This is a genomic window from Nonomuraea sp. NPDC052634 (assembly GCF_040678535.1).
Lineage (GTDB): Bacteria > Actinomycetota > Actinomycetes > Streptosporangiales > Streptosporangiaceae > Nonomuraea > Nonomuraea fastidiosa.
In genome coordinates this window covers 363166-418866 of sequence record NZ_JBFATY010000002.1, presented here as the reverse complement: position 1 = coordinate 418866, position 55701 = coordinate 363166, and the positions used below count along the sequence as shown (strand labels likewise).

Annotated in this window: 52 protein-coding genes, 1 tRNA gene and 2 pseudogenes (2 of these 55 cut by a window edge); 25 read left to right on the top strand and 30 right to left on the bottom strand. The window is 72.0% G+C overall.

All coding sequences use genetic code 11. The annotated features are described in order from the left end of the window. From AB0K67_RS14545 to AB0K67_RS14520, 6 genes are all read right to left on the bottom strand, one after another. Nucleotides 1–788, bottom strand: the 5' portion of a protein-coding gene (locus AB0K67_RS14545) for a catalase (RefSeq protein WP_364058701.1). It extends 871 nt beyond the left edge of the window; only the first 788 of its 1659 coding nucleotides appear in the window; the start codon lies at nt 786–788; its stop codon lies beyond the left edge, outside the window. Nucleotides 789–863: 75 nt separating this feature from the next. Then, nucleotides 864–1238, bottom strand: coding sequence for a BlaI/MecI/CopY family transcriptional regulator (locus tag AB0K67_RS14540; protein WP_364058698.1), 375 nt, complete (start codon nt 1236–1238; stop codon nt 864–866). Nucleotides 1239–1291: 53 nt separating this feature from the next. After that, entirely contained in the window at nt 1292–2236 is a 945-nt protein-coding gene (locus AB0K67_RS14535; RefSeq protein ID WP_364058695.1) for a sugar kinase, read from the bottom strand. Nucleotides 2237–2497: 261 nt separating this feature from the next. Further along, nucleotides 2498–3715: a hypothetical protein gene (locus AB0K67_RS14530; RefSeq protein ID WP_364058692.1), complete on the bottom strand. Its 1218-nt coding sequence runs from the start codon at nt 3713–3715 to the stop codon at nt 2498–2500. A 30-nt stretch (nt 3716–3745) separates the two neighbouring features. Then, nucleotides 3746–4297 (bottom strand): sigma-70 family RNA polymerase sigma factor, encoded by a 552-nt coding sequence (locus AB0K67_RS14525; RefSeq protein ID WP_364058689.1) that lies wholly within the window; start codon nt 4295–4297, stop codon nt 3746–3748. A 51-nt stretch (nt 4298–4348) separates the two neighbouring features. Then, nucleotides 4349–7495, bottom strand: a complete 3147-nt coding sequence (locus AB0K67_RS14520) for a BTAD domain-containing putative transcriptional regulator (protein ID WP_364058686.1) — start codon at nt 7493–7495, stop codon at nt 4349–4351. Between the two features lie 191 nt (nt 7496–7686). Between AB0K67_RS14520 and AB0K67_RS14515 the strand changes: the two genes are divergently transcribed. From AB0K67_RS14515 to AB0K67_RS14490, 6 genes and pseudogenes are all read left to right on the top strand, one after another. Beyond that, the gene (locus AB0K67_RS14515) at nt 7687–8751 is read left to right on the top strand and encodes a ThiF family adenylyltransferase (protein ID WP_364058683.1); all 1065 of its coding nucleotides are present in this window, start codon (nt 7687–7689) and stop codon (nt 8749–8751) included. A 285-nt stretch (nt 8752–9036) separates the two neighbouring features. Then, nucleotides 9037–10248 (top strand): hypothetical protein, encoded by a 1212-nt coding sequence (locus AB0K67_RS14510; RefSeq protein ID WP_364058680.1) that lies wholly within the window; start codon nt 9037–9039, stop codon nt 10246–10248. A gap of 197 nt (nt 10249–10445) precedes the next feature. After that, nucleotides 10446–11012 (top strand): annotated as a pseudogene (locus AB0K67_RS14505) (NAD(P)-dependent oxidoreductase); the annotation flags it as partial. Between the two features lie 67 nt (nt 11013–11079). Continuing rightward, nucleotides 11080–11136 (top strand): annotated as a pseudogene (locus AB0K67_RS14500) (hypothetical protein); the annotation flags it as partial. 109 nt (nt 11137–11245) lie between these two features. Beyond that, a complete protein-coding gene (locus tag AB0K67_RS14495; protein ID WP_364058677.1) occupies nt 11246–11455 on the top strand; it encodes an NAD(P)-dependent oxidoreductase in 210 nt (69 codons plus the stop codon). A gap of 240 nt (nt 11456–11695) precedes the next feature. Further along, complete coding sequence (locus AB0K67_RS14490; RefSeq protein ID WP_364058674.1) at nt 11696–13630, top strand: protein kinase; 1935 nt, start codon at nt 11696–11698, stop codon at nt 13628–13630. Between the two features lie 56 nt (nt 13631–13686). On the opposite strand, the gene AB0K67_RS14485 is transcribed toward AB0K67_RS14490, so the two are convergent. The 3 genes from AB0K67_RS14485 to AB0K67_RS14475 all read right to left on the bottom strand — a co-directional run bounded on the left by AB0K67_RS14485 (nt 13687) and on the right by AB0K67_RS14475 (nt 19155). Next, nucleotides 13687–17973 (bottom strand): protein kinase, encoded by a 4287-nt coding sequence (locus AB0K67_RS14485; protein WP_364058671.1) that lies wholly within the window; start codon nt 17971–17973, stop codon nt 13687–13689. A 105-nt stretch (nt 17974–18078) separates the two neighbouring features. Further along, nucleotides 18079–18633 (bottom strand): GNAT family protein, encoded by a 555-nt coding sequence (locus AB0K67_RS14480; protein WP_364058668.1) that lies wholly within the window; start codon nt 18631–18633, stop codon nt 18079–18081. Between the two features lie 12 nt (nt 18634–18645). Next, entirely contained in the window at nt 18646–19155 is a 510-nt protein-coding gene (locus tag AB0K67_RS14475) for a shikimate kinase (protein ID WP_364058665.1), read from the bottom strand. A 38-nt stretch (nt 19156–19193) separates the two neighbouring features. Between AB0K67_RS14475 and AB0K67_RS14470 the strand changes: the two genes are divergently transcribed. Beyond that, nucleotides 19194–19475, top strand: coding sequence for a hypothetical protein (locus tag AB0K67_RS14470; RefSeq protein ID WP_364058662.1), 282 nt, complete (start codon nt 19194–19196; stop codon nt 19473–19475). A 28-nt stretch (nt 19476–19503) separates the two neighbouring features. Then, entirely contained in the window at nt 19504–19887 is a 384-nt protein-coding gene (locus tag AB0K67_RS14465; protein WP_364058659.1) for a ChaB family protein, read from the top strand. Between the two features lie 369 nt (nt 19888–20256). Here AB0K67_RS14465 and AB0K67_RS14460 read toward each other — a convergent pair whose 3' ends face one another. The 3 genes from AB0K67_RS14460 to AB0K67_RS14450 form a co-directional block, all read right to left on the bottom strand. Then, nucleotides 20257–22083, bottom strand: a complete 1827-nt coding sequence (locus AB0K67_RS14460; protein WP_364058656.1) for a transketolase — start codon at nt 22081–22083, stop codon at nt 20257–20259. A 190-nt stretch (nt 22084–22273) separates the two neighbouring features. Continuing rightward, nucleotides 22274–23290, bottom strand: coding sequence for an SDR family oxidoreductase (locus AB0K67_RS14455; RefSeq protein WP_364058653.1), 1017 nt, complete (start codon nt 23288–23290; stop codon nt 22274–22276). 7 nt (nt 23291–23297) lie between these two features. Next, entirely contained in the window at nt 23298–23561 is a 264-nt protein-coding gene (locus AB0K67_RS14450) for a hypothetical protein (RefSeq protein ID WP_364058650.1), read from the bottom strand. 55 nt (nt 23562–23616) lie between these two features. Between AB0K67_RS14450 and AB0K67_RS14445 the strand changes: the two genes are divergently transcribed. From AB0K67_RS14445 to AB0K67_RS14435, 3 genes are read left to right on the top strand one after another with little or no spacing between them, the layout of a single operon-like run. Continuing rightward, nucleotides 23617–24768: a DNA topoisomerase IB gene (locus AB0K67_RS14445; RefSeq protein ID WP_364058647.1), complete on the top strand. Its 1152-nt coding sequence runs from the start codon at nt 23617–23619 to the stop codon at nt 24766–24768. Between the two features lie 55 nt (nt 24769–24823). After that, nucleotides 24824–25072, top strand: coding sequence for a BON domain-containing protein (locus AB0K67_RS14440; protein WP_364058644.1), 249 nt, complete (start codon nt 24824–24826; stop codon nt 25070–25072). Beyond that, nucleotides 25065–25799, top strand: a complete 735-nt coding sequence (locus AB0K67_RS14435; RefSeq protein ID WP_364058641.1) for a metallophosphoesterase — start codon at nt 25065–25067, stop codon at nt 25797–25799. The genes AB0K67_RS14440 and AB0K67_RS14435 overlap by 8 nt, the downstream gene beginning before the upstream one ends. Nucleotides 25800–25910: 111 nt before the next feature. Here AB0K67_RS14435 and AB0K67_RS14430 read toward each other — a convergent pair whose 3' ends face one another. Both AB0K67_RS14430 and AB0K67_RS14425 read right to left on the bottom strand, forming a co-directional pair. Next, nucleotides 25911–26060 carry a GPGG-motif small membrane protein gene (locus AB0K67_RS14430; protein ID WP_364058638.1) on the bottom strand — a complete coding sequence of 50 codons (150 nt, stop codon included), beginning with the start codon at nt 26058–26060 and terminating at the stop codon, nt 25911–25913. 155 nt (nt 26061–26215) lie between these two features. Beyond that, nucleotides 26216–26398: a hypothetical protein gene (locus AB0K67_RS14425; protein ID WP_364058635.1), complete on the bottom strand. Its 183-nt coding sequence runs from the start codon at nt 26396–26398 to the stop codon at nt 26216–26218. A 70-nt stretch (nt 26399–26468) separates the two neighbouring features. Between AB0K67_RS14425 and AB0K67_RS14420 the strand changes: the two genes are divergently transcribed. Beyond that, nucleotides 26469–27065 carry a nucleotidyltransferase gene (locus AB0K67_RS14420; protein ID WP_364058632.1) on the top strand — a complete coding sequence of 199 codons (597 nt, stop codon included), beginning with the start codon at nt 26469–26471 and terminating at the stop codon, nt 27063–27065. 1 nt (nt 27066) lies between these two features. Here the strand turns inward: AB0K67_RS14420 and secA2 are convergent, their stop codons facing one another. The 3 genes from secA2 to AB0K67_RS14405 form a co-directional block, all read right to left on the bottom strand. Then, complete coding sequence (secA2, locus tag AB0K67_RS14415) at nt 27067–29151, bottom strand: accessory Sec system translocase SecA2 (protein WP_364059561.1); 2085 nt, start codon at nt 29149–29151, stop codon at nt 27067–27069. 238 nt (nt 29152–29389) lie between these two features. Next, nucleotides 29390–30265 carry an EamA family transporter gene (locus AB0K67_RS14410; RefSeq protein WP_364058629.1) on the bottom strand — a complete coding sequence of 292 codons (876 nt, stop codon included), beginning with the start codon at nt 30263–30265 and terminating at the stop codon, nt 29390–29392. 291 nt (nt 30266–30556) lie between these two features. Next, nucleotides 30557–31639 carry an acyltransferase gene (locus AB0K67_RS14405; protein ID WP_364058626.1) on the bottom strand — a complete coding sequence of 361 codons (1083 nt, stop codon included), beginning with the start codon at nt 31637–31639 and terminating at the stop codon, nt 30557–30559. Between the two features lie 246 nt (nt 31640–31885). Here AB0K67_RS14405 and AB0K67_RS14400 point away from each other — a divergent pair, with 246 nt between their 5' ends. Then, nucleotides 31886–32260 (top strand): VOC family protein, encoded by a 375-nt coding sequence (locus tag AB0K67_RS14400; RefSeq protein WP_364058623.1) that lies wholly within the window; start codon nt 31886–31888, stop codon nt 32258–32260. 176 nt (nt 32261–32436) lie between these two features. Next, on the top strand, nt 32437–33402 hold the full coding sequence (locus AB0K67_RS14395; protein ID WP_364058620.1) for a hypothetical protein: 966 nt from the start codon (nt 32437–32439) through the stop codon (nt 33400–33402). Here the strand turns inward: AB0K67_RS14395 and AB0K67_RS14390 are convergent. Continuing rightward, nucleotides 33329–34525, bottom strand: a complete 1197-nt coding sequence (locus tag AB0K67_RS14390; protein WP_364058617.1) for an FAD-dependent monooxygenase — start codon at nt 34523–34525, stop codon at nt 33329–33331. The genes AB0K67_RS14395 and AB0K67_RS14390 overlap by 74 nt on opposite strands. Nucleotides 34526–34610: 85 nt before the next feature. Between AB0K67_RS14390 and AB0K67_RS14385 the strand changes: the two genes are divergently transcribed. Further along, nucleotides 34611–35192, top strand: coding sequence for a TetR family transcriptional regulator C-terminal domain-containing protein (locus tag AB0K67_RS14385; protein ID WP_364058614.1), 582 nt, complete (start codon nt 34611–34613; stop codon nt 35190–35192). Nucleotides 35193–35196: 4 nt separating this feature from the next. Here the strand turns inward: AB0K67_RS14385 and AB0K67_RS14380 are convergent, their stop codons facing one another. Continuing rightward, on the bottom strand, nt 35197–35787 hold the full coding sequence (locus AB0K67_RS14380) for a GNAT family protein (protein ID WP_364058611.1): 591 nt from the start codon (nt 35785–35787) through the stop codon (nt 35197–35199). Between the two features lie 107 nt (nt 35788–35894). Here AB0K67_RS14380 and AB0K67_RS14375 point away from each other — a divergent pair, with 107 nt between their 5' ends. From AB0K67_RS14375 to AB0K67_RS14365, 3 genes are read left to right on the top strand one after another with little or no spacing between them, the layout of a single operon-like run. After that, the gene (locus AB0K67_RS14375) at nt 35895–37097 is read left to right on the top strand and encodes an acyl-CoA dehydrogenase family protein (RefSeq protein ID WP_364058608.1); all 1203 of its coding nucleotides are present in this window, start codon (nt 35895–35897) and stop codon (nt 37095–37097) included. Beyond that, nucleotides 37094–38257 carry an acyl-CoA dehydrogenase family protein gene (locus AB0K67_RS14370; RefSeq protein ID WP_364058605.1) on the top strand — a complete coding sequence of 388 codons (1164 nt, stop codon included), beginning with the start codon at nt 37094–37096 and terminating at the stop codon, nt 38255–38257. The genes AB0K67_RS14375 and AB0K67_RS14370 overlap by 4 nt, the downstream gene beginning before the upstream one ends. Further along, nucleotides 38254–39309: an acyl-CoA dehydrogenase family protein gene (locus AB0K67_RS14365; protein WP_364058602.1), complete on the top strand. Its 1056-nt coding sequence runs from the start codon at nt 38254–38256 to the stop codon at nt 39307–39309. Before AB0K67_RS14370 ends, AB0K67_RS14365 begins: the two co-directional genes overlap by 4 nt. Here the strand turns inward: AB0K67_RS14365 and AB0K67_RS14360 are convergent. Next, a complete protein-coding gene (locus tag AB0K67_RS14360; protein ID WP_364058599.1) occupies nt 39280–39870 on the bottom strand; it encodes a TetR/AcrR family transcriptional regulator in 591 nt (196 codons plus the stop codon). The two genes, AB0K67_RS14365 and AB0K67_RS14360, sit on opposite strands and share 30 nt — an antisense overlap. A 172-nt stretch (nt 39871–40042) precedes the next feature. Here AB0K67_RS14360 and AB0K67_RS14355 point away from each other — a divergent pair, with 172 nt between their 5' ends. Beyond that, on the top strand, nt 40043–40810 hold the full coding sequence (locus AB0K67_RS14355) for a nuclease-related domain-containing protein (RefSeq protein WP_364058596.1): 768 nt from the start codon (nt 40043–40045) through the stop codon (nt 40808–40810). A gap of 9 nt (nt 40811–40819) precedes the next feature. Here the strand turns inward: AB0K67_RS14355 and AB0K67_RS14350 are convergent, their stop codons facing one another. Continuing rightward, nucleotides 40820–42196 (bottom strand): VWA domain-containing protein, encoded by a 1377-nt coding sequence (locus AB0K67_RS14350; RefSeq protein ID WP_364058593.1) that lies wholly within the window; start codon nt 42194–42196, stop codon nt 40820–40822. Continuing rightward, nucleotides 42189–43028, bottom strand: coding sequence for a MoxR family ATPase (locus AB0K67_RS14345; protein WP_364058590.1), 840 nt, complete (start codon nt 43026–43028; stop codon nt 42189–42191). Before AB0K67_RS14345 ends, AB0K67_RS14350 begins: the two co-directional genes overlap by 8 nt. Nucleotides 43029–43142: 114 nt before the next feature. Between AB0K67_RS14345 and AB0K67_RS14340 the strand changes: the two genes are divergently transcribed. Then, nucleotides 43143–43216: transfer RNA gene (locus AB0K67_RS14340), tRNA-Lys, on the top strand. Between the two features lie 61 nt (nt 43217–43277). Here AB0K67_RS14340 and AB0K67_RS14335 read toward each other — a convergent pair. Together AB0K67_RS14335 and AB0K67_RS14330 are read right to left on the bottom strand one after the other, a co-directional pair. Further along, on the bottom strand, nt 43278–45647 hold the full coding sequence (locus AB0K67_RS14335) for a right-handed parallel beta-helix repeat-containing protein (RefSeq protein WP_364058587.1): 2370 nt from the start codon (nt 45645–45647) through the stop codon (nt 43278–43280). Between the two features lie 286 nt (nt 45648–45933). Beyond that, on the bottom strand, nt 45934–46728 hold the full coding sequence (locus AB0K67_RS14330) for a hypothetical protein (protein ID WP_364058585.1): 795 nt from the start codon (nt 46726–46728) through the stop codon (nt 45934–45936). A gap of 125 nt (nt 46729–46853) precedes the next feature. On the opposite strand from AB0K67_RS14330, the gene AB0K67_RS14325 reads away from it, so the two are divergent. Continuing rightward, nucleotides 46854–47264, top strand: coding sequence for a RidA family protein (locus AB0K67_RS14325; RefSeq protein ID WP_364058582.1), 411 nt, complete (start codon nt 46854–46856; stop codon nt 47262–47264). A gap of 98 nt (nt 47265–47362) precedes the next feature. On the opposite strand, the gene AB0K67_RS14320 is transcribed toward AB0K67_RS14325, so the two are convergent. Together AB0K67_RS14320 and AB0K67_RS14315 are read right to left on the bottom strand one after the other, a co-directional pair. Next, nucleotides 47363–48592, bottom strand: a complete 1230-nt coding sequence (locus tag AB0K67_RS14320; RefSeq protein ID WP_364058579.1) for a HAMP domain-containing sensor histidine kinase — start codon at nt 48590–48592, stop codon at nt 47363–47365. Beyond that, nucleotides 48589–49245 carry a response regulator transcription factor gene (locus tag AB0K67_RS14315; RefSeq protein WP_364058576.1) on the bottom strand — a complete coding sequence of 219 codons (657 nt, stop codon included), beginning with the start codon at nt 49243–49245 and terminating at the stop codon, nt 48589–48591. The genes AB0K67_RS14320 and AB0K67_RS14315 overlap by 4 nt, the downstream gene beginning before the upstream one ends. A 176-nt stretch (nt 49246–49421) precedes the next feature. On the opposite strand from AB0K67_RS14315, the gene AB0K67_RS14310 reads away from it, so the two are divergent. The 4 genes from AB0K67_RS14310 to AB0K67_RS14295 are packed head-to-tail and all read left to right on the top strand — an operon-like array spanning nt 49422 to nt 53042. Continuing rightward, on the top strand, nt 49422–49955 hold the full coding sequence (locus tag AB0K67_RS14310; protein WP_364058573.1) for a hypothetical protein: 534 nt from the start codon (nt 49422–49424) through the stop codon (nt 49953–49955). Continuing rightward, nucleotides 49955–51037: a peptidoglycan-binding protein gene (locus AB0K67_RS14305; protein ID WP_364058570.1), complete on the top strand. Its 1083-nt coding sequence runs from the start codon at nt 49955–49957 to the stop codon at nt 51035–51037. Before AB0K67_RS14310 ends, AB0K67_RS14305 begins: the two co-directional genes overlap by 1 nt. Before the next feature lie 8 nt (nt 51038–51045). After that, complete coding sequence (locus AB0K67_RS14300; protein WP_364058567.1) at nt 51046–51807, top strand: ABC transporter ATP-binding protein; 762 nt, start codon at nt 51046–51048, stop codon at nt 51805–51807. Continuing rightward, on the top strand, nt 51807–53042 hold the full coding sequence (locus tag AB0K67_RS14295; RefSeq protein ID WP_364059558.1) for an ABC transporter permease: 1236 nt from the start codon (nt 51807–51809) through the stop codon (nt 53040–53042). The genes AB0K67_RS14300 and AB0K67_RS14295 overlap by 1 nt, the downstream gene beginning before the upstream one ends. A 54-nt stretch (nt 53043–53096) precedes the next feature. Here the strand turns inward: AB0K67_RS14295 and AB0K67_RS14290 are convergent, their stop codons facing one another. From AB0K67_RS14290 to AB0K67_RS14275, 4 genes are all read right to left on the bottom strand, one after another. Then, nucleotides 53097–53534: a hypothetical protein gene (locus AB0K67_RS14290; RefSeq protein WP_364058564.1), complete on the bottom strand. Its 438-nt coding sequence runs from the start codon at nt 53532–53534 to the stop codon at nt 53097–53099. A 51-nt stretch (nt 53535–53585) separates the two neighbouring features. Then, on the bottom strand, nt 53586–54098 hold the full coding sequence (locus AB0K67_RS14285) for a VOC family protein (RefSeq protein WP_364058561.1): 513 nt from the start codon (nt 54096–54098) through the stop codon (nt 53586–53588). Nucleotides 54099–54191: 93 nt separating this feature from the next. After that, entirely contained in the window at nt 54192–55145 is a 954-nt protein-coding gene (locus tag AB0K67_RS14280) for a rod shape-determining protein (protein ID WP_364058558.1), read from the bottom strand. A 112-nt stretch (nt 55146–55257) separates the two neighbouring features. Continuing rightward, nucleotides 55258–55701, bottom strand: partial view of an ABC transporter permease gene (locus AB0K67_RS14275; protein ID WP_364058555.1) — the 3' portion only. It continues 414 nt past the right edge of the window; only the last 444 of its 858 coding nucleotides appear in the window; its start codon lies off the right edge, out of view; it ends in the stop codon at nt 55258–55260.

The following is a 55701-nucleotide window of genomic DNA, read 5'->3' as shown; positions in this document are numbered from 1 at the left end:
TCGTGCAGGTCCTTGGTGGCGTGGCCGAGGTCGTGCGCCTGGACGGCGGCGGCGTCGGCCTGGGTCATGCTGCGCACGCCCTGCTTGGGGATCCAGTGGTACTTCACCAGCCGGGTCTCGCCCTCCGCGTTGACCCACTTGTACGTGTTCACGCCGAAGCCCTGCATGTGCCGGTAGTCGGCGGGGATGCCGCGCGGGCTGAAGAGGTTGACGAGCATGTGCATGCTCTCCGGCGTCTGCGACATGAAGTCGAAGATCCGGTTGGGGTCCTGGCGGAACGTGACGGGGTCCGGTTTGAGCGAGTGGATCACGTCGGGGAACTTGATGGCGTCCCTGATGAAGAAGACGGCGAGGTTGTTGCCGACGAGGTCCCAGTTGCCGTCCTCGGTGTAGAACTTGACGGCGAAGCCGCGCGGGTCGCGGGCCGTCTCGGCCGAGTCGCGCCCGCCGATCACGGTGGAGAAGCGTACGGCCACGTCGGTGCGCTTGCCCTCTTCCTGGAAGAGCTTGGCCCTGGTGTAGCGGGCGATCGGCTCGTCGCCGAGCTTGCCGTACGACTCGAAGTAGCCGTAGCTGAGCGTGCCCCTGGCGTGCACGACGCGCTCGGGGATGCGTTCGCGGTCGAAGTGGCTGATCTTCTCCAGGAACTGGTAGTTCTCCAGCGTCGCCGGGCCGCGCGGGCCGATCGTCCGCTGGTTCTGGTTGTCGTAGACCGGATGCCCCTGCCGGTTGGTGAGGATGGGGCGCTGATCGTCCGGCCGCGAGCCCTGACCCGAAACGTCGGTCATCGTACCGATTCCTTCCCCCTTGCGTAGTCCTCCCCGCCTGCCCGCGAGGCTGGGACGGAAACAGGGGGAGCCCGGCTACGGGCGGCGGCTGCCGGGCGGCACCACCTGGAGCGCCGTCTCCAGCGCGGTGGCCTCCTCCGGCGTGAGACGCTCGAGGAAGTGGACCAGCGTGGCGGCCTGGTTGCCGCTGGCGGCCAGCGCGTGGCGCATCAGCTCGGCGGTGTAGGCCTCTTTGGTGGAGACGGGCTCGTACATGTAGGCCCGCCCGACCGGCTCGCGCCTGAGCAGGCCCTTGGTGTGCAGCTTGTCCATGACGGTCATGACCGTCGTGTACGCGATCTCCCGCTCCTTGCGGAGGTCTTCGAGCACGTCGCGGACGGATGCGGGCCTGCGGTAGGACCACATCCTGTCCATGATCGTGGCTTCGAGCTCTCCCAGGGGGCGTTTCATGCCCCACATGTTGAAGCGTGGTCACGTACGGACCTCGCCGCTCCAAGACTCGGTCAGCGGCTCACGCCGTCGGACGGCCGCCGCAGCAGGTCGAGGTCGGACCGCCGGGGCAGGCTCTCCCAGTCGCCCTGCGAGGTGACCGCGAACGCCCCCGCCGCGCACGCCGTGGCCAGCCGGTCGGCGGGCTCGGCGCCGGCCAGCCAGTCGGCCAGCCACCCGGCCGCGAACGCGTCGCCCGCGCCCACCGAGTCGACCTCGGTCACCTGGTACGGCTCCGCCCGCAGCACCGCGCCGTCGGACAGCTCCATCGCGCCCTCGGCGCCGAACTTGATCAGCACGTGCCGCGGCCCCCGCTTGGCCAGCTCTGCGGCCAGCTCCTCGGCGTCATCGACGTCGGCGATCAGCCGGCCTTCCGCCTCGGTGGCGAACAGCACGTCCACCTCGCCGATGACCTCGCGCAGCCAGGCACCGGCCTCCTCGGGGCTCCACAGCGCCTTGCGGTAGTTGACGTCCAGCGAGATCGGCACGCCCGCGTCCTTGGCCACGGTCATCGCGTGGCGCACGGCCTCGCGCGCCGACGCCGACAGCGCGGGCGTGATCGCGGAGACGTGCAGGATCCTGGCCGACCTGATGAGCGCGGGGTCGAGGTCGTCGGCGCACAGCCGCGAGCCCGCGCTGCCCTTGCGGTAGTAGCGCACGTCGATGAGGTCGGCCGTGCGCCTGCCCTTGATCATCAGGCCGGTGGGCGCGCCGGGGTCGGCGATGGCCCGCACGTCGACGCCTTCGCCGGCGAGCGTGAACCTGATCAGGTCGCCGAACTCGTCGGCTCCCACCCGGCCCACCCAGGTGGCCGCGTGGCCGAGCCGGGACACGCCGATCGCGACGTTGGACTCCGCGCCGCCCAGGCCGAGGTCGAAGTCGCGGGCGAAGCGCAGTGGCCCCGTGCGCCGCGCCGCGAACAACGCCATGGTCTCACCGAAGGTCACCAGCTCAGTCATCGGATCGTGCTACCCAGCCCTTCCTCGAACCAGCGCCGAATCCCGGCGACCCGGCCGGTCCCGTGGCGGCGCGTCCCCCACACCCTAGCGGGGCGCTTTCGCGCCGCCGCCGGGGCATGGAAGGGACCGCTGAAGGCCGCCGCCGGGGCATGGAAGGGACCGCTGAAGGCCGCCGGAGCCGGACGCGACCCCGGACCGGCCGGAGCGCGCCCGGGGCGGCGCGCTCCGGCTCAGGTGCACGGCTCCGGCAGGTGCGGAGTCTCAGCTCTGCGGGCGGCGGCCCAGCTTGTCGGTCCAGCCGAGCTCTTCGAACGTCACCCGCGTGGTGTCCTCGCCCTTCTCCGCCACCGCGTACTCCAGCAGCTCGGCGGTGTCCTCATCGACGACCAGCCGGAACTCGTACCCGTCGTCGCTGTCCACCGCCACGCTGACGCCCTCGCGCCCCGCGGCGTCCTTCACCTCGCCGCCGGAGCGGATGCCCGGCTGGTCGGCGAGGATCCGGAAGACGGCGGCCCGCGTGCCGGGGCTGGTCGGCGCGGTCATCAGATCGACGGCGGTCTGCCACAGGTAGAGGTCGAACTCCTTGTCGTCGTCCGGCAGCCGGTCGAACTGGGCGCGCAGCCGGGCGGCCAGCGCCTTCTTCGACGTGGGCAGGTCGCCGACGTTCTGCAGGGTGATGTCCATGTTGGAGATCGACAGCGGCCTGGGCAGGGTGTCGTCCACGCTCTGAGACCGGTCATCGAGCAGCTTCGGCGAGCCGAGCCTGCGCCACTCGGCCTCGTCCTGCGGCGTGGGGAAGACCACCTCGCGGTCGGAGCGCTTGGTGCGGTTGGTGCCGCCCGCCTGCTTCGGCCGCCACTGCTCCTCGGTCTCGACGACGTACGCCTTGAACGGCGGGCCGTCGGGGTAGACGCTCTCGCGCAGCTCCGCCAGCTTCTTGTTGTACTTCTCATTGATGGCGACCAGCTCGTCGTCCTTCGCGCCGGTCCTGTCGATCTCGGCCTGCTCCTGGCGCTGCAGCTTGGCCACGCCGTCCCAGAACTTCTTCGGCCAGTAGCCGGTGGGTGAGGCCGTGCGCTGCCGCACGTACCAATAGGAGCCGGAGCCGGGCTTCTCGCGCAGGGCGGTGTCGGCGGCGGCGAGCAGGAAGGTACGCGCGTCGATCTTCGCGGTCGGCGACGCCCCCGCCTCGCCGGTCGCGACCTGCGAAGTGCCCGGAGGCGGGACCTGCGCGGGCGGCGTGCCGGTGAGCACACCGGTCGAGACGACGACGGCGCCCGCCGTGACGGCGGCGATCGCACCCGCCGCCAGCAGGAACACGGGACGCCGGGCGGGCAGGCGGCGGGGCTCCGGCCGGGTCTCCTCCCGGGCCTCGGCGAACGCCCTGGCGAGATCGCCGTCGCGGCGCCGCCGGTAGCCCGCCTCGGCGAGCTCGTCCAGCTTCTCCGGCTTGAGCCGGGCGAACGTACGGTCGGTCATGTCCTCCCCCTGAGGGTTGTCGTGCGCACGTCAGCTCTCCTCGGCGAATCTGTTGCGGGGTGATCGGGCCGGTGACCTGGCGGCCCGCGCCTCCTGGCGGAGCGCGCGGCCGAGCCGCTTGCGCGCCCGGTGCAGCCGCACGTTGAAGGTCCGCGCCGAGCAGCCCATGACGGTCGCGGCCTGCTCGGGTGTCAGGCCGTACCAGGTGGCCAGGATCAACGCCTCCACGTCCTTGTCGGGAAGGGCGCGCAGGGCGGAGATGGCCTGCTCCCGGTCCACCACGTGCTCGGCGACGTCCCAGGCCAGGTGCTCGTGCTCGGTGGTCAGCGCGGAGATGCGCTCGACCAGGTCCTGACGCCGGTGCCACAGCTGACGTTGCTTGGCGAGTTTGTTACGGGCGACGCCCAGCAGCCACGGCAGCACCTGCTCGGGTAACTCGTCGAGCCGCCGCCAGGCCACCAGGAACGTCTCGCTGCACACATCCTCGGCCGCGCCCTCCTCGACGCGGAGCAGCACGTAGCCGAGCACGTTCCGGTAGTACCGGTCGTACAGCGCGGTGAATCGCTCTTGGGGATCGTCCACACCCAGTAGTCCCTGCGGCCGTCTCTCGATTACCACGGGACCCGGAATTTCTCAGTGACCGGTGAGGAGCGCCGCCGTCTCCTGCTGTTCCGGCACGCCGATACCGGTGAACAGGGCGTGGGCCCGCGCCCAGAGGCGGGCCGCCCGGCCGTCGTCACCCGCCCTGCTGCGGGCGTGCCCGAGCGTCGTCAGGGCGCGGGCGTGCTGCAGCGGCTGCCCCGACCTGCGGGCGTGCCGCAGCGCCCGCTCGCACTCACGTACGCACGACTCGGTGTCGCCGGACGCCAGGTGGGCGGCGGCGCGAAGGCGGTGCGCGCGGGGCAGGTCGAGCGGGTTGGCGGTGCGCACCAGCTCCAGCGCGTGGCCCGCGTCCAGCAGGGCGTCGGCGTGCCTGCCCTGGCGCAGCCTGACCTCCGCGCGTTCCAGCAGCACCTGGTCGAGGCCCATGCCGGTGTCCTCGGCGAGCTTGGCCGCCGTGCCGAGATGCGCCAGCGCGGCCTCCACCCGGCCGAGCCCGGTCTCGGCGGCGGCGGTGCCGGCGAGCGAGGCGATCTGGCAGCGCCGGTTCTCGACCTCCTGCGCGAGGCCGAGCGCGCGGGTGAAGGCGTCGATCGCGCGTACGTGGTCGCCGGCGTCGCGGTGCACCCAGCCGTACGTCTCGTACGTGACCGCCTCGGCGTAGAGCAGGCCCGCCCCCTGGGCCACGGCCAGCGCCTCGTCCAGGTGACCGAGCGCGTCGGCGAAGCTGGCCTGCCGCTGCCGGACGAGCGCCAGGTTGACCAGCGTCAGCGTACGCAGGTGCGCGTCCTCGGGCCGGCCCGTGAGCCCGAGGCAGGCCAGCAGCGACTCCTCCGCCTGGTCGAGGCGGGCGAGCATGAGGTGGGCGGAGGCCAGGTTGTTGAGCACCCTGGCCTCGCCGCGTACCAGGCCGAGCGAGCGGTTGATCTCCGCGGCCCGCCGGTAGAGCGGGATGGCCCGGCGCGGCTCGCCGAGCTGCTTGCGCGCCACGCCGAGTGTCTGCAGCACCGCCGCCTCCTGCTGCGGCCAGTCCGCGCGGCGGCACAGCTCCTGCGCCCGCCCGAGGTAGCCGAGCGCGCCCTTGAGGTCGGCGACGAGCAGGCGGGCCCGGCCGATCGAGTGGCACATCGCCGCCTGACCGCGCAGGTCGCCCGCGCGTTCCGCGGCGGCGAGCGCGGTCTCGGCCAGGCGCAGCCACTCCACGCGGCTGCGCCGGTACTGCAGCAGCACGTCGGTCAGCGCCTCGACCAGCAGCCAGGCGTGCGGCGCGCCGGAGGCGATCACCCCGGCCAGGTTGTCCCATTCGACGTCCAGCCAGGCGAGCGCCTCCTCCCGTCCGGCGAAGGCCACGGGTTCGCCGCCGGGCGTCTCGGGCACCTCGAAACCGGCCGCCGTGAGCGCGCCCGCCGCCGTGCGCAGGTAGTGGTCGTACAGGCGTCGGAGAGCGGCCTCCCGGTCGGCGGCGGAGTCCTCGGCGAGACCGCGCTGGGCCGCGTACTCCCACACCAGGTCGTGCGCGGCGAAACGGTCGGGGCCGATCTCCTCGATCAGGTGGATCCGCGCCGCCGAGCCGAGCAGGACCGCCGCCTGCTCCGCGGTGGTGCCGGCCAGTGCGGCGACGGCCGCGGCGGAGATGCCGGCGCCCTGCGCCAGCCCGAGCAGGCGGAACGCGCGCCGCGCCGGCTCGGGCAGCGCCCGGTACGACAGGTCGAGCGCCGCCCGCACCGCCACGCTCTCGTCACCGTCCACCCGCAGCCGCACCAGCCGCCCGCGCTCGGCCAGCTCGCGCACGTAGTCGCCGATCCTGCGGTGCTCGTGGTCGCCGATCCAGGACACCGCGATGGACAGCGCGAGCGGCAGGCTGCCGCAGAGCGCCACCAGCTCGCGCGACGCCTCCGACTCGCGCGACAGCCGCTCTTCGCCGACGCCCGCCGAGATCAGCCGCAGCGCCTCGTCCTGCTCCAGCACGCCGAGCGTGATGCGCTCGACGCCGTCCAGCGCGACCAGGCCGCCCAGCCGGTGCCGGCTGGTGATGAGCACGCGGCAGCCGGGGTCGCCGGGCAGCAGCGGGCGTACCTGGTCGGGCTCGCCGACGTCGTCGAGCACCAGCAGCACGCGGCGGCCCGCGAGCAGCGACCGGTAGAGCGCGACCTGCGCGTCCAGCTCGACCGGGATGTCCCTGGCCGGATGCCCGAGCCCCTGCAGCAGCAGCGGCAGCGCCTCGGCCGGTGTCATGGGCGCCCGCTGGTCGAAGCCCCGCAGGTCGAGGAAGAGCTGCCCGTCGGGGAACCAGCCGGCCCGCCGGTGCGCCCACTGCAGCGCCAGCGCCGTCTTGCCGACCCCGGCGGGACCGGCCACGAGCGTCACCCGGCCGTCGTCCATGCGGCGCAGCTCCTCCTCGCGGCCCACGAAGTGGCCGGTGACCGGGGGAAGCTGGCGGGGGATCGGCGCCGCGGGCTCCTCCTGAGGCTCCGCCGTACGCGCCGGCTCGCCGGGCCCCGTCGGCTCCGCGGTCTCCGCCAGGATGCGCTGGTGCAGGGCCTGCAGCTCCCTGCCAGGCTCGACGCCGAGCTCGCGTACGAGCCGGTCACGGAACCCCCGGTAGACCCGCAACGCCTCCGGCAGGCGCCCGCCCCGGTGCAGCGCCAGCATGATCAGGCCGTGCGGACGTTCCCGCAGCGGCTGCTCGGCCACCAGCCTGGCCAGCCCGGCGATGACCTCCTGATGCCGCCCCAGCTCCAGCTGCGCCTGCGCGCGGCCCTCGATCGCCTCGACCCTGAGCTCGTCCAGCCGGTGCCGCTCCGCCTCGGCGACGGGGCAGCTCAGATCCGGGTACGGGTCGCCGCGCCACAGGTCGAGCGCCCGGTCGTAGGCGGCGACGGCCTCGGCGGGCCCCGTGCCGCCCGCCTGCCTGACGAGGGCGGCGAACTCGTCGGCGTCCACCTCGACCGTGCCCTCGGGGATGAGATAACCGGGGCTGCGGGTCTCGATCGTCTCGCCGATCGCCCGGCGCAGCTCGGCGACCAGCGCGCGCACCCGGGCGGCCGCCGACGGCGGCGGATCCCCGCCCCACAGCCGCTCGGCCAGCCGCTCGACCGAGACCACGCGGCCCGCGTCGAGCAGCAGCGCGGCGAGTAACGCGCGCTGCCTGCCGGTCAGGCGCACCCCCCGGCCGTCCACGACGGCCTCCAGAGGACCTAGGAGGGAGACGCGGACAGCCTGACAACGCACAGTCAGAGACGCTAGTGCAGCGTCAGACAAGGGATCAATCGGACCCCTCGCCGTTCCATGCGGGATCCATGCGGCGTCCATGCACCCGGCTGTCAGAGTCTGACCAGCACTTCCGTGACTGATTGGGCGCTGAAGAACCGATGAGGCCGAGACTGAAGACCCTCGCCCGCGAGCGTGTCGGGGACGAGCTGCGGCTCGTGTACGACCCCCGCGACCGGCTGGTCCTCACCGACCCCGAGGGGACGGTGGAGAAGCTGCTCGACCTTCTCGAGCAGGGCGGCAGGACGGTCGAGGAGCTCGCCGACGAGCTGTCGCTGCCGGTCTCCGACGTCTCCGCCGCCGTCGCGGCGCTCGACGCGGAACGCCTGCTGGAGGACGGGGACAGCCTCGGCCTGCTCGACCCCGGCGATGCCGAACGCCACTTCAGCAACCTCGCCTTCTTCGAGTCGTTCGGCACCCTCCGGCGCAGCCGCGAGGACCTGCTGCGCCGGCTGCGCGAGTCGCACGTGCTGGTGCTCGGCACCGGCGGGCTCAACTCCAACACCATCCCCCACCTCGCCGGGCTCGGCGTCGGCAAGATGACCCTGCTCGACAGGGACACCGTGGACCCGCGCAACTTCGCCCGCCAGTACCTCTACCGATGGGACGACGTCGGCTCGCGCAAGGTGGAGCGCGCCGCCGACTGGGTCCGCGCCTTCGACCCGTCCATCGAGGTCGAGACCGTGGACATGGGCGTGGAGAGCCCCGAGCAGCTCGACGAGCTGGTCGCCCGCACCCGCCCCGACGTCGTGGCCTCGGGCATCGACCGGCCGGCCCAGATCGACCTGTGGGTGAACGCCGCCTGCGTGCGGCACGGGGTGCCGTTCGTACGGGGCGGCATGTGGGTCACCTCCGGCACCGTGTGGTCCGTCGCGCCGGGCGTCAGCGCCTGCCGCGCGTGCGTGCCGCCGAGCGCCGGCTCGGACAGCCCCGACCTCGCCGCGATCCGCCTCTACCGCGACGGGCCCAGGCCCAACCGCGGCATCGGGCCGGTCGCCGGACTGCTCGGCGCGTACGGGGCCTTCGAGGTCCTGCGCTACCTCACCGGCTTCGAGCCGCCGGTCTACGCGGGCCGGCCGCTCATCATCGACTTCGCGGGCGGATGCGCCACCAGCCGCACCGAATGGACCCGCGATCCCGACTGTGAAGTCTGCGGAGGGAGGTGACCCATGAAGATCGAGATCGTGCGCATCGAGAACACCCGGCTGACCGTCGACGCCGACCCGGGTTCGGACTCCTGATGATGCGGGGCCGCGCTTCTCTCCGGTGTGGAGCGCGGCCCCACACACAAGAGGCGATCACGGCACGTGCCCGCGTGCCACGCGGTTTACCCGCGCTCCCGGAGCCACCCCCCGCCCTTCACGACGGCCCTCGCGCTCCGGGAGCGACCCCCGCCTTCCGCCTCGCTTCCGCACTTCGACAGCGATCACACTTCTTGGTGGTGGGAACCGATGACCGCGTCCACGGACGCCGGCCTGCGGGAGCGGGCCGCGCGGCTGACCGTCGCCTTCGACGGCGAGGCCTGGGTGCTGGGCCGGCCGGACCTGGGCGTGTTCGTCGCGGTGCCGGAGCCGGGCGCGGTCTTCGTCACCACCCTGCAGGAGACCGGGTCGGTGGCCGAGGCCACGGCGCGCGCCAGTGAGAAGGCCGGAGAGCCGGTCGACGGCGACGACTTCATCGAAGGGCTCACCGCGGCGGGCCTGCTCGATGCCGCCACCGCCGCGCCCGACGACGACACCTCCGGGCGCGGCCGCCGTATCAGGTGGATCGAGGGCATCAGCCCTCAGGCCGCGGCCCGCCTGTTCGGGCGTACCGGATGGACGGTGTACGCGGCGGCGCTGGTGTTCGTCATCGCCGTCCTCGTGGCCCGCCCTGACCTGCGGCCCTCCTGGCAGGACGCGTGGTTCCTGCCCAGCATGGGCCTGTCCGTCTTCGGCTGGCTGGTGCTCGGGATCGCGTTCGGCGCGCTGCATGAGGCGTGGCACTGGCTCGCCGGGCGCGCGGTCGGCGTGCCCGCCACGTTCCGCGTCAGCTACCGCGGCATGTACATCGTCTATGAGACCGACCTGACCCAGATCGTCGCGGTGCCGCGCAACCGCCGTCACGGCGTCTACCTGGCCGGGATGGCCGTCGAGATCGTGGTCGTGGCCGTCGCGCTCGCCCTGCGGATGATCATCCCGCCCGGCCTGGTGAGCGACCTGCTCGCCGCCGTCATCCTGTTCAGGGTCGTCGCCATCGTGTGGCAGTGGGCCGCGCTGCCGCTGCGCAGCGACTCGTACGCGCTGCTCGCCAACGCCCTGCGCTGCCACAACCTCTACCGGACGACCTGGCTGACCGTGAAGAACCGGCTCTTCCGCCTCACCGAGGCGGAGGCCGCCGAGCTCGCCGCGTCAGGGGCGCGCGACCGCGACATGGCCCGCTGGTTCGCGCTCCTGTACGTGGCGGGCATGGCGGTCATGGTCTGGCTCTTCCTCACCGTCATGCTGCCGCTCATGCTGTCGCTCGCCCAGTGGGGCCTCGACCGGCTCGCCTCCGGGCAGATCGGGTCCGCCGAGTTCTGGGAGGCGCTGCTCGTCACCGCGTACGTGGCGCTGCGAATCGGCCTGCCCCCGCTGCTCGCCTTCCGGGAACGCCGGCTCCGCCGCGCCGGCGCCCTGCTCTGACCGCCTCAGGCTGACCGCCACGACCCTGACCGCCTTGAGCTGACCGTCGCGACCTGACCGCCTTGAGCTGACCGCCTGGACCTGATCGGCCGCCTGAGCTGATCCGCGGCCTGATCGGCCTTCCCCGACAACCCGGGCGTATCCCGCAATATCCCCCTCGTTATGATCAAGGCGACCGCAGCACATCGGGGGAGCGAATGACGGATTCCCGGCCGAAGACCCTGCTCGCGATGGGCGCCGACACCGCCGCCCGCCTCATCACCGCTCCCGTGCGCGACCGGCTGCTCGCCGTCGCCGACATCGACCCTGATCTGGTGGCCACCGACTTCGCCGACCCCGCTGTGGCAGAGGCGCTGGCCGAGGCCGAGGTGCTGCTGACGAGCTGGTGGTGCCCGCCCATCACCGCCGAGGTGCTGGCGGCGGCGCCCAGGCTGCGCGCGATCGTGCACGCGGCGGGGTCCGTCAAGCACCACGTCACCGAGGCGTGCTGGGAGCGCGGGCTGCTGGTGTCGTCGGCGGCCGCCGCCAACGCCGAGCCGGTCGCCGAGTACACGCTGGCCGCGATCCTGTTCGCCAATAAGCGGGTGCTCGACAGCGCCAGGCTCTACCGGGAGTGGCCGGGCACGCGGCCCGACCTCGACACGCTGTTCCCCGGGTTCGGCAACTACCGGCGGACGGTGGGCGTGATCGGCGCGTCCAGGATCGGGCGGCGGGTGATCGAGCTGCTGCGGCCGTTCGAGCTGGAGGTGCTGGTCGCGGACCCGTACCTGAAGGAGGACCTCGGCGTCGCGCACGTCGAGCTGGACGAGCTGTTCGATCGAGCGCAGCGACGTGGTCACCGTGCACGCGCCCGACCTGCCGGAGACCCGCCACCTCGTCAGCGCGGCCCGCCTGGCGCGCATGCGCGACGGCGCCACCCTCATCAACACCGCCAGGGGCGGCCCTCGTCGACCAGGACGCGCTCATCGCCGAGCTGACCTCAGGCCGCCTGTACGCGGTGATCGACGTCACCGACCCCGACCCGCTGCCGGCCGGCTCACCCCTGTACGACCTGCCGAACGTCCTGCTCACCCCCCACGTCGCGGGCTCGCTCGGCGGCGAGCTGGCCCGCATCGCCGACCTGGCCGTGGACGAGCTGGCCAGGTACGCGCGCGGGCTGCCGTTCGCCCACGGGGTGACGGCCGGGGACCTCGCGATCAGCGCCTGACGCCGCCCGGAGCGGCGGCGCGCCTTCCGGGCGGGGCGCCTTCCGAGCGGGGGCGCGGCGGTGCGCCTAACGGGCGAGAGCGCGGCGGCGGTTCTCCCTGGCCGGGGCGCGCTGGCGGCGGCGGGTTCCCCTGGCGGGCCTCCCCGCGGGGGCGCGCTGGCGGCGGCGGGTTCCCCTGGCGGGGCTTCCCCGTAGAGGCACGATGGCGGCGGCGGACGCCTCGGCCTTACGCTGCTGCGCATGCAGAGACGGGTGATCGACGGCCGCTTCGAGCTGGTGGAGCGCCTCGGCGGAGGCGGCATGGGCCTGGTGTGGCGGGCCTGGGACGTCGCACTGCACCGCGAGGTCGCGCTCAAGGAAGTGCGCCCGCCCGACCCGTCGATCGACGAGCACGATCCCACGCACGCCCGCGAGCTGCGCGCCCGGGTGCTGCGCGAGGCGCGTGCCCTGGCCCGGCTCAACCATCCGCACGTCGTGACCATCCACCACATCGTGGATCCGGGCGAGCAGGGCTACCCGTGGATCGTCATGGAGCTGGTCACCGGCGGCTCGCTCCAGGAGCGCGTCCAGCGCGGTCCCATGCCCCCGGCGGAGGCGGCGCGGATCGGCCGGGAGGTGCTGTCGGCGTTACGCGCGGCCCACGCCGTCGGCATCCACCACCGTGACGTCAAACCCGCCAACGTGCTGCTGCACGCCGACGGCAGGTCCGTGCTCACCGACTTCGGCATCGCGGCCATGCGGGAGTCCACCAGCCTGACGTCCACGGGGGCGTTCATCGGCTCGCCCGAGTACATGGCGCCGGAGCGCATCAACGGCGTCGAGGGCGAGCCGGCCTCCGACCTGTGGTCGCTCGGCATGATGCTGTACGTCGCCGTCGAGGGCCGCCACCCGCTGCGCAGGAACACGGTGCTGGCCACGCTGGCCGCGGTGCTCAACCATGAGGTGCCGCCGCCGGAGCGGGCCGGGGCGCTGACGCCCGTGCTGACCGCGCTGCTCGTTCGCGACCCGGCCGCCCGTCCCGACGCCGAGACGCTCGACCGCATGCTCGCCGCGGCCCTGGACCCCGACGCCGCATCCCCGCTTCAGCCCGCGTCACCGCCCGAGCCGGGCCTGCGGCAGCCCCTCCCGCCGCCCGACAGCGATCATCCGCAGCCCTTCCCGCCGACCGGCCACGGCCATCCGCAGCCCCTGCCTCCTCCCGAGCCCAGCCAGGCGGCCTGGCCTCACGCCACGGGGCCGGGGCATGCCTTGGGGCCGGGGCACGTTGCAGGGCCGGGGCACGCCACGGGGCCTGGGCAGGTCACAGGGCCAGGGCACGCCACGGGGTCAGGGCACGCCTCGGGGTCAGGGCACGCCTCGGGGTCAGGGCACGCCTCGGGGCCGGGACACGCCTCGGGGCCGGGGCAGGCGCACACCGTGCCGCCTGGCCACGCGCGCCCCCAGCAGCGGCCGTCGCCGGGCGGCGGGCCGGTGCCGCAGGCGGACACGCTGGCCCCGCGAGGCGCCGGGCAGCGCGGCAGGGGAGCGGCCGTGGCGGTCTCGCTCTCGGCCGTCGTGGTGGCCGGTGTGCTGGTGTGGCGGCTGCTGCCCGGCACGAACGAGGAGCCCGTACAGGACCCCACCCCGAGCCACCTGGCCCTCACCGCGCCGCCGTCCTGGACGCCGGCCCCGAGCACGGCCGTCCCCAGCCGTACGGCCACCCCCACTCAGACGCCCACGCCGACGGCTCCGCGGAACATGCTGACCCCCGCCGCCATCCGCGAGATGCTCGCCAAGGCCAAGCCGGTCATCGGCGGCAGCAAGGTCGTCAAGATGTACGTGTACGAGCAGCACGCCTCCATCGAGGTGCCGACCAAGCACGACAAGGGCGTCTACGACACCTACGACTACCGCGACGGCCGGCTCGAAGAGCCCCGCATCGGCGGCGAGGTGAAGACGCCGCTGGTCGACCTCGACACGTTCGACTGGGACCGCCTGCCCGCCCTGCTCAAGCGGGCCGACAAGGACCTCGGCGTGCCCAACCCGACATCGCACCACATCATCGTGGACCCCGACTACGGCTTCACCTCGGTCAAGCAGGTGCTGCTCGTCTACGCCAGCGACGAGTACCACCGCACGGGCTACCTCGTGGCGACTCCGCAGGGCAAGGTCATCAAGCTGGTCCGCAACGAGTAGCAGGCCACGGGGACTGAGGCGGCCGGGCCGCGCGGCCGGGGGAGCGGGCCGTCGGGTCAGCAGATGTCGCGGTAGCCGGCCTCCGGGATCAGGCGGGCCCACTCCTCGCGCGTCAGCGAGCCGCCCGCGCGTTCGCACACCGCCCGCGCCGTCAGCGCCGGATCGACGGGGAACTCGCGTACGGAGCCGTCCAGCGCCACGCCGCGCAGGTGGGTGCCGTCCTGGTTGAACGCGGGACCCGCCGCCCACGACCCGGCCTGGCCGACCTCGCGCAGCGTCGCGGTGTCCCACAGCGACGTACGGCCCGCGCTGACCGCCACCAGCTCGCCGTCCGGCGAGAAGCGCAGCTCGTCCACGGGGCCGCCGCCGGTCGTGATGGTGCCGATGGAGGTCCGCTCGCGGACGTTCCACAGCAGCACCCTGCCGCCTTCCAGCCCGAACGCCAGCCGGTCGCCGTCGGGCGAGAACGCCAGCGCGGTCGTCGCCGCGCCGTCGCCGGCCTCGGCGGCCTGATCGAGCGGGGTCACCTGCCCGGTGCGCAGGTCGAGCAGGCGGGTGCCGGTGGCGAGCGTCCTGCCGTCGGGGCTGAAGGCCAGCGCCAGGTCGCCCACGCCCTCGTACGCCCTGATCCGCCGCCCCGAGTGCACGTCCCACGTCTCCAGGAGACGGCCGCGCGCCGTGGCCAGCGTGCGGCCGTCGGGGGAGAGCGCCACGGCCGGAACGTCGCCGCCCGCCGCGATCGACGTCACCCGGCGGGCGCTCGGCACCTCCCATACCGTCACCGGGTCGCCCGCCACCGCGAGCAGCCGTCCGGTCGCGTCGAACGCCAGGTCGCCCGCGGCGGCGATGCGGCCGAGCGTCCTGTGGTTCTCGGCGTCGGTCAGCTCGATCCCGTTGCCCACCTCCTTGGCCGCGACCCTCCCGTTGCCGGAGAACGCGGCCACCTGCTCCTCGCCGGCCGGCGCCGGCAGGCCGGAGACGTCGAGCGAGACGACCGTGCCGACGCCGCTCAGGTAGTGCAGGGCGCGGCCGTCGGCGGAGAAGGCGAGGCCCCTGCCGGGGTCCTTGAGCGGGTAGGAGCCGGCGAGGCGGCGCTCGGCGACGTTCCACACGCGTACCTCGCCGTCGCCGGGCAGCGCGAGCAGGCGGCCGTCCGGGCTGAACACCAGCGGGCCCGCCGCCGTCGCGGGCGTCACCTCCAGGCCGTCCACGATCTCGACGCCCCAGGTGCCGTCCGCGCCCGTGCCGGGATCGCTGCTCTTGACCCGCTCCTTCTTCGCCTGCATGGCCCGCGCCACGACCCGCGCGGTCTCCGCCCGTACCTGCGCCTGCGCCTTCGCGCTCTCCGCCTGCGTCTTCGCGCCTTGCCGCACGGACGCGGCGTCCCGCGTCACCATGGTGTCCCGCGCGTTCGCGTCCGCGGGCTCAGGCCCCGACGCGGCGCCACGCGCTTCTCCGGCGGTACGTGCGTCCCCGGCGGTGCGAGCTTCCCCGGCGGCAGGCGCTGGTTCGGCAGCGCGCGCCGATGCCACGGCGTCCCGCGTCTCGCCGGGCTCCGCCACCGGCGGGGCGTTCACGGCCTTGGCGAGCGTCACGGTCCGCGCCCGCGCTGCGTCACCCGCGGGCGCGGCGTTGCGCCCACCGGTGTTCTGCCCGGCTCCCGCGTCGGGGCCGGACGGCCTCGCACGGTCGCCCCGCGCCCTCTTGTCCTCGGGTTTCGTGGCAGCGGTCTCGTCGGCAGTGCCCCCAGCGGTGCCCTCAGCGGTGCCCTCAGCGGGGCCCTCAGCAGGGCCCTCAGCGGGGTCCGTGCGCGTCACGTCCGGCGTGGGCGTCGCGGTGGGCCGGGAGGTCCCGGACGCCGGGACCTTGGTCGGCTCGGGCGAGGCGGTGGCCGATGGGGAGCCGCTCGGCGAGGGGGTGGGGAAGGGCCGCCGGGTGGAGGTGGTGGCGTGGCTGCGCGACGGGACGGGCTTCGGTGCGGCGATCCTGTCGCGCGACGCGACCGCCGGCCCGCGCGTCTCGGGCGCAGGGCGGAACGTCTCGCCCTTCCCCGAGGGTGTCTCGCCCTTCCCCGAGGGCACAGGGCGGGCCGTGGCGGGCGTGTCGGGCGCGGCGGGAGGAGCGGCCGTGGCGACCGGGCGCGGCGATGCGGCGTCCGTACGGGCGTCGGGGGCGGCCGGAGACGACGGCTGCGGAAGGGCGAGGAGCCCGGGACCGGGGGAGAACGGCGTGGTCGGCGACGGCAGGACCGGCAGGTCGGGCTCCTGCGTCGCGGTGCGGGCGGTGAGGGCGTCGGAGGCGTCCGTACGCCTGCCGCCCGTGCCCACCAGCGTGACCCCGTCGCGCCCGGCGACCGCGAGCGTGACGCCGTCGGGGCTGAAGGCGAGGGCCGGCGCGGCGGCCCCGGCGAGCGGAGCGACCTTCACCACCCCGGTGCGCACCCGCCTGGGCACCAGCTCCCACAGCTCCACCCGCCCGTCGAGGCCGGACAGCGCCGCGCGGGTGCCGTCGGGCGAGAGCGCCACCTTGCGATCGACCACGTCGAACAGCACGCGCGGCCCCCGGTAGACCCGGGTCCTGTTGCCGCGGCTGATCGTGAAGACCCCGTCGGCCGGCGGGTGGCCGGTCGCCACCTCGATGGGCCCGTCAGGTCCCTCGGCGAACCGCCCGTCGTCGCTCAGCCCGGCGCTCCCTGAAGGCATCGGGTAGGAGGCGACCCGCCGCCCGCCCGGCACGTCGTAGACGGTCACGGACGCGGTGTCCCACCGGACGAGCTCGTCGCCGCGCAGCAGGTAGTTGGCCCGCCCGTCCGCGCGCGGATCGGTGAACACGCCCAGCTCGGGCTGGACCAGCGACGCCTGCAGCGCGGCCCGCGCCTCAAAGACCGGCGACATCCGCCAGGCGGCCACGCTGAGCCGCATCGCGGTGCGGGGATCGGTGGTCCGCATCGCGTCGGCCCGCGCGGCGACGGCCCGCGCGCCGGCCTCGATGAGGCGGTCGCGCAGGTCGTTCTGCCCGTGGACGGTCACCACCGTCATGGTCACCGCGACCGCGACCACGGCGGCGACGGCCGACAGCGCGGGCACGAGCATCTTCCTGCGCTGCCTGGACAGCGCCACGCTGTCGCTGATGAAGTCGCGTTCGAGCTGGCTGAGCCGCACGTGGCGGCGCTTGGCCGCGGCCCAGCCGAGCGCGTCGGCGAGCTCGTCGCCGCGCAGCAGGTGGCTGCGGTCGCGCCGGTGCTCGGACCAGTGTCTGGCGGCCTCGCGGAGGTGGCGGTGCACGGCCATGCCGTCGCGTTCGTCGGCGACCCAGCCGCGCAGCCGGGGCCAGGCGCGGTAGAGGGCGGCGCTCGCGGGGGTGACGCGGTCGTCGCTGATCGCGACGAGCTTGCCGATGGCGGTCTGTGAGGGGGGAACGCGGATGCTGCGGCGTACGAGGAGGCCCGCCGCCATGAGCGGAGCCAGCGCCTCGCCCTCGTCCTGCGGCCGGTCGCCGTCGAGCAGCCGCAGCAGCAGCCCCGGCACCTCTTCCTGCTGGCGCGGCGTGAGCGACAGGTACGCCTGTTCGGCCACCTCGCCCAGCGACGGCGTACGCACGAACGCCTCAGGCGGGCGCAGCTCGGTCTCGCTCTCGATGAGCAGCTCGGACGCGGCGGGCCGGTCGGCCGGATCCTTGGCCAGCGCCCGCTCCACGAGCCCGGCCAGCGGCTCGGGCAGGCAGCTCAGGTCGGGATCGACGGTCAGCAGCCGGTGCATGACGGCCCCCGGGCTGTCGCCGCCGAACGGGTCGCTGCCGGTGGCCGCGAACAGCACCACCGCGCCCCACGCGAACACGTCCGCGGGAGCCCCGGCCTCCTGCCCGGTCAGCACCTCGGGCGCCTGGTACGGGCACGTGCCGCCCGCCTGCGCCCCGGCCGCCAGCCCCAGCTCGATCACCCTGGGCCCGTCGTCGGCCAGCAGCACGCACTCGGGATTGAGCCCGGAATGAGTCAGCCCGGCCGCGTGCAGCGACCGCAGCGCCGTCGCCAGCGCGGCGGCCAGCGCGATCAGCTCGTCGCCGGAGTAGGGGCCGCCGTGCAGCCCGACGGCCTGGCGCAGGTCGGGGCCGTTGACGTATTCGCTGACCACGTACGGGATGCCGCCGTCGGACCCGACGGCCACCACTTGGGCGAGATGGCGGCAGGTCACCTGCTCGTAGCGGTGGCCGACCTCGCACCTGGGCACGGTGACGGCGAAGCGCCGCCCCTCGTCGTCATAGGCGTCGTAGACGACCCCGCGCCCACCCGCGCCAAGCCTGGCAGCCAGCCAATAGCCGCCAAGCTTCTCGGGGTCACCGGGCACCAAGCGCATCGTCACTGATGCTTAGATGCACGACACCGCCCATTGGTTGCCTCGAAGACGCCACAGGTCCCCCGCGCGCCTCGGGGGACCCATGCGTCATGATCATTATGCCAGGGTTCCGGCACGTGCCTGCCACTCCGGGCGGAGTATGGCCATCACGACCACGTCGTGCCATTCGCCCTCCCACAGCAGCGCGTCGCGTTCGACGCCCTCCATGACGAACCCCGCCTTCTCGTAGACGTGCCTGGCCCGCTCGTTGAAGTCGAACACCTCCAGCCGCACCCGGTGCAGCGGCGTCGTGCGGAACGCGTGGCCGAGCACCAGCTCGATGGCCTCGCTGCCGTAACCCTTGCCGAAGGCGCGCGCGCCGATCAGCGCGATGCGCAGGTTGCAGGACAGGTTGTCGGTGTCGAGCTCGTTGAGCACGACCTCGCCCACGAACGCGCCGTCCACCGTGATCGCCAGGTCGAGCCGGTCGGCGTGCCCCGCCCTGGTGGCGTACCAGGTGCGCAGGCTCTCCAGGTCGAAGCGGGCGCGCGAACCGGTGAGCCGGCGCACCTCCGGATCGGACACCAGCTCGAACAGGCCCTCGGCGTGCTCGGGCCCGACCGGGCACAGCGTCACCCGCTCGCCCTTCAGCGTGGGTTTCTCGGCGAACATCCTCGTTGGCTATCAGCCGCGATCATCACCGGGCAAGCCCATTTTGCTCAGCACCGCGTCGCGCACCTGCTCCGGGCTCATCACGCCGACGTCGCACATCAGGTCGGACACCTCGCGGAAATACCCCTCACGGCGGGCCCGCATGGCGGCCGGGTCATAGTCGGGGCGGTGGTCGCTGGTGTGCATGCGCTCGCGCAGCACCTCGTCGTCGGCGTCCACCCACACCACGAACGCCTTGCGCAGCGCCGCCCGCACCTCGGGGCTCTCCAGCGTGCTCGCCGCCGCCGCGATGACCTTGGGCGGTCCGGCCAGCTCGTCCAGCACGTGCTCCGCCTCGTACCGGTGCAGCGTCTCCTTGCCCTCGCGGGCCGCGATCGGCGCGGAGGTCGCCCCGTACTTGGCGAGGAGGTACTGGTCGCTGTCGGACAGGGGGAGCCCCAGCGCCTCGGCGATCAACCGACCGGAGGTCGACTTGCCCGAGCCCATCAGCCCGATCATCACGACGGGTTTGTTTTTCGACATGTGGATAGAGGTTCCTTCTTGTCAAGGAGGTAGATCAGATGACCATCGCCGGAAGCATCATCCTCATCATGCTCGGTGCGATCCTCACCTGGGCCGTCGAGTTCGACCTCGCCGGCCTCGACATCAACGTAGTCGGCGTCGTGCTCATGCTGGGCGGCCTGGTCGGGCTGGGGTTCGGCCTCTACCGCATCAGGGTCGCGCGGCGCGCGGTCGGCCCGATCGACGAGCCGGTCCACCGCCACGAGATCTACGAGGAGCCGCACGCCCGGCGTACCACCGTGTACGAGGACCGCCGCCGCTACGACGAGCCGCCCCTTTAACCGCCGCCCCTTCAGGAGGTGCAGCCCCATGCCAGGTGTTGACGAGCTGCCGTCGACCGTCAAGCGTTCTCCCAAGAAGGCGCAGGACACGTGGATCAAGGCCCACGACTCGGCCGTCAAGGAGTACGGCGAGGGACGCCGCGCGCACATGACCGCGTTCGCCGCGCTCAAGCACTCGTTCGAGAAGGTCGGCGACCACTGGGAGCCGAAGGCGAAGAAGGGCCCGTCCGACAAGGGCGCGACCGACCGCTCCGGCCGTACGGCCGAGGGCGTGGACGCCAACGCGAGCAAGACCCACCTGCAGGGCCTGGCCGCCAAGCTCGGCGTGCGCGGCCGGTCGAAGATGACCAAGCAGGAGCTCGTCACGGCCATCAAAAAGGCCAACAGGAGGGCCACGGCCAAGTCCCGCTGAGCGTCACCCGTACCGGCCTGCGCCGGCGGGCCGTTCCGGGCTTCCCGGCGACCAGCCGGGTGCGCAGGACGACAGGGCCGGCGAGGAGCGGCGGTCGGCCACCGCCGCGCATCGCCGGCCTTTTCGCATGCCCCGCGCCCTCCGTTCACCCGCCCTCCGCTTCCCGAGCCGCGCCCGGTGCTTCCGCGTGGCGGACGCGCGCCGCCCGTGGCCCCGGCAGCAGTCGCCCGCCGGTGGGGCCACGCGCTCCGAGTGACCGTCGCGTGGCGGTTCGGCGGTGATCGGCTTCTACGGTGGGCATCCGAACGGCGCTCGTCCCAACGCGCTTCCGCGTGGCGAGCAGGCGGGGTCAGAGCCGGGCGGCGGGAATCAGAGGAGGCGCTTGACGGCGTCCGCGATGGCGTGGCGGTCGATGCGGGCGTCGGCGAGCTGCTCCCGCGACGTCGCGGATCCGGGCAGATCACGTACGGCCAGCTTGATCACGCGCGGCCCCAGCTCGCTCACCGCGTCCGTCACGGCGTCGCCCAGCCCGCCCTCGATCCTGTGGTCCTCGACCGTGATGAGGTTCCCTGTGGTGGTGGCCGCCTCGGTCAGCGCGGCGGTGTCCACGGGCTTGATGGAGTACAGGTCGATGACGCCCACCGGGATGCCGTCCGCACGCAGGGAGCCGGCCGCCGCCAGCGCCTCGTGCACGGTCACCCCGGCCGCCACGATCGTGGCCCGGTCGCCGGCGGAGTGTCGCAGCACGCGTGAGCCGCCCACGGGGAAGCGCTCGCCCGGCTGGTAGATGACCGGCGTGGGCCCGCGCGTCGTACGCAGGTAGGACACGCCCTCCAGGTCGGCCATCTCCGCCAGCAGCGCCGCCGTCTGGTTGGCGTCGCAGGGATAGAGCACGGTGCTGCCGTGTACGGCGCGCAGCATGGCGAGGTCTTCCAGGCCCATCTGTGACGGCCCGTCCTGGCCGATCTCCACTCCGGCGTGCGAGCCGACGAGCCTGATCGAGGCTCCGCTCACCCCGGCCATCCTGATGAAGTCGTGCGCCCTGGTCAGGAACGCCGCGAACGTGGCCGCGTACGGCTTCCACCCCCGCACCTGAAGACCGACGGCGGCGGCGACGAGCTGCTGTTCGGCGATGTACATCTCGAAGAACCGCTCGGGGAACTCCTTGGCGAACGCCTCGGCCCTGGTGGAGTCGGCCACCTCGCCGTCCAGCGCCACCACGTCGCCCCTGGCCGCGCCGAGCGCCGCCAGCGCCGCCCCGTACGCGTCCCGGGTCGCCGCCTGCTCGCCCACCGGGTACGCGGGCAGCGCGAGCCCGTCGTCGCCGAACCTGAACGGCGCGGCATCCGTCTCCGGCGGGTGCACGGCGACGCGGACGTCCCGGATCCCGCCCAGCTCCTCCACGGCCTTGTCCGGGTCCTTCAGCGCCTTGCCGTGGGCGCCCTCGCGGTTCTCGGCCTCCAGCACGCCCTCGCCCTTGCGGGTCTTGGCCAGGATCACGGTGGGCCGCCGCCGGGTGTTCGCGGCGTCGGCGAGCGCGAAGTCGATCTGCCCGGGGTCGTGGCCGTCGATCTCGATGGTGTGCCAGCCGAACGCGCCGAACCTGCGGGCGTATGCGCCGATGTCCCAGCCGTGCCGGGTGGGCCCGCGCTGGCCGAGGCGGTTGATGTCCACGATCGCGGTCAGGTTCGCCAGGCCCTCGCTGCCCGCGTGCTCGGCCGCCTCCCAGATGGAGCCCTCCGCCAGCTCGCCGTCGCCGCACAGCACCCACACCCGGTACGGCAGGCGTTCCAGCCGCCCGGCCATCGCCACGCCGACCCCGATGGGCAGGCCCTGGCCGAGCGAGCCGGTGGCGACGTCCACCCAGGGCAGGCGCGGGGTCGGATGCCCTTCGAGCCGGCTGCCCCGCCGACGGAACGTCAGCAGCTCATCGTCATCGATCGCGCCCGCGGCCTTGTAGAGGGCGTAGAGGAGGGGAGAGGCGTGGCCCTTGGAGAAGATCAGGTGGTCGTTGGCGGGGTGGCCGGGCCGGTCGAAGTCGTAGCGCAGGTGGCAGGCGAACAGCACGGCCATGAGGTCGGCGGCCGACATCGACGAGGTGGGGTGGCCGGAGCCGGCCGCGGCGGCGGCCCGTACGGAGTCGACCCGGAGCTGCGCCGCCAGCTCGGCCAGATACTGAAGATCGCGCTCAGGCACGATGTCCTCCTCGTTGACGGGTTCCCGCCCGCCTACCCGGGCAGGAGCGGATAAGTCGGCTCCCGCCCGAGGCGGTCAGGGGCGGTCGGAGGCGGCCGGCCTGGCGTAGTCCGTCGGCGGTCGGAGGTGGCCTACCCGGTGCAGTCCGTCGGCGGTCGGAGGTGACCGGCCCGGTGCAGTCCGTCGGCGGTCAGAGGTGACCGGCCTGGCGCAGCATGGCGGCGGTCGCCGCGGCGGCGCCGCCCATCGCCAGCGTGAGGAGGACGGGCGCGCGGTGCTGGGAGAGCCAGAGCTGGGGACTGCGCCCGTGTGAGCGGCGGTCGAACGTGCCGTGCGCACCGTAGTCGGTGTCCTCGTCGGCGGGCTCCCACAGGTTGGACACTCCGCTCGGCGCCTGCTCGCTGGTCTGCTGCGACTCGATGCCGGTCCGCGCGAGGTAGCGGTCGATCAGGGCGGGGGCGAGCCGCTGCGCGATGAGGGTGGCGACCGTGCTGGTGCCGACCCAGTACTCCTTGCGCTCGGGGTGCTCGGCCGCGTACACGAGGGCGCGCGCGGCCACCTCCGGCTGGTAGATCGGGGGTACGGGCTGGGGGTGCCGGCGCAGCTTGGACAGCACCCACTCGAACTGCGGGGTGTTGAGCGCGGGAAGCTGCACCAGGGTGATCTTGACGTTGCTCTGCTCGGCGAGCAGCTCCGTGCGCACCGACTCGGTGAAGCCCTTGACCGCGTGCTTCGCGCCGCAGTACGCCGACTGCAGGGGGATCGCCCGGTACGCCAGCGCTGAGCCGGCCTGGACGATCGCGCCCGCGTTGCGCGGGCGCATGAGGTCGAGCGCCACCTTGGTGCCCCAGACGTATCCGAGGTATGTCACGGCGGTGGCGCGTTCGAACTCCTCGGGGGAGATGTCAGTGAATTTCGCGAATACGGAGGAGAAGGCGGCGTTGATCCAGACGGAGATGGGGCCCAGCTCCTTCTCGATCCGCTCGGCCGCCTGCCGCACCTGCTCGTAATCCGATACGTCGGCCTCGTAGACCTGGCCCGTGCCGCCGCCGGTGCCGACGTCCACGGCCGCCGCGCCCAGCCCGGCGGTGCCGCGGGCGATCAGGGCCACCTTGGCACCCTGCGTGCCCAGCTCGCGGGCGACCGCCCGCCCCACCCCGCCGCTCGCGCCCGTCACCACGACCACCCGCCCGCGCAGTGGTGCCATGCCGGGATCAGCCCGCCTCTCCGTCTTGTCCGGAGCGCTGTTTCTGCCGTCGTACGGCCATGAGCAGGTCGGTCACCGCGACGATCGCCGCGATGACCGCGATGACGGCCAGGACCCACGCCCGGGTCATGATTCCCAGCACCGTGAACGCGAACAGGAACACCAGCATGAAGGAGACGACTCTGATGTGCACCACGTCGCGGGGGGTGGCGGGCACCATGGCGTGACCTCTGCTGTCTCGTTCCTCGTGCCACTCACCTTTGTCAGACATAGGGCTTCCCCTGCCCGTGCCGTTTGCCGCCTAACGTCGGGGGTAGCCGCTTCGAGTGCCCGAGACGAAACCCCGTACAGAACCACCCGATGCCGAAGCCCTGGCAGCGGCCTTCGCGACCGCGCCACACAACGGGCCACACGGCAACGGGCCACACATCAACGGGCCAGACGGCAACGGGCCGGACGTCAACGGGCCGGACATCGAGCTGCATCCGAGCGACCAGAGCGAGCCGGGCATCACCCGGCGACGGCGCGGGCGCGGGTTCAGCTACCACGACTGCGACGGGCGGCCGGTGCGCGACCCGGAGGTGCTCGCCCGCATCAGGGCGCTCGCCATCCCACCGGCCTGGCGCGACGTGTGGATCTGCGCTTCACCCCATGGGCACCTGCAGGCCGTGGGCACCGACGCGGCGGGACGGCGGCAGTACCGCTACCACGACGTGTGGCGCGAGCAGCAGGACCGGGCCAAGTTCGACCGGGTGCTCGAGGTGGCCGAGCGGCTGCCGGCGTTCAGGAAGATCGTGGACGAGCAGCTCCAGGGACGCGGGCTGACCAGGGAACGGGTGCTGGCCACCGCCGCCCGGCTGCTCGACATCGGCTTCTTCCGCATCGGCGGGGAGAGCTACGACACCTACGGCCTGGCCACGCTCAGGATGGAGCACATCACCTGCTCGCGCGGCATCGTCACCTGCGCCTACCAGGCCAAGGGCGACATCCTGCGCGAGGTGGACGTCGCCGACCCCGGGGCGTGCAAGGTGCTGCGCGCGCTGAAGGCGCTGCGGGTGGACGGCGAGCTGCTGCGCTACCGGCGCGCCGACGGCTGGGGCGACATCAAGAGCGAGGACATCAACGAGTACCTGCGCGAGACCATCGGCCACGAGGTCACGGCCAAGGACTTCCGCACCTGGCACGCCACCGTGCTGGCGGCCGTGGGGCTGGCGGTGTCCGGGCCGGCCGGGCGCGAGAGCGTCACCCGCAAGAAGCAGGCCATCACCCGGGTGATGCGCGAGGTGTCGGAGTACCTGGGCAACACGCCGACCGTGGCCAGGGCGTCGTACGTGGACCCGAGAGTGATCGAGGCGTACGACCAGGAGCGGACGATCGCCGCGGTGCTCACCGAGCTGGGAGCGGACACCGACTTCGGCCAGCTCGCCACGGCGGGCCCGGTGGAACGGGCGGTTATCGACCTGATTCGTGCTGCTTGAGGCTGTTTGAGCGATTGGCGCTCGGGCATGCGGCGACAGAGAAGGGGGACGAGCGATGGAAGCTCCGCAGTACGTCGCGGCCCGTGTCCAGCAGGCGCTGGCCGAGGACGCCCGTACGACCGAGCTGGGAATCCGCGTCGACATCCGAGGTGATCAGCTCTTCCTGCGCGGCCAGGTCAGCGGGTGGGAGCAGCGCGACCGGCTCGGGCAGGTGGCCCACGAGGTCGCGCCCGACCTGCACCTGCACAACGAGATCAACGTCGTCGAGGCCGGCGAGCCGGGGGAGGATGAGCATCTTGACTGACCTGCGGATAGCCGCGGTAGGCGACATCCATCTGGGTGAAGACGTCAAGGGCCAGTACAGGAAGCGGCTGCGCGGCATCGAGGACCGCGCCGACGTCTTCATGCTCGCGGGCGACCTGACCAGGCACGGCACGCTGGAGGAAGGCCGGATCGTGGCCGACGAGCTGCGCGGCCTGCCCATCCCGGCGGTCGCCGTGCTCGGCAACCACGACTACCACTCCGACCTGGAGCGCGAGATCGCCGCCGAGCTGCGCGACGCGGGCGTCACCGTGCTCGACGACGACGGTGTGGTGCTGCAGTGCGGCGACAAGAAGCTGGGCGTCGTCGGCGGGAAGGGGTTCGGCGGCGGGTTCGCGGGCAAGTGCGCCAGCGAGTTCGGCGAGCGCGAGATCAAGGCGTTCGTCCACCACACCCGCCAGATCGCCGAGTCGTGGAAGATGGCGCTCAAGGAGATCGTCGCCGACTATCGCGTGGTGCTCTCCCACTACTCACCGATCAAGGAGACGCTGGAGGGCGAGCCGCCGGAGATCTACCCGTTTCTCGGCAGCTACCTGCTGGCCGAGGCCGTCGATACGGCGGGCGCCGACCTCATCCTGCACGGACACGCGCACAAGGGCAGCGAGAAGGGCATGACGCCGGGCGGCATCCGGGTGCGCAACGTGGCGCTGCCGGTGCTCGGCCGGGCCTACTGCGTCTACTGCATCAATTGCGCGGAAGTCCACGAGTAAGACGTGCGGCGCTGAAAAACGCTCATTTCCCCGGAGAACCGGAGAACCGCCGGGCCGCTCTCGGAGATCGGCCCGGTGGATGCGGGCAGGGAGACCGGGAGAACGGCTCCCTTAGACATGGAAGATGCTGACCCCACCGGGCCCGACCAGGAGTCCGAGGACGATGAGCACGATACCCCAGAGGATGTCGCGCCGGGCCAGGAGCACGTAGATCCCGGCGATGACGAGAATGACGGCGATGATCCAGAGCAATGTAGCCATGGGCCTGCACCTGCCCTCGGCGGGTGACTCATAACCTGTTTCTTACGCCGGCAAAGAAAACGGGAAATGCATCGCCGTTTTCGGCCCTGCTTAAACGCTCTGTCTTGAACGCCCTGTCTGAACGTCCTGTCTTGAACGCTCCGTTCGAACAGCGGTCATTCGGCGGACTTCATCAGTTTCGCGTACGCGAGCCGCAGCCAGCGTCCCGCCAGCGCCGCCACGGCGGCGGCCACGCCGACCGTCCCGCCGTACGCGCCGAGGAGTCCCGCGTAGCGCGCCAGCGGCCGATCCTGGCCGGTCGCATAGGTCTGCTCGGTCCTTGCCAGGATTTCGGTCATAGCTCATCGGGCTACCCAGATACCCCTGTCCCCAACGTCTAGCCGACGATCGTTCGGGTAGCCGATGCGCATGGGCAGCCACAGCCACGCGGTCACCGACGCGATCCTCGACACGCTCAAGCGAGCCAGCTCGGGGCTCAAGGACGCCGGTGTCAAATTCGCGCTGGCCGGAGGCTGTGCCGCCTACGCGCGCGGCGCCGCGCCCTCACTGCACGACGTGGACTTCGTGCTGACCGAGCACGACGTGCCCGCCGCCCTTGAGGCGCTGCGCGGCATCGGCTTCCAGACCGCCAAGCCGCCGGAGGACTGGCTGGTCAAGGCGTACGACGAAGGGCGGCTCGTCGACCTGATCTTCCGGATCTCCGACATGCCGATCACCGACGAGCTGCTCGACCGGGCCGAGCCGCTGAAGGCGTCGGCGGTGATCGTGCCCGTGCTCCAGGCCACCGACCTGGTGATCTCCTGGCTGCTGCCGCTGTCGGAGCATGCCTGCGACTACGGCGCGCTGCTCGCGCAGGTGCGGGCGCTGCGCGAGCAGGTGGACTGGCCGCGGGTGGCCGCCGTCACCGAGACCTCGCCGTACGCGGCGACGTTCATCACCCTGCTGGAGCGCCTGGGCGTGCTCGACGGCCCGGTGATCCCCAAGGGCGAGTCCACGTGGCCGTGAGTCAGCGGCGGCGGCTTCCGTCCGAGACCCGCTTGAGAATGCGGTCCCACTCGGTGCCGAACGGGTTGTCCTGCACGAGGTAGGTCCACGTCGCCGACGGCCGCTTCAGGTCGGGCTCCGGCGCCTCGAACGACTCCAGCGAGCGCCGCTCCACCTCCGCCAGCAGCTTCTTGTACTCGGCCACCGCCTCGCGGTGGAACTCGTCGATCGGGCTCATCCGGCCGAGCGCCCGCAGGTGGATGCCCTCGCGCAGGTCGGTCAGGAACGCGAGATGCTCGGTCCAGCAGCTGTCGATCGCGTGCAGCACGATCTGCCGCGCCGTCTCGTCGCGGGTGTCCTCCGGCATCGCCGCCCACCGCTCGGGGTCGGCCTCGGCCAGCGCCTTGGAGGCGGCGTCGCCGTGCAGCACCTTGTCGCGCCACTCCAGGATCAGCTCGCGCTGGTGCTCCAGCAGCCGCGTGTAGCGCCACGTGTTGCGGTGGATCTCAAGGTTGACGCCCTCGGCGACGCGCTGCGCGTGGCCCACGATGTACGCCCCGCGCCGGTGCCTGATGATCCCGTCGGGATCGGGGGCGGGCGGGCGCTCGTCGGGCACGAACTGCGTGATCAGCGGGTCTTCCATGCTGACGAAGAACACCGAGCCGCCGGGGTCGCCCTGCCGCCCGGCCCGTCCGCGGAGCTGGTCGTCGAGCCGGCTGCTGGCGTGGCGGCCCGAGCCGATCACGTACAGGCCGCCCAGTTCGGCCACGCCCTCGCCGAGCCTGATGTCGGTGCCGCGGCCTGCCATCTGCGTGGAGACGGTGATCGCGCCGCGCTCGCCCGCCTTGGCGATGATCGCCGCCTCTTCGGCGTCGTTCTTGGCGTTGAGCACCACCGGCTCGAGGCCGCGCCGCTGCAGCAGCTTGGCGAGGTTCTCCGACTCGGCCACGTCGAGCGTGCCGATCAGGATCGGCCGCCCGGTCTCGTGGACCGCCTGGATCTCCTCCACCAGCGCCGCGTCCTTGTCGGGCACCGTCGGATAGATGCGGTCGGGCTCGTCCACCCGGATGCACGGCCGGTTGGGCGGGATCACCGCGACCTTCAGCCCGTAGAACTCGCCGAGCTGCTCGCTGACCGCCACCGCCGTGCCCGTCATGCCGCAGATCTGCGGATAGCGGCGGATCAGCCCCTGAACGGTGATCGAGTCGAGGATCTCGCCCTTCTCGCTCGGCGGCAGCGCCTCCTTTGCCTCGACCGCCGCCTGCAACCCGTCGGGCCAGCGCTGCAGCAGCGCCACCCGGCCCCGCGACGGGTTGATGAGCTGCACCTTGCCGTCGCGCACGATGTAGTCGACGTCGCGGGTCAGCAGCGCGTGGGCGTGCAGGGCGAGGTTGAGCTCGATCAGCGTGCCTGGCTCGTTCTCGTCGTAGAGGTCGACGCCCAGGATGTTCTCGACGCTGTCGGCGCCCTTCGGGGTCAGGTAGACGTTGCGCGCCTGCTCGTCGATCTCGTAGTGATAGCCGCGGACGAGCTGCCTGACCAGCGCCGCCATCTCCGGCACCGTGTTGCCGGCGTCGGCCGCCCCCGCCATCACCAGCGGCACCCTGGCCTCATCGACCAGCACCGAGTCGGCCTCGTCGATCAGCGCCACCTCGGGCTCGGGCACGATCAGCTCGCTCGCCTTCGTGCGCAGCCGGTCGCGCAGCACGTCGAAGCCGATCTCGCTGACCGGGCCGTACGTGACGTTCTTCGCGTACGCCTCGCGCCGCTCCTCGGGCGTGGAGTTCTGGTCGATCCAGCCCACGCTCACGCCCAGCGCCTCGTAGAACGGGCCCATCCACTCGGCGTCGCGCCTGGCGAGGTAGTCGTTGACGGAGATCACGTGGACGCGCTTGCCCTGCAACGCGTAACCGGCCGCCGCCATCGCACCGGAGAGCGTCTTGCCCTCGCCTGTGGCCATCTCGGCGACCTTGCCGTCGAGCAGCGCCAGCGTGCCCAGCAACTGCACGTCATAGGGCCGAAGGCCGAGCGTGCGGTCGGCGGTCTCACGGACGATCGCGCAGAACTCCGCGAGATCCCTCATATCGGGCACCGGCAGCTCGTGCATGCCGCGCAGCTCGTCTTCCCGCGCTCCGGCCGCCTTCACGATCTTCTGGTAGGGCGCGAGAGGGACGCCTCCCGGTCGGTCCAGGAGGTTCCTCAGTATTCCCTTTAGCGAGGCCACAGTTCCTCCAACGCGCGCTACGCCGACACCGTTCCCCCTGCCGCTCTGGGGGAACGGAGCGACGATTCGGCAAGCGCCGCCGTACCGGACCTTAACTCATCCGGCCGTCTGCGCCGTCACATCATGGCGCATCGGCCCGTGCGGCCAGCACGGCAACCGCCGCGAGCAGCAGCACGCAGCCCGACCATGCCAGCGGAGTGAGCCGCTCGCCGAACAGCACCACCCCCAGCAGCGCCGCGCCCACCGCCTCGCCGAGCGAGATGATCGACACGGTGGTGGCGCGCAGGGCGGTCAGCGCGCGGAAGAACAGCCCGTACGCCAGCGCCGTCGGCACCGCGCCCAGGTAGACGAGCAGCGCCGCCGACGTCCAGGTCAGCTCGGGCAGCGCGCCCTCCGCCAGCGCGAACGGCGCCAGGAACAGCGCGCCCACCACGAACCCGCCGATCGCCGCCGCCTCCGGGCCGCCGTCGTCGCGGTGACGCCGCGAGACCAGCGTCACCCCGGCGTACCCGGCGGCGGAGGCCAGCGCCAGCAGCACCCCGGCCACCGGGGACTGTCCGGTGCCCGCCGTCGCGGACTCGAACGTGAGCAGCACGAGCCCGGTCAGCGCCGCGGCCAGCGCGACCAGCGCCGTGCGTCCCAGGCGCTCGCGGAGCAGGAAGCGGCTGCCCAGGGCGGTGAAAATGGGGGTGGCGCCCATCGTCACCACGGTCGCCACCGCGACGCCGGAGTGCGCGATCGCGGCGAAGTACGCGGTCTGGTAGAGCGCCATCCCGGCCCCCACCACCACCGTCCGCCCCGTCATGTGCGGGCGGCTCGTGCCGCGGACGAGAACGAGCAGGCAGGCGGCGCCGATGATGTAGCGCCACAGTGATACGCCGACGGGACCCAGCCCGCCGGTCTGGAAGAGCAACGACCCGGCGGCGCCGCCGGTGCCCCAGGCGGTCGCGGCCACGGACGCGTAAAGGGCGCCCCGCCGGGCGGAGACATGCGTCATCGAAGAGTTCTCCGGAGGTGAAGATCGATCAAGGCCCGGTGAGCGGGCAGCGATCACCCCCGGATCGGTGACGACCCGGCGAAGGTCAGAAGACGCCGCCCGCTAGCGGGCGGGAGGCGGAGAACAGATCAGACGCCGATGCATGCCCCCTAAGATAACCGCTCCCCCAGTGGCGCCCCGTCCGCAGGGGCGCTCACGGGGGCGGGTGCTCGCGAGGCAGGGGTGCTCACGGGGTCGGGGTGCCGGCGGGACACGAGCTCAGGCGCTGGGGGTGCCGGTGGGGGCGCGGGCTCAGGCGCTGGGGGTGCCGGCGGGGACCGCGGCGTGTGCGGGTGGCTCCTTCTTGGACAGCAGGCGCTTGAGCCGGGGTGCGAGCGGTCGTTCCACGAACCGGTGCACCGCGTACGCGGCCACCAGCATGACCACGATCATCCCGACGAGCAGCACGTACTTGTTGAACGCCCCTTCGAGCCTGGCGAACAGGATGAAGCCCACGTGCGCGTGCAGCAGATACAGCGGGTACGTGAGCGCGCCCGCCGTCACCAGCCACGGCCTGGCCAGGGCCCGGGTGACCCCGAGCGCGATGAACGTCATGACGAGGAAGATGAGCACGACGACGGCGGTGATGACGACCGGCGAGTACGTCACGTTGTAGCGCTCGCCGACGGCCTCGGCGTACCCGATGGCCCGGTAGACGGCGTTGCCCAGGCAGATGGGCACCAGCAGCGCGATCTGCCAGTCGAGCCCGAACCGGTAGAGCAGGAACAGCGCCATCCCGGCGATGAAGTAGTGGGAGAACTCGGACTGGACGACCAGGTCGGCGACGCCCGGCAGCACGCCCAGCTCGACGAGGAACGTCAGCGCCAGCCAGCCCCACAGTCCGATCATGATGCGGCCCCGCGTGATGCCGATCATGGTGGCGATCAGCATGAGGATGTAGAACCGCATCTCGGCCCAGAGGGTCCAGTAGACGACGTCCACGTTCTCGATGTTCGGCACCGCCTGGAACATCGTCAGGTTGGCCAGCACCTGCGGCAGCGTCACCTGGAACATGCCCCATCCGAGCAGCGCGGTGACGGTCGCAGTGACGGCGATGCCCACCCAGTACGCGGGATAGAGCCGCACCACGCGCGAGACGATGAACTGCCGGGGCGTCCTGCCCCACGCGCTCATCAGCACGACGAAACCGCTGATCAAAAAGAACAGGTCGACGCCGAGGTAGCCGTATTTGGCCCAGGCGCTTTCGGTGACGAACGTCACAGTGGTCTTTCCTCCGGCCCAGCCGGAGAAGACATAGTGGTACAGCACTACGCACAGTGCCGCCAGCAGCCGGAGCCCGTCGATCTCGTAGAGCCGTTCTGGCCTGGTACGCACGGCATCTCCCTTCTGATGTGGAGAGGGTGGCGGCATCAGCTTGCGGATTGGTTAAAGGACAGCAAAGGCATTCTTACGGGTTTACAGGAGTACCGACGGGTACTTGACGCGATGTCCGACAAGACACACGTGATCGCCGTGTCTCCGGCTCGCCGTCGCCGGGCTCCCAGGCCCGCCGCGCCTCACGCGCCGGCGGGTTCTCATACCTGACAGAAGATGGCAGGTACGGCTGAGACGCTTGCCGCCATGACGACGAAAGCAAGCCTCTTGGCCTTCACCATCGATTGCTCCGACCCCAAGGCGCTGGCCGGCTTCTACCACCAGGTGACCGGGATGGAGATCACCTACGCCGAGGACGAGTACGCCGCGATCGGCGACGGCACGGTCTCGATCTACTTCGGCCGCGTCCCCGACCGCAAGCCGGTCACCTGGCCGAGCCCGGACAAGCAGTTCCACTTCGACTTCCGCGTGCCGGACGTGGAGCGGGCGGTCGAGGAATACGTGGCGCTGGGCGCGACGAAGCCCGATTTCCAGCCGGGCGTCACCGAGGAGGGCACCCGCTGGGTGGTGCTCCAGGACCCGCAGGGCCACCTGTTCTGCGTGTGCCCGGAACCGGCATAGCAGGGCAAACAGGAGTCGGCGGGGGCCCAGGGGAGGCCAAGGCGAGGCTACGAGTCCGTACGCGTCGAGACCGATTTGTATGGACTTTTCCGCCTAAAGAATGATTCTGCGCCTCCTCCGGCCTCATAAGCTGGAGCAATGCTCCTGGAAGGATCCCTGCGTCTGCGCGGGCCGCGATGACCTGGGTCGGCATGCTGATCGCGCTGGCGGGGGCGCTGGGCTACGCGCTGGGCGCCGCGCTGCAGCAGTACGAGGTCGTGGCCGAGGGCGCCTCGCTCGGTCTGGTGCGCCGCCCCCGCTGGTGGGTGGGCGGCGTCATCTCCTTCACCGGCGCCTGCCTGCACGCCGTCGCGCTCAGCTTCGCGCCCCTGGTGGCCGTCCAGCCGATCAGCGTGGCCACCTTGGTGTTCGCCGTGCCGCTCGCCGCGTTCATGTACGGGCGCAAGCCGTACCGCGCGGAGATCATCGGCTCGATCGCGGTGGCCGTCGGCCTGCTCTGGCTGATGCTGCTGGTGCCCGCCCATGACGTGCCGCCCCACCTCAGCGACAAGGCCGCACTCGACTTCATCGGCGTGATCGCCGCCGTCACGCTGCTCACCCAGCTGCTCGCCGGCCGGGTGGGCGGGGCGGCCAAGGCGCTGCTGCTGGCGGTGGGCGCGGGCGTGATGACGGCGAGCGTGTCCACGTTCGTCCGCGTGGTGGCCGGCGGCATGCAGGGCGACTGGGGCCGGTTGATCCACTGGTTCAGCCTGGCCGTGCCGGTGCTGCTGGTCTGCGCGGTGGTGCTGCTGCAACGCTCGTACGCGGTCGGCTACTTCGGCATCGCCTACGCGGGGGTCCAGGTCATCGACCCGGTCACGTCCGTGCTCGCCGGGGCGATCCTGCTCGGCGAGCCGCTGCCCACCGCCCCCGGTACGGCGGTGCCCGCCCTGCTGGCCGCCGCGCTGACCATCGGCGGCACGATCACGCTGGGCAGGCTGGCCCCCGACAAGAGCAAGCCGGCCCCAGCGCCCAAACCCCTGGAGAGCCCCATGGAGAGCTCCCAGGAGAGCCCTCAGGAGAGCGCTGTCAGCGAGCAGCCTCCGCCGGTGGACGCCAGCGCAGTATCTCGTCCATCGACCGCAACATCAGATCTGGGCTGATCCGGTTCGCCGCCGTCAGCGCGGAGTCCCGCAGCCACACGGCGAGCGGGTTGCGCAGCCGGCTCATCCGGCACAGCGTCAGCGAGCGCCGTACGATCCGGGTCGTCCGCTCCTTCCTGGCCGCGGTGTAGGCGGCCAGGCTCTCACCGGGCCGCGCGGGGTCGGCCAGGTGGCCCAGCACCACCGCGTCCTCGATGGCCTGGCAGGCGCCCTGCCCGAGGTTGGGCGTCATCGCGTGGGCCGCGTCGCCGACCAGCGCCACCCTGCCCCGGTGGTAGGCGGGCAGCGGCGTGGCCTGGTAGTAGATGTCGCCGCGGATGATGCGCGCCGGGTCGGCCGCCCGCAGCAGCGCGGGGATGGGCTCGTGCCAGTCGCCGAACCTGCGCAGCAGCTCCTCGCGCTCGTCCGGGGCGGCGCCGCCGGGCGGTGCGACGTCGGTGGCGTAGATGTAGACCTGGTCGCCGGCCAGCAGGTGGACGCCCAGGACGGCGCCCCTGCCCCAGCTCTCCGACCTCGGCACGCGTGACGGGTCGCACGGGCTTCCGTCGTCAAGCCGCACGTCGCCGAGCGGGATGAGGGCCCGCCAGACCGTCACCCCCGCGTACGACGGGTCCGGGTGCCCGGGGAAGAGCGCGCGCCGGGTGAGCGACTTGATGCCGTCGGCCGCCACGACCAGGTCGGCCGCCAGGTCGCCCGCAGAAGTCCGTACGACGCCGCGCTGCGCGTCCACGCCGGTGACCGCCGTGCCCACGCGCAGGCAGTCCGGCCCGCCCGCCTCGGCGAGCCCGCCGGCCAGGATGTCGAGCAGCGCGGCCCGCAGCATCACCACCACCGAGTCGCCGTACGCGCCGTCGGCCGCCTCCTCCGTGGTGGCGGTCAGCCGCCGCCCGTCGGCCCTGCGCAGCATCAGCGGCCCCTCGGCGTGGGCGAGCGCGCGTACCCGGTCGCCGAGCCCGAGGGCGTCGAGCGCCTTGAGCGCGTTGGCGGCGATCGCCAGGCCGGAGCCCACGGGTTCGATGGCGGGCGCCCGCTCCAGCACGGTCACCTCCCATCCCTTGCGCAGCAGCGCGACACCGGCGCTCAGCCCGCCGACGCCGCCGCCGATCACCACGGCTCTGGCCATTGCGGCCTCCTTCGCTCACTACGTCTGTAGTTCGACGATACTACGTCCGTAGTGATGTCCAACTACTCCTGTAGTATCTGGTGCCGTGAAGCGCTCAGACGTCGTGGCGGACGCGGCCATCGCCCTGCTCGCCGAGCGCGGCATGCGCGGCCTGACCCACCGGGCCGTCGACGAGGCCGCGGGCCTGCCGCCGGGATCCACCTCCAACCTCGCGCGCACGCGGGCGGCGCTGCTGGAGCTGACGCTGGCCCGGCTCACCGCGCTGGAGTGGGAGGCGGTGGCGGGCGCGTACGAGGGCGCGTACGAGCGGACGCACGACCTGGCCGGGCTGTCCGCACTGCTGGCCGGAGCGCTGCACCTGCGGCTCGCCGACCGCGTCCACACCCTCGCGCGCTACGAGCTGGCGCTGGAGGCCACCAGACGGCCGGAGCTGCGCGCGATCTACGACAGGGCGGGCCGCCGCTTCCGCGACCCCGCCGTCGCGATCCTGGCCGCCCTGGGCTCGCGCGACCCGGTGCGGCACGGGCGCACGCTGGTGGCGTTCGCCGAGGGCCTGGTGTTCGACGCGGTCGTGGGCGCGGGCGCCATGCCCACGCGGGAGGAGCTGGAGCGGGCCGTCCGCGAGGTGCTCACGGGCATGCTCGGCGGGACCGCCGCCGAGACCTGATCGGCTAGGAGGCCGCCAGGCGGGCCTGGAGACGGTCGCGGTGCGGCGGCCACTCGTCGTCGAGGATGCCGAAGCAGACGGTGTCGCGCCAGGTGCCGTCCGGCCGGCGGCGGTGCCGGCGCAGCGTGCCCTCGTGCACGCCGCCGATGCGCCTGATCGCGTTCTGAGACCGTACGTTGAGCACGTCGGTCTTGAGCAGCACCCGGTTGTAGCCCAGCTCGAAGGCGTGGCCGACCATCAGCAGCTTGCACGCGGTGTTGATCGCCGTGCGCCAGGACGCGCGGCCGTACCAGGTCCAGCCGATCTCCACGCTGGCCTCGAAGCCGGGCACGTCGGCGTACGTCGTCCAGCCCACGGCCCGCCCGCTCGACCGGTCCACCACGGCGAACGGCACGTGCTTGTCGTCGTCGATCAGCATGCGCGCGACCTTGCCCAGTTCCTCCTCCGTCCGCGGGGCCGGCACCGGCATCCACCGCCAGACCTCGTCGTCGCCGCCTCCCGCGGCGAACAGGTCGGGCACGTGGTCCATGGCGAGCGGCTCAAGGCGGACGACGTCGTTCTGGAGCACGGTAGGGCCGGGCAGCTTCGCGGTCATGGCGGCCACTGTAGAAGACCAGGTGAGGGTGGGTAGATGGCCACCTGGAGGCATTTGCCGGGAACCACCTGTCGACACTCATACCGGCCGGTCGGTAGGGTCGCGTCATGGACTTCGCCTTCGACACCGTCACCGAGGACCTGCGCGAGCGATTGCTCCGCTTCATGGACGAATGCGTCTACCCCGCAGAACCGGCCTTCGAGGAACAGGCGAAAACCAGCGGCTGGAGCCCGCCGCCGCTGATCGAGGACCTGAAGGACGAGGCGAGAAAGCGCGGGCTGTGGAACCTGTTCCTGCCCGGCGAGCACGGCGCGGGGCTGACGAACCTCCAGTACGCCCCGCTGGCGGAGATCATGGGCAGGAGTCCCGCCATCGCCCCCGTCGCCACCAACTGCGCCGCCCCCGACACCGGCAACATGGAAGTCCTGGCCATGTTCGGCAGCGAGTGGCAGCGCAAGGAGTGGCTGCGGCCGCTGCTCGACGGCGAGATCCGCTCGGCCTTCGCCATGACCGAGCCCGACGTGGCCTCATCCGACGCCACCAACATCGCGACCTCGATCGTCCGCGACGGCGACGAGTACGTCATCAACGGCCGCAAGTGGTTCATCTCCGGCGCGATGAACCCCAACTGCAAGATCTTCATCGTCATGGGGCAGACGAACCCCGACGCGCCCAAGCACCGCAGGCAGAGCATGATCCTCGTGCCGCGCGACACGCCCGGGGTGCACGTCAAGCGCGGCATGCACGTCTTCGGCTACACCGACGCCGACCACGGCGGACATGCAGAGGTCGTGTTCGAGGACGTACGCGTGCCCGCGGCGAACCTCATCGGCGAGGAGGGTGGCGGCTTCGCCATCGCCCAGGCCAGGCTCGGACCCGGCCGCATCCACCACTGCATGCGCCTGATCGGCATCGCCGAGCGCGCGCTGGAGATGATGTGCCGCAGGGCGCTGTCGCGCACCACGTTCGGCAAGCCGGTCGCGCAGCAGGGCGTCGTCCAGGACTGGATCGCCGAGTCCCGCGTGAAGATCGAGCAGCTCCGCCTGCTCGTGCTCAAGACGGCCTGGCTCATGGACACGGTGGGCAACCAGGGCGCGCACACCGAGATCCAGGCCATCAAGATCTCCACCCCGATCACGGTGGAGCAGATCCTCGACAAGGCCGTCCAGGTGCACGGCGCCGGCGGCGTCTCCCAGGACTTCCCCCTGGCCGCGCTCTGGGCGCACGCGCGCACGCTGCGCCTGGCCGACGGCCCCGACGAGGTGCACAAGCGGTCCCTGGCCTATCGCGAGCTGAAGAGGTACATGTGAACGAGGCACAGATCAAGGAGCGCGTGGCCGCGTTCCTCAGCGAGCACGATCCGAGCGGTGACCGCCTGGAGTTCCTGCGCGCCCGCTTCGACGCCGGGCTCGCCTGGGTGTGGTTCCCCGAAGGGCTCGGCGGGCTCGGCGCGCCGCGCGAGCTGCAGCAGGTCGTGGAGCGGGAGCTGGCCGACACCCCGCAGCTCAACAGCGGCCTGCAGGGCATCGGTCTCGGCATGGCCGCCCCGACGATCCTGGCGTTCGGCACCGAGGAGCAAAAGCGCCGTTTCCTCAAGCCGCTGTGGACCGGCGAGGAGATCTGGTGCCAGCTCTTCAGCGAGCCGGGCGCGGGCTCGGACCTGGCCACGCTGGCCACCAGGGCGGTCAGGGACGGCGACGAGTGGGTGATCGACGGGCAGAAGGTGTGGACGTCGGGCGCGCACCACGCCCGGTGGGCGATCCTCGTCGCCCGCACCGACCCCGACGTGCCCAAGCACCGCGGGCTGACGTACTTCGTGTGCGACATGCACGCCCCCGGCGTCGAGGTGCGGCCGCTGCGGCAGATCACCGGCGAGGCCGAGTTCAACGAGGTGTTCCTGACCGGCGTCCGGCTCTCCGACGACCTGCGGCTCGGCGCGGTCGGCGACGGCTGGCGGGTCGCGCAGACGACGCTGATGAACGAGCGGGTGGCCATCGGCGGCGCGCCCTCCAGGCGCGGCGGCGGCGTCATGGCGTCCGTGCTGGCCGCCTGGCGCGAGCACCCCGAGCTGCGTACCCACGACCTGCACCAGCGGCTGCTGTCGCTGTGGGTGGAGGCCGAGGTGACCCGCCTGTCGGGGGCGCGGCTGCGCGAGCAGCTCGCCGCCGGTCAGCCGGGGCCGGAGGGCTCGGGCATGAAGCTCTCGTTCGCCAAGCTCAACCAGGCGCTGACCGGCCTGGAGATGGAGTTCCGGCGCGAGCTGACCTACGACGACTGGACGTTCAGGCGCTCGGAGAACGTCGACTTCTACGGCCGCGGCCCCGGCTACCGCTACCTGCGGGCCAAGGGCAACTCGATCGAGGGCGGCACCTCCGAGATCCTGCGCAACATCATCTCCGAACGGGTGCTCGGCCTGCCGTCGGAGCCCCGTGTCGACAAGGACGTGCCGTGGAAGGACCTGCCGCGATGAGCCTGCTCTATTCCGACGTCGAAGAGGAGCTGCGCGCCGCCGTGCGCGCCCTGCTGGCCGACCGCTGCCCTCCGTCCGCGGTGCTGAGGCGCGTCGAGTCCGAGCCGTACGACCTGGATCTGTGGAAGACGCTGGCCGGCGAGATCGGCGTGGCCGGGCTGCTGGTGCCCGAGGAGCTGGGCGGCGCGGGCGCGTCGGCGAGCGAGGCGGCCGTGGTCCTGGAGGAGCTGGGGCGGGCGGTGGCGCCGGTGCCGTTCCTCACCAGCTCGGTGCTGGCCACCAGGGCGCTGCTGCCGACCCGCGACGCGCTGCTCGGCGAGCTGGCCGAGGGGCGCAAGACGGCGGCGCTGGCGGTGTCGTTCGCGGCTTCGGCGTACCGTCCTGACCGGGGCGCGTCCGTGAGCGTGGACGGCGAGGGGCGGCTGTCCGGCACTGTCACCGGCGTGGCCGGGGCCGAGGTGGCGGACGTGCTGCTGGTGCCGGTGGACGGCGACCTGTACGCGGTCGAGAGCATCGAGCCCGAGGTGGTCCGGGTGGTGCCCTCGATCGACCTGACCAGGCCGGTGGCCGAGGTGACGTTCGCGCGGACGCCCGCCCGCCGGGTCGGCGCCTGCGACCTGGCGGCGGTGCTGCGCTTCGGCGCCGGGCTGCTGGCCTCTGAGCAGCTCGGCGTGGCCGAGTGGTGCCTGGAGACGACGCTGGCCTACGTCAAGGAGCGCCACCAGTTCGCCAGGCCGATCGGCTCGTTTCAGGCGATCAAGCACCGGCTGGCCGACCTGTGGCTCGACGTGGTCAGGGCCAGGGCGGCGGCCAGGAACGCGGTCGCGGACGCCTCGTCGATCTCGGTGGCGGTGGCGCAGGCGTGGAACGCGGGCGTGGCCGTGCACGCGGCCGAGGAGGCCCTGCAGCTCCACGGCGGGATCGGGATGACGTGGGAGCACCCCGTACACCTGTATCTCAAGCGCGCCAAGGCCGCCGAGGTCGCGCTCGGCACGCCGGGCGATCACCGGGAGGCGCTGGCCTCACTCGTCGACGTGCCCGGCCCCGAGTGAGGTGAGCAGCAGGTCGGCGAAGTGCTTGCCCACCTGGGCGCCGGTCAGCGGCCCCTGCGCGTTGAACCACGTGCCCAGGTGGTGCACCGAGCCGAAGAAGTAGTCGACGACCAGCTCGGCGGGCACCCGGTCGCTGAAGACGCCCGAGCGCTGCCCCTCGGCCACGAGGTCGCGGAAGCGCTCGTGGTAGCGGCGGCGCTCGGCGCGCACGGACTTGCGCGTCTCGGGGGCGAGCAGGTGCATCGACCTGAAGAAGATCTTGGAGTCGTCGAGGTTCGCGGTCGTCGTCTCCACGACGTCGGCCGCGGCCCGGTGCAGGCGCTCCTGGACGGTGCCGGGGCCGTCGGCGATCTCGAACAGCCGATCCATCTGCATGCGCAGCACCCGCATGTAGATCTCGTGCAGCAGGTCGTCCTTGGAGTCGAAGTAGTGGTACATGGCGCCCTTGGTGACGCCCGCCGCCGCGACGATCTCCTGCACCGAGGTGCTCTCGAAGCCGCGCTCGGCGAACAGCCGGGTCGCCTCGGCCAGCAACCGCTGCCTGACCGGTTCGTCTTTCACTCGGTCCCCCTTGGTCACCGCCTTAGCATACCGACTGGTCGGTTGATTGGTCTTGCGGGTACTAATTCCCTCACCTTAGGCTCACCTTGGTCGGGGAATGGGTATCCCTTGACCGGCGAGGGATCTTCGGCGTGGCAGATCCTGCACTACGACGACTTTCGGGGAGTTTGCCGTGCCCGGTGGCTCTATCTACGTGCAGCCCAACGAGAAGTACACTGGCTCATCCCCGCAGTGGTGGTACGAGAAATTCTGGCGCGACGACGCGCCCAACCGGCTCAAGCGCAGGTACGTCAAGGCCGCTGTGGGTTTCATCATCGGTGTGGCGCTCGGTCTCAGGTTCGGGCTCACGGGGGGTTCCGCGTTCACCGGCCTGCTGGCGGCGGCGCTCGTCTTCGGCGGCGACTGGCTGTACGACATCTACAGCTTCCGCAAGACCGCCGTCTGGCGCGGAGCCAAGCGCGGCGAGGTCATCATGGGACGCCTGCTACGCCGTTCGCTGCGCCGCCACGACTACCACGTGCTCGACGGCCGGGCGATCCGCGGGCAGGCCTCCATCGACCACCTGGTGATCGGCCCCGGCGGCGTGTGGATCATCGACAACGAGTCGTGGAGCCCCGACACCGAGATCGCCTGCTACGCGGGCCGGCTGTTCTTCGGTGAGAAGTACGGAAGCAAGACCGCCAAGCCGCTGGTCGAGCAGGCGGAGAAGTTCGCCGAGCTGCTCAGCCGCGAGACCGGCATCCAGGTGAGCATCACGCCCATGCTCGCCGTCCACTGCGGTCTGCTGCCCAGGAACGGCGTGGTCTCGGCCGAGGGCCTGACGCTGGCCAAGCCGCGCACGATGGCCAAGCTCATCAAGGCCGCTGACCGCGACGTGCTCAGCCCGGCGCAGGTCGAGGTGCTCGCCCGCACCGCGGCCCGGGAGCTGCAGCGCGTCTGACCGGGCCGGTCACGCCAGGGTCTCGATGAACGCGGTGAGCTGGGCGACGTTGCGGCACTCGTACATGGGCACGACGGTGCCGTACTCGCCCGCCACCGAGTCGCCGGTGTCCCACTGCTGCCGCGGCTCCGGGTTCAGCCAGTACGCGTGCCGGCACCGCGACACCAGCGACCTGAGCACGTCGAGCGCGGGCGGCTGGTAGTTGGAGCGGGCGTCGCCCAGGATCAGCAGCGACGTCTTCGGGCCGAGCGCGTCGCCGTACCGCTCGGCGAACCGCTCCAGCGCGTTCCCGTAGTTGGTGCGGCCGAAGCGCACCATGTCGGCCTCGTTGGCGAGCCTGGTCATCGCCTCGACCACGTCGGAGCCGGGCTGGAAGAACCGGGTGATCTCATCCACGGTGTCGACGAACCCGAACGCCCGCACCTTCGTGAACTGCTCGCGCAGCGCGTACGTGAGCAGCAGCGTGAAGTGCGCGAACGACGAGACCGAGTCGCTGGTGTCGCAGAGGACCACCAGCTCGGGCTTGTGCGGCCGGGGCGGGCGGAGGTGCGTGGTGAGCGGCACGCCGCCGCTTTGCAGCGAGGCCCGCATGGTCCTGCGGAAGTCGAGCCGGCCGCGCTTGCCCTTGCGCTGCCGCATCGCAAGGCGCGCGGCCAGCCGGCGGGCCAGCGGGTGCACCTCCCTGCGCAGCTGCGCCAGGTCGGCCCTGGTGATGCGGAGGAAGTCGATCTGGTCGAGCGGAGGGCGTACGGCGGAGCGCGCGATGCGCTCGATCCCGGCGTCCTCGGCGATGCGGCGGCGCACGTCGGTGGCCACCGCCTCCTCGAAGCGCCGGATGTTCGCGGTGACGCCCTGCCGCACGGTCTTCTCCGCCAGCCCGCCGCGCTCGCGGCCCTGCAGCACCGCGCGCAGGATGCCGGCCATCAGCGTCTCGGGCGACAGGGCGCGCAGCACGCTGTAGGAGAACCAGTTCTGCCGCCCGGGAGCGGCCTCCTGCCGGCCGAACCGCTCCACCATGGCCTCGGCGAACGCGCGCATCTCCTGGTCGGTGGAGCCGGTCAGCAGGTCCGCCAGGTGCTCGCGCAGCTCCTTGACGTCGGCCGTCGCGAAGTCGATGCGCTCGCGGCCGGGGCGCCGTGCCCGCAGCCCGGTGGTGGACGCCGGGAACCACAGGTCGAACAGCACGTCGAACCCCGGCCGGTGCACGGGCCTCTTCACCAGCGTGGCGGCGTACGCCTCCCGCAGCGACTCCCGGTCGGCCAGGTCGATGACCCGCAGCGCGTTGGCCGCGTCCAGCCCTTCCGCGATCGACACCGGCAGCCCGGCCTCGCGCAGCGCGTGCACGAAGCCGATGTGCCGGTCGACCAGCGAGCCGGTCTCAGGCATCGGGCAGCCCCAGCTCCTTGATCGCCCGCGCCTGGTCGGAGGCGTGTTTGAGCACCACGCCGAGCGTGCCGGCCACGGTCGCCTCGTCCAGCTCGTCGCGGCCGAGCGCGAGCAGCGTGTTGGCCCAGTCGACGGTCTCGGCCACCGACGGCGCCTTCTTCAGCTCCAGCGAGCGCAGCGTGGCGACCGTACGCGCGAGCTGCTCGGCCAGGTCGGCGCGGAAGCCGGGCACCTGGGCCAGCACGATGTCGCGCTCGCGCTCGGGGGTCGGGTATTCGATGTGCAGGTAGAGGCAGCGCCGCTTGAGCGCCTCCGACAGCTCGCGGGTGGCGTTGGAGGTCAGCACGACGTACGGGCGGCGGGTGGCGGCGATGGTGCCCAGCTCGGGGATCGTCACCTGGAAGTCCGACAGCAGCTCCAGCAGCAGGCCCTCGACCTCGACGTCCGCCTTGTCGGTCTCGTCGATGAGCAGCACGGTCGGCTCCTGCGCCCGCACCGCCTTGAGCAGGGGGCGCTCCAGCAGGAACTCCTCGCTGAAGATGTCGTCGTCGGCGTTGGTCGCCTGGATGCGCAGGAGCTGCTTTTTGTAGTTCCACTCGTAGAGTGCTCTGGACTCGTCGAGTCCCTCGTAGCACTGCAGCCTGATGAGGTCTGCGCCGGTCGCCTGGGCGACGGCCTTGGCGAGCTGCGTCTTGCCCACTCCGGCCGGCCCTTCGACCAGCAGCGGCTTGCCCAGCGCGGCGGCCAGGAACACCGAGGTGGAGATGGCGTCGTCGGAGAGGTAGTCCACGGCGGCGAGCCGCTCCGTCACGTCGGCGGGGGAGTCGAACATCCAAGAATCCTGTCTGCCGGAGCCGGAAGTACCGAATTTTATTCTAGCGTGGCCTGTCCTCCGGATTCCGATTCGACCAGGATGGCGATCACCGGTATATTCATTCCTGCCAGCGCGCCGCTAGCTCAGTTGGTCAGAGCAGCTGACTCTTAATCAGCGGGTCCGGGGTTCGAGTCCCTGGCGGCGTACCGGATCGGGCGCTCACCTCGCGAGGTGAGCGCCCGAAGTGTTCTCACCGGCCTTGAGCCCTCATCGCGTCGCCCTGGGGCCGACGCCGTCCAGGCTGAAGGTGCGGTTCCACTCGCGCACCCACGCGGGTCCGAAGCCCTCCGTCCTGTTCAGCGGCGTGTTACGCGCGTCGAAGCGCCACGTTGCCGGGTCGAAGCCCGCCTCCTCCGGCGTGGCCGCCTTGGCGTTGAAGGAGTCGAAGCCCGGGTTGAACGTCTTCACGCTCAGCCCGCCCGCGTCGTCGGTGTAGGCGAAGTCGCCGCTACCGATGCTGACCGACCTGGTCAGCACGTTGTTCGCGGGCACGTACACCGAGTTCGGGTCGCTCCACACCTGCTCGTCGGTGCACTCGGTCTCGCCGACCGCCGTGCACGGCACGCCCTGGGCGTCGGACGGCACGTACCAGTCGCGGATGTTCGGGTACTGCCTGGCGTAGTGGCGGTACCACTTCTCCACGTTCTCCCTGGTGTTGGTGAAGCCGGTGCCGTCGCCGGCCTTCAGCATGTCGTTGAAGCGCTCGATCACGACCTTGGCGTTGGGCACCGGCAGCCGCTTGCCGCCCTCGTGGTAGAGCTTGTCGTGGCCGATGTACGTCACGTTCACGAACACGTTGTCGCGCGCCACGTTGCTGTGCCCCGCCTGGTAGAACAGCCCGTGCTGGACGTTGTCGAAGACGTTGTGGTGCACGACCATCCCCGACATGCCGTCGTCCATGTAGACGGCCTGGTTGCCGTCCGCGCCGATGTCCTTGAACAGGTTGTACGCCACCACGTTGTTCAGATACGTGTAGTCGCGGCCCGAGTAGATCACGCCCTGGTCGGAGGCGTGCGTGACCAGCCGCTCGAACCTGTTGTGGCTGATCACCATGTCGTTGCCCATGATCTGGATCGCCATGTGCGGCGCGTCGTGCACGTGGTTGTACCGGAACGTGTTCCCGACCCCGTACATGTAGCCCGCCGGCGTGTACGTCGCGAGCTTCGAGAAGTCATAGATCTCGTTGTGCTCCACCACGTGGTCGCCGCGTTCGAGCGAGTCGCGGTCGCCGCCCGCCGTGAAGACCCCGCCGCCGCCGAGGTCGTGCAGCCGGCTGTTGATCACCCGGTTGTGGTGGCCGCCCCGGCTGGTGCGGTACTCGGCGATGGCGGTGATCGCGTCGTTCGCCTCGCCGATCTGCACCGCGTCCATGCTGACGTTGAGGATCTCGACGCCGTCGATCGTGCACGACTCGGCGTCCAGCAGGCGGATGCCGGCCCCTGTTGTGCCGTTCATGCGCAGGCCCTTGAGCGTCACGCCGGTGACGTTCTCGAGCTGGAAGAAGGGGGCGTCGAACGAGGTGAGGCTGATCTCCTTGCCCTCGACCGTGCCGCCGGGCGGGTAGTAGTAGAGCGTGTCGTGGCCCTGCCAGCGGTCGATGTAGTACTCGCCCTCGGTGTCCAGCTCGCTCAGCACGTTCTGGGCCACGAACGAGGACCACTTGTCGGTGGCGACGTACATGGTGGGGTAGTAGGTGGTGATGTCGCCGCCGCCGACGGTGTCGATGCGGATGCGGTCGTTCGCGTAGTTGTTACCGAAATATCCGGACAGCCAGCCGTCCGTCTCGACCTGCGTGCCGTCCGGGGTCTCGGCGCCCGGCGGCTTGGCCCACTTCTCGTACCTGGCCGCCAGGTTCGCGTCCTCGACCGTGTAGACGGGGCCGGGGAGCTTGAGCATCTCCTCGTACGGCAGCGTCGTGCCGTCGGGCGTCTTGTCGGAGAAGTAGTCGCGGGCGCCCTTCGGGGCCACCTTGACGGTCAGGTGGTCCCTGGTGAGCTTGGCGTCCCCGTTGGGGTACTGCGCCAGCGTCTGGGCGACGTCGTCGGTGATGAGCTCGGGCGCGTACGGCTGCGGCTTCCAGTTGAAGCCGTTCTTGTTGAGCCTGCCCGTGGGGATGCCCTCCGCGCCGAGGTCGTAGACCCAGACGTTCGGGGCGGCCGATTCGGGGACGCGGGCCTTCGACGACCACTTCGCGTCGTCGGCCGGCAGGTCGCTCAGCCTGCGGAACTTCTCCGGTGCGAGCGTGGTGACGCCGGCCAGCTCGACCTGCTCGCCCGGGTAGGCGGCGTAGGTGACGTACGAGTGCTCCGGGCCGCGCACCTCGACCGTCTTCGCGGTCTGGTAGACGCCAGCGCGGATGTAGACGACGCCGGGGCGGTTGCGGCTGGTCTTGCGGGCCAGCGCGTCGCGGGCGCGTTCAATCGTGGCGAACGGGTCGTTGATGGTGCCGGTCGCGTCGTCGCTGCCGTTCTCGGCGACGTACACGATCTGCTGGGGAGGGGCGGCCTGTACGGGAAGCGCGGTCGTCGCGGCCGTCAGTAAGCCCGCGATGAGGGGGAACGTCGCTCGTCTGAGCATGGGCAGACCTCAATCGGTAAAATACTACTCACAGCAAGAAGTCCTTGAGGGTGAACGGTAGCGTCGCGCGGGCCTCAGTTCAATGGTTTGACCACAGGGCAGCGCATCGTCGGCGGCGCAACGAGACGGTCGGTGCGGGTGATGGGCCGGGCGGGGCGGGTCCAGTACGGGCCGGGCGCGGTCAGGTGCGGCGGGCCCAGTGCGGACCGGGCGCGGTCAGATATGGCGAGTTCGGCACCGATCGGGCGCGGTCGGGTGCGGCGAGTTCGGCACGGACCGGGCGCGGTCAGGTGCGGCGGGGTCTGCGCAGGCGCAGGCCGGTGAGTGAGGCCAGGAAGATCACCAGGCCGATCCCCATCAGTGCCCGGCCGTCCGGGCCCGCCAGGCCGCCGCCGCCCGTGTCCGCGCCGCCCGACGGCACCTCGGCAGGGGTCTCCTCGGCGTCCTCGTCGGTCTCGTCAGTGTCGCCCGTCTCGTCGGTGTCGTCGGTCTCGTCCGGGGTGGGGGTCGTGCTCTCCGTGTCGTCCGCCGTGGGGCTGGACGAGGTGGTGGGAGAGCCCTGGCCCGTGCCGACCGTGATGGTGTACTCGGTCCTGGTGGCCGTGTCGGAGGGTTCGCACTCGATCAGCGGATCCGTGTTCGTCAGGCCGAAGTTGATCGAGGCGGCGTGGACCTTTCCGGTGCCGGTGTTCCTGGGAGTCGTCTTGAGCTCGACCTTGGTGGTGGGGAGCGGGATGGCCTCGCCGGGGATGACGGTGCCGATCTCGGCGACGCCGGTGGCCGAGGTGAAGTTCGGGATGCCGCTGATGCCGGCGTAGGCGTACATCTTGATGTCGCCTTCTAACCCGGTGGCGGGGGCGATCAGCTCGGAGTCGCCCGCGTACGAGCCGGTCCAACCGATCGTCAGCTCCTCGTTCACCTCGGCCTGCGCCGGCACGGTCAGCTCCACGTCGATGCCGACCTCCTGCGTGGTGCCGCCGATCTTGCAGCTGTACTGGATCGGGGCGGCCGCGTGGGCGGCCGGCACGGGGAGTAACGAGAAGACGGCGGCGGCGGATAAGACGGCCGGCAGGACGCGCACGACGGTTCTCCTTGCGACGGACGAGGTGCACGAGAAAGGACGAAGCTCGGGCACGCTCGGGTGACACGGTTATCCAACCGCAATTCAGATGCATCGTCATCCGGGCAACTGATAGGAAACCGGTCATGACTTCAGGTGTCCGACTCGTCCGCGACGACCGGCTGGCCAAGGTCGATTACGCGTATGCCGCCACTACCGACGCGCCGCTCCGCTCCATCTGGGTGGCCGGAGCCTGCCCGCTCGACGCCGACGGGGCCACGGTGGCCGTCGGCGACTACGCCGGGCAGACCCACCAGGTGATGCGCAACCTCATCAGCGCGCTCGAAAGCGCGGGCGCCGCGCTCACCGACGTTGTGAAGACCACCGTGTACGTCGCCTCCAGCGACCAGAAGGACCTCGTGACGGCGTGGAACGTCTACCGCGAGTACATGGGGGAGCACGAGCCCCCGAGCACGCTGCTCGGCGTCACTGTGCTGGGGTACTTCGACCAGCTCGTGGAGGTCGAGGCCGTGGCGGTGCTCCCGGACGCGAAGTGAGACGGCCTGACAAAGTGGGGCGTCGGCGTGCGGAGTGAGAGGGCCTTGCACGGCGGGGCGTCGGCACGCGGAGTGAGACGACCTTGCAGAGCGGGGCGTCAGCGCGCTCGGGGGAGTGACACGATCACGACCAGCCCGCCGCCCTCGCGGGGCCGCGCCCGTACGTCCCCGCCGTGCGCCACCGCCACAGACCGGACGATCGACAGACCGAGACCCGCGCTCGTCCCGGTCACGGCCCGCTCGTCCCCGAGGCGGTGGAACGGCTTGAACAGCAGCGGCACGTCGTAGGGCGGCACGTTCGGCCCGGTGTTGGACACCTCCACCTCGACCGTCTCCTCTGACGCGGTCCTGCTCTCCACCCGCACCCAGCCGGTGCCGTCGGTCACGTTGTAGCGGACGCCGTTCTCCACCAGGTTGTGCACGAGGCGTTCGAGCAGCAGCGCGTCACCGGTGGTGGGGGCGGGGCCGGTGACCTCCTTCAGGGTGACCCCGGCGGACTCGGCGGCTCCGGCGCTCTGCTCGATCACGTGCGTGACCACGTCCGCGAGGTCCACCGGCGCCCGGTCGGCCAGCTCCTGCTCCGACCTCGCCAGCAGGAGCAGTCCGCTGATGAGGCGTTCGTGCCTGGCGTTGATCTCCAGCAGGCTCTCGCCCAGCTCCTTGACGTCGGGCGACGCCGTACGGCGGTGCATGGCCAGCTCCACCAGCGCCCTGTTGAGCGTCAGCGGCGTGCGCAGCTCATGTGAGGCGTTCGCGACGAACCTGCGCTGCCCGTCGAAGGAGCGGTCGAGCCGCTCCACCATGGTGTCGAACGTGTCCGCCAGGTCCTTGACCTCGTCGTCGGGCCCGCGCAGCGCGATGCGCTCGGACAGCCCGCGCTCGGCCATGGGGGCGGCGGCGATCCTGCGCGCGGTCTCGGTCACCAGGTTCAGCGGGGCGAGCACGCGGCCCGCGACCACCCATCCGAGCCCCACGGCGAGGCCGCCGACCAGCAGCAGCGCGAGCGCGCCCTGGACGATGAGCGAGGTGACGGCGGCGTCGTGCACGCCGGCCTGCTGCTCGCGCAGCCACTCCAGGGCCGCCTCGCCGGAGAGCGTGACGCCGTTCCTCGTGATGAAAAGCTCTTTGTGCTTGCCGGGCTCGGAGGCGTACTGGCGCTCGAAGATGGCCTTGAGCTGCTGGTCGAACAGCAGGTACGTCACCGCGAGCAGAGCCAGGCCGGCCAGCAGGAACAGCACGCTGTAGACGAGCGTGAGCCGCAGCCGCAGCGTGGGCCGCGGCCTGCGCAGCAGGCGGGCCGGGGCCGCGAGGCCGACGGGACGGCTCATGGGATGCGGTAGCCGACGCCCGGCACGGTCTCCACGACCGGCGGGTCGCCCAGCTTGCGGCGCAGCTTGAGAATGGTCAGGCGGACGGCGCCGGTGAACGGGTCGGCGTTCTCGTCCCACGCCTTCTCCAGGAGCTGCTCCGACGAGACCACGCAGCCGCCGGCGCGCATCAGCTCGGCCAGCACGGCGAACTCCTTCTTCGACAGCGGCACGAAGCGCCCGTTTCTGAAGACCTCCCTGCGCGCCGGGTCGAGCGTGATCCCGGCCCGCCGCAGCACGGGCGGCACGGCGGGCCGCGAGCGCCGCCCCAGCGCCAGCACCCGCGCCGCCAGCTCGGGGAACGCGAACGGCTTCGTCAGGTAGTCGTCGGCGCCCAGCGACAGCCCGGTCACCCGGTCGTCGAGCTGCGCGGCGGCCGTGAGCATCAGCACCCGCGCGGCGCACTCGGCGGCCACCATCTCCCTGCACACCTGGTCCCCGTGTACGCGCGGCAGATCCCGGTCCAGCACGACCACGTCGTAGTCGTTGACCGCGATGCGTTCGAGCGCGGCCTCCCCGTCGTGCGCCAGATCCACCGCATGCGTCTCCTCACGCAGCCACTCGGCGATCGCGTCGGCGAGCATCGGCTCGTCCTCAACCACCAGCACCCGCATGACGTTCCTCAGGTCCCTTCCTCTCGCTGACGAAGCTCGCGACGAAGCTCGCTGACGAAGCCGAGTGTGCTGCATGCGGCGTTCGCTCCAGGTAAGCCGCCGGTGGAAACGCGGAGGAAACACCCCGATCTGTTCCATCTCCCCTCGTACAACGTTCCTCCACGAAAGGGCGCCTGATGCGAGGACGAGAACGAGCACGCGCCGCCACCCTGCTGGCGACCGGCCTCTTGGCGGGGTTGCTGGCCGGGTGCGGCACCGGCGACGGCGGCGGGGCGGACGTGGCCTCGGTGACCGGCGCGGGCACCCAGGCCGCCGCCAGCGCGCAGCCGACCGAGGATCCGAAGGAGAAGGCGCTCAAGTTCGCCCAATGCATGCGCGAGAACGGCATCGACGTGCCGGACCCCGACTCCAGCGGCCGGTTCACGATGCGCTTCGACAAGAGCACGCCGAGAGAGAAGGTGGAGGCCGCCCAGGAGGCGTGCAAGCAGTACGCGCCGAGCGGCGACGGCAAGCGCGGCGGCGACGGCAAGACGGCCGAGCGGCTGCGCAAGCTCGCCCAGTGCATGCGTGACAACGGCGTCGAGAACTACCCCGACCCCGAGGGCGGCATGATGCGCATCACCCCGGAGGTCGGCGAGGACCCCGACTTCGAGTCGGCCAAGAAGAAGTGCCAGAAGGAGGCCGGTGAGGCCGGCCTGGGAGACCTCTGATGGGAGTCGGAACCCGCAGGCGCGGGCTGGTGGTGGCGGGGCTGCTGGCCGTGGTGGCGGTGGCGGGCGGCGGGCTGGTCGCGGCCGCCGGCGCGGGCGTGCTGGACGGCGGCGCGAGCCCGGCCGCATCGGCGAGCGCCCTGCCGCCGGCCACCGCGACGATCACCAGGCAGACGCTCCACGACACCAAGGAGGCCGACGGCGAGCTCGGCTACGGCCCGGTCACCACGGCCGTCGCCAGGCGGCCCGGCACGATCACCTGGCTGCCCGAGAGCGGCGCGACGATCACCCGCGGCAAGTCGCTCTACCGCATCGACGACCAGCCGGTCACGCTCATGTACGGCGGCACCCCCGCGTACCGGGACCTCAAGCCAGGCATGACGGGCAAGGACGTCGAGAACCTCGAACGCAACCTCAGCAAGCTCGGCTACGACGGCTTCACCGTGGACGACGAGTACACCTGGGACACCGCACAGGCCGTCATGGAGTGGCAGGACGACCGCGGCCTGCCCGAGACCGGCGTGGTGGAGCTGGGCCGGGTGGTGTTCGCACCCGGCAAGGTGCGCGTGGAGAGCCTGGAGGCCGAGGAGGGCCGTCCCGCGCAGCCCGGCCAGCAGGTGCTCGCCTACACGGGCACCTCGAAGGTGATCACCGTGGAGCTTGACGCCGAGGACCAGCGGCTGGCCAAGAAGGGCGCGAAGGTCCAGGTCACGCTGCCGGACGGCGAGAGCGTGCCGGGCAAGGTGACCGAGGTCGCCACCGTCGTCGTGCCCGCCCAGGGCCAGGGTGAGGAGCCGGAGACGCGGGTGGAGGCGCTGGTGTCGATCGGCTCGGCCAAGGCGGCGCGCGGCCTGGACAAGGCGTCGGTCGACGTCACGTTCACCGCGTCCAAGCGCGAGAACGTGCTCGCCGTGCCGGTCGCGGCGCTCGTCGCGCTGCAGGAGGGCGGATACGGCTTGGAGATCGTCGAGGGCGGCAGGTCCCGGTACGTGGCGGTCGAGACCGGTCTGTTCGCCGGGGGCAAGGTGGAGGTGTCCGGCGACGGGATCGCCGAGGGCATGACCGTGGGGATGCCGAAGTGACGTACCCGATGATCGCTCTCACGGACGTGTCCAGGACCTACCCCGGCGGGGTCGCGGCGCTGCGCTCGGTTTCGCTGCGCATCGGCCACGGCGAGCTGGTCGCGATCGTCGGCCCTTCGGGGTCGGGCAAGTCGACCATGCTCAACGTCATCGGCACCCTCGACCGGCCGACGGCGGGCAGCGTGCACATCGACGGCCACGACGTCTCCACGCTGACCGACGACCAGCTCTCCGCGCTGCGCGCCACCACGATCGGCTTCGTCTTCCAGTCCTTCCACCTGGCGCCGAAGGTCCCGGCGCTGGACAACGTGGCCGACGGCCTCGTCTACACCGGTATGAGCCGGGCCGAGCGCCGCCGCCGCGCGGCCGCGGCGCTGGAACGCGTGGGGCTCGGGCACCGCATGGAGCACGAGCCGCACGAGCTGTCCGGCGGCGAGCGGCAGCGGGTGGCGATCGCCAGGGCGGTGGCGGGCGACCCGCCGCTGCTGCTGGCCGATGAGCCCACCGGGGCGCTCGACTCGGTCTCCGGCGCGGGCGTCATGGAGCTGCTGCGCGAGCTGAACGCCTCCGGCACCACCATCGTGATCATCACCCACGACCGGGAGATCGCGGCCGGGCTGCCCCGTCAGGTGCGCATGCGCGACGGCGAGATCGTCTCCGACTCGGCGCGGGACCCGGCGGAACCGGCGCTCTCCGGCGCCTGGAAAAAGGTCACGGGGGCGGCCAGGGGAGTGGCTTCGGGAGCGGTCACAGGGGAGGGCGAGGCGTGATGGCGATCGTCGAGCGGCCGATACCGCCGCAGGCGCGGCCCCGGCCGGTCCCCGCCCGGATGCGGGCCGGCGACGTGCTGCGGGTCGGCGCGGTCGGCCTGCGCACCAGGCCGCTGCGGGCGTTCCTGTCCGCGCTCGGCATCGCCATCGGCATCGCCGCCATGGTCGGCGTGGTCGGGCTGTCGTCGTCATCGGGCGCCGAGCTGGACCGGCAGCTCTCCGCGCTGGGCACGAACCTGCTCACCGTCACCTCGGGCACGACGCTGATGGGGGAGTCGGCGCAGCTCCCGCTGGACGCCGAGGCGATGATCGAGCGCATCGGCCCCGTCCAGGCGGTCTCGTCCGTCGGGAAGGTCGCCGAGGCCAAGGTCTACCGCTCCGAGCACATCCCCGAGGCCCAGACCGGCGGCATCAGCACGTACGCGGCCAGACTCGACCTGCCCGCCACCATCGGCGCGACGCTGAGCAACGGCACCTGGCTGAACGCGGCCACCGAACGCTACCCGGCCGCCGTCGTCGGCGCGACGGCCGCCCGGCGGCTCGGCATCGGCGCGGCCGGGCCGGACACCCAGATCGTGGTGGGCGGCGTCAGGTTCGCCGTGATCGGGGTCCTTGAGCCGGTGGCGCTGGCCTCCGACCTGGACAGCGGCGTGCTCGTCGGCTGGCCGGTGGCGGAGCGGCTGCTGGGCTTCGACGGGCATCCGACCACGGTCTACACCCGGTCGGACGAGTCGCGCCTTGAGGCCGTACGCCAGGTGCTCGGCGCCACCGCCAACCCGCAGGCGCCCAACGAGGTGGACGTCTCCCGCCCGTCCGACGCGCTTGCCGCCAAGCAGGCGACCAGCCAGGCGTTCGCCGGCCTGCTGCTGGGCGTCGGCGCGGTGGCGCTGCTCGTCGGCGGGGTCGGCGTGGCCAACACGATGGTCATCTCCGTGCTGGAGCGCCGGGCCGAGATCGGGCTGCGCCGCTCGCTCGGCGCGACCAGGGGGCAGATCCGCACCCAGTTCCTCGCCGAGTCGCTGCTGCTGTCGGCGCTGGGCGGGGCCGGCGGCGTGCTGCTCGGGACGGGGGTGACGATGGCGTACGCGCTCTACAGCGGCTGGCCGCCGGTCGTGCCCGCGTGGGCGACGGCGGGCGGGCTGGCCGCGACCCTGGTCATCGGCGCCGCCGCCGGCCTCTATCCGGCGGTCCGTGCTTCCCGGCTGTCGCCGACGGAGGCGCTGGCGACGCCGTAGTGGCGCGCGTGCTCGGGGACGGCCGGTGGCGCGCGTCCGAGGCCGGCGGGTCGGTCAGTCGGTGGCGTAGCAGACGGTCTTGCCGATCACCCGGATGTCGCCGCCGTCGCGGGGGTTGAGCGTCAGCTCGAACGTCACCTGGGTGCGCGGGTTGCGGAAGACCGCGACGTCGTCGGCGTCGTCGCGCAGGTCGGTGTCGTCGGCGACGCGGTCGTAGCCCAGCGCGCCCAGCCGTTCGAGCAGCCCGTCGGAGCCGCCGGCGAGGTCGCCTTCAGCGCGTACGGAGTGTCGCACCTGGCCCGGCACGCACGTCTCGTCGTCGAGCAGGCGCACCGCCGAGCGGGTCAGGCCGGAGCCGAGCAGAGTGTCGGTGTCGTGGTCGAGCTGCCGCGCGGCCTCCTCGAAGCCGGGCAGCTCGGACGCGTGCGTGCAGGCCGTCATCGCCGCGACGCAGATGAGCACCGCGGACAGGACGTGACGGCGGGCGCGCACGCTTCGACCATATCGAGGACGCCCCCGCCGGACGAGGGGGTCTCAGCCGGTTCACGGACGCCAGCGGCGCAGGTCGGTCTCCTTCTCGTACGCCTGCGCGTCCGGGTACGTGACCAGCTCGACGGTCGCGCCCCACGGCGTGCGGCAGTAGACGAACCGGTTGTGCGGACCCGCCTCGGGGCCCGGCAACGGCACCGGCTCCGTCAGCGCGGTCCCGCCGGCCTCGGTGACCCGACGCAGCGCCTCGTCCAGGTCGTCCACGTACACCGCGACGTGCTGCCACCCCAGGTCACACGGCACCACGGGGCCGCCCTGCCGTGGCCCCTCGAACTCGAACAGCTCGATTCCCGGTCCGTTCGGCAGGCGCAGCATGCGGACCGCCACCTCGACCGTGCCCTGCGGCACGCCGAGCCGCCGCTCCATCGCCCAGCCGCCCCTTGGCCCCCGCTCGCGGGGGAGGGTGTCGTAGAGCACCTCGGCGCCGAAGGCCCGGGCGAAGAACTCGGTGGCCGCTTCGAGGTCGGGCACGGTGACCCCGATGTGGTCGATGCCGCGCACGGTCATGGGCCTGCCTCCTGTCAGACGGTGCCGGACGGGGTCGCTCATGTACGGCTTTCCGGACGGGTCGCGCGGGATCGCCGCTCTGGTACGGGCCGCTCACGTGCGGCTGCGCAGCCTCCTGATCAGGCCCAGTTCGTCCACGACGCGGCCGAGCCCGAGCGCCACGGCCTCCAGCGGGCGCTCGGCGCGGCGTACCGGCATGCACAGCGCATCGCGCAGGCAGCGGCCCAGGCCGCGCAGCAGCGCGCCGCCTCCGACCACGACCGCGCCGCGCACGCCGAGGTCGGCGGCGAGCTCGGCCGGGCAGCGCTCGACGGTCTCCACCGCCGTGCGCGCGATCGACTCGAACGGCGGCGCGATGGCCTCGGAGATCTTCTGCACGGGGAGCACCAGTTCGTGCTCGCGCCCGGTCTCCGGGTCCCTGGCCCGCACGGTGACCTCAGGATTCATGCCCGTGGAGCGGCGCTTGGCCGACTCGGCCTCCTCGTCGTCGAGCAGCAGGCCGTGCTCCCGCTCGACGAACCTGGCGATCGCCCGGTTGATCGCCAGCCCTCCGTACGGGACCGAGCCCGACGCCACCACCGACTCGCCGGACAGCACGGCGATGCGCGCGCTGTCGCGGCCGATGTCGATCACCATGTGCCCGGTGCAGTCCGACAGCTCCAGGCCCGCTCCGAGCGCCGCCGCCACCGGGTGCGGCACTAGGCGGACGATCCTCGCCTCCGCCTCGTACGCGATGTCGCGCAGCGCCGCCCGGTCGATCGGCGTGCAGTCGCCGGGCAGCGCCATGACGACGCGCGGCCGGGAGTAGGGGTGCCAGTGCACCTTGCGCAGGAAGTGCCGGATCATGCGCCTGGCCAGCTCGGTGTCCGCGGGCAGGCCGCCGCGCACCGGCCAGCATGTACGGCCGCCACCCCCGAGGGCGGCGGCTTCCGCGCCGAACCCGATGACCTTGCCGGTGCGGCCGTCGCACATCACGGCCGAGGGCTCGTCCAGCACGATGCCTCTGCGCTTGGCGTAGATGCGCGTACTGGCGGCTCCAAGGTCCATCGCCAAATCACGACCGAAGAGACTCATCGCCGGACGTATTTCCTGAGCTGCTCCAACGCAACACCAGGAACAGAACCGGGCATTTTTACCGAAACGGGGTTAGTTGCGCGTATCAGCCGTGGCGCGGCTCCCAGCGGAAGTACCTGCGGGCGATGAGCGTCCCGGCCACGATCCACGCCGCGATGAGCAGCAGGCGCGGCGCGGCCACCGCCCACGACTCGGCGAAGCCGACCGCCGGATGCGGGGCGGCCGTGGTGAAGTCGAGGCCGAAGTAGCCGATGCGGATGACGTCCACGACCGGAGAGAGCGGCATGGAGGCCGCGATGCGCTGCAGGAACTCCGGCATGCCGGTCAGCGGGAAGCTCGCCTGGGAGGTGGCGGCCAGCACGAGCATCGCCGGAAGCACGGTGATCTGCGCCGACTCGCCGCTCTTGGTCACGCCGGACAGGGCCGCCGCCAGCGGGACGAACATCACCGAGCCCAGCACCACGCCCAGGAACAGCAGCGGCGGGTTGCGGGGCAGGTGCCCGCCGAGGGTGACGATGCTCAGCGTGAT

Bases quoted from the DNA above. Each gene is read 5' to 3' on its own strand.
- AB0K67_RS14540 (WP_364058698.1), bottom strand. From the start codon at position 1,238: ATGAAACGCCCCCTGGGAGAGCTCGAAGCCACGATCATGGACAGGATG.
- AB0K67_RS14535 (WP_364058695.1), bottom strand. From the start codon at position 2,236: ATGACTGAGCTGGTGACCTTCGGTGAGACCATGGCGTTGTTCGCGGCG.
- AB0K67_RS14530 (WP_364058692.1), bottom strand. From the start codon at position 3,715: ATGACCGACCGTACGTTCGCCCGGCTCAAGCCGGAGAAGCTGGACGAG.
- AB0K67_RS14515 (WP_364058683.1), top strand. From the start codon at position 7,687: ATGAGGCCGAGACTGAAGACCCTCGCCCGCGAGCGTGTCGGGGACGAG.
- AB0K67_RS14510 (WP_364058680.1), top strand. From the start codon at position 9,037: ATGACCGCGTCCACGGACGCCGGCCTGCGGGAGCGGGCCGCGCGGCTG.
- AB0K67_RS14490 (WP_364058674.1), top strand. From the start codon at position 11,696: ATGCAGAGACGGGTGATCGACGGCCGCTTCGAGCTGGTGGAGCGCCTC.
- AB0K67_RS14480 (WP_364058668.1), bottom strand. From the start codon at position 18,633: ATGTTCGCCGAGAAACCCACGCTGAAGGGCGAGCGGGTGACGCTGTGC.
- AB0K67_RS14475 (WP_364058665.1), bottom strand. From the start codon at position 19,155: ATGTCGAAAAACAAACCCGTCGTGATGATCGGGCTGATGGGCTCGGGC.
- AB0K67_RS14470 (WP_364058662.1), top strand. From the start codon at position 19,194: ATGACCATCGCCGGAAGCATCATCCTCATCATGCTCGGTGCGATCCTC.
- AB0K67_RS14465 (WP_364058659.1), top strand. From the start codon at position 19,504: ATGCCAGGTGTTGACGAGCTGCCGTCGACCGTCAAGCGTTCTCCCAAG.
- AB0K67_RS14455 (WP_364058653.1), bottom strand. From the start codon at position 23,290: ATGGCACCACTGCGCGGGCGGGTGGTCGTGGTGACGGGCGCGAGCGGC.
- AB0K67_RS14450 (WP_364058650.1), bottom strand. From the start codon at position 23,561: ATGTCTGACAAAGGTGAGTGGCACGAGGAACGAGACAGCAGAGGTCAC.
- AB0K67_RS14440 (WP_364058644.1), top strand. From the start codon at position 24,824: ATGGAAGCTCCGCAGTACGTCGCGGCCCGTGTCCAGCAGGCGCTGGCC.
- AB0K67_RS14430 (WP_364058638.1), bottom strand. From the start codon at position 26,060: ATGGCTACATTGCTCTGGATCATCGCCGTCATTCTCGTCATCGCCGGG.
- AB0K67_RS14425 (WP_364058635.1), bottom strand. From the start codon at position 26,398: ATGACCGAAATCCTGGCAAGGACCGAGCAGACCTATGCGACCGGCCAG.
- AB0K67_RS14420 (WP_364058632.1), top strand. From the start codon at position 26,469: ATGGGCAGCCACAGCCACGCGGTCACCGACGCGATCCTCGACACGCTC.
- secA2 (WP_364059561.1), bottom strand. From the start codon at position 29,151: ATGCACGAGCTGCCGGTGCCCGATATGAGGGATCTCGCGGAGTTCTGC.
- AB0K67_RS14410 (WP_364058629.1), bottom strand. From the start codon at position 30,265: ATGACGCATGTCTCCGCCCGGCGGGGCGCCCTTTACGCGTCCGTGGCC.
- AB0K67_RS14400 (WP_364058623.1), top strand. From the start codon at position 31,886: ATGACGACGAAAGCAAGCCTCTTGGCCTTCACCATCGATTGCTCCGAC.
- AB0K67_RS14395 (WP_364058620.1), top strand. From the start codon at position 32,437: ATGACCTGGGTCGGCATGCTGATCGCGCTGGCGGGGGCGCTGGGCTAC.
- AB0K67_RS14390 (WP_364058617.1), bottom strand. From the start codon at position 34,525: ATGGCCAGAGCCGTGGTGATCGGCGGCGGCGTCGGCGGGCTGAGCGCC.
- AB0K67_RS14380 (WP_364058611.1), bottom strand. From the start codon at position 35,787: ATGACCGCGAAGCTGCCCGGCCCTACCGTGCTCCAGAACGACGTCGTC.
- AB0K67_RS14375 (WP_364058608.1), top strand. From the start codon at position 35,895: ATGGACTTCGCCTTCGACACCGTCACCGAGGACCTGCGCGAGCGATTG.
- AB0K67_RS14365 (WP_364058602.1), top strand. From the start codon at position 38,254: ATGAGCCTGCTCTATTCCGACGTCGAAGAGGAGCTGCGCGCCGCCGTG.
- AB0K67_RS14350 (WP_364058593.1), bottom strand. From the start codon at position 42,196: ATGCCTGAGACCGGCTCGCTGGTCGACCGGCACATCGGCTTCGTGCAC.
- AB0K67_RS14345 (WP_364058590.1), bottom strand. From the start codon at position 43,028: ATGTTCGACTCCCCCGCCGACGTGACGGAGCGGCTCGCCGCCGTGGAC.
- AB0K67_RS14335 (WP_364058587.1), bottom strand. From the start codon at position 45,647: ATGCTCAGACGAGCGACGTTCCCCCTCATCGCGGGCTTACTGACGGCC.
- AB0K67_RS14325 (WP_364058582.1), top strand. From the start codon at position 46,854: ATGACTTCAGGTGTCCGACTCGTCCGCGACGACCGGCTGGCCAAGGTC.
- AB0K67_RS14320 (WP_364058579.1), bottom strand. From the start codon at position 48,592: ATGAGCCGTCCCGTCGGCCTCGCGGCCCCGGCCCGCCTGCTGCGCAGG.
- AB0K67_RS14315 (WP_364058576.1), bottom strand. From the start codon at position 49,245: ATGCGGGTGCTGGTGGTTGAGGACGAGCCGATGCTCGCCGACGCGATC.
- AB0K67_RS14310 (WP_364058573.1), top strand. From the start codon at position 49,422: ATGCGAGGACGAGAACGAGCACGCGCCGCCACCCTGCTGGCGACCGGC.
- AB0K67_RS14305 (WP_364058570.1), top strand. From the start codon at position 49,955: ATGGGAGTCGGAACCCGCAGGCGCGGGCTGGTGGTGGCGGGGCTGCTG.
- AB0K67_RS14300 (WP_364058567.1), top strand. From the start codon at position 51,046: ATGATCGCTCTCACGGACGTGTCCAGGACCTACCCCGGCGGGGTCGCG.
- AB0K67_RS14295 (WP_364059558.1), top strand. From the start codon at position 51,807: ATGGCGATCGTCGAGCGGCCGATACCGCCGCAGGCGCGGCCCCGGCCG.
- AB0K67_RS14285 (WP_364058561.1), bottom strand. From the start codon at position 54,098: ATGACCGTGCGCGGCATCGACCACATCGGGGTCACCGTGCCCGACCTC.
- AB0K67_RS14280 (WP_364058558.1), bottom strand. From the start codon at position 55,145: ATGGACCTTGGAGCCGCCAGTACGCGCATCTACGCCAAGCGCAGAGGC.